We start from the raw sequence: 55,597 nt of genomic DNA, 5'->3' as shown, positions 1-55,597 counted from the left end.
ATTGTCCCAATTCTTTCGAATGATGTCAATCGGGCCACTTTCGGCTGTCTGGCAACCCACCTATTTTCCACCCATCGCATTCAAGCCGGAAAGGAAAACACCATGTCTGACCCAGCCAACGCCACGCCGCGCCGGGCGCTGATCGTCGTCGATGTGCAGAACGATTATGACGGCGGCAGTCTTGCCATCCAGCATCCGCCGTTCCGCGACAGCGTCGTCAATGTGGCGCGGGCGATGGATGCAGCGACTGCTGCCGGCATCAAGGTGGTGGTCGTCAAGCAGATGGCGCCCGAGACATCGCCGATCTTCGCCAGGGGAAGCCATGGCGGCGAACTGCATCCCGAAATAGCCAGGCGTGGGCGCGACCATTATGTCGAAAAGAACCTGCCCTCCGCCTTCACCGGCACCGACCTCGAGGACTGGCTGCGCGCCAACGCCATAGATACGATCACGGTGGTCGGCTACATGACGCACAATTGCGACCTGTCGACCATCATCCACGCCGTGCATATGGGCTTTGCCGTCGAGTTCCTGTCGGATGCGACCGGATCGGTGCCTTACGCCAACAGCGCCGGCTACGCCTCGGCCGAGGAGATCCACCGCGTGGTCACGATCATCCTGCAGTCGCGCTTTGCCGCCGTGCTCAAGACCGCCGAATGGGTCGAGTGCCTGAAGACCGGCGCGCTGCCGGAACGCGACACCATCTTCGGCTCCAACCAGCGGGCGCTGTCACGCAGCGCCGCGTAGGGACTATCTGAAAACAGAAAGGGCGCCACATCGCTGCGGCGCCCTTTCTGTTCGAATAGAAGGATTCTAGAACAGGCCTTCGATCTGGCCCATCTCGTTGAGGAAGATCTTTTCCGAGGACGGCGCCCTCGGTAGGCCGGGCATGGTCATGACCTCGCCGCAGATGATGACGACGAAGCCCGCACCTGCCGAAAGCCTGACCTCGCGCACCGGCACCGTGTGGCCGGTCGGCGCGCCGCGCAGGTTCGGGTCGGTCGAGAACGAGTACTGCGTCTTGGCCATGCACACCGGCAGGTGGCCGTATCCGGCGTCTTCCCAGGCCTTGAGCTGGTCGCGCACCGACTTGTCGGCGATCGCTTCCGAGCCGCGATAGATACGCTGGACGATGGTGTTGATCTTCTCGAACAGCGGCATCGCATCGGGATAGAGCGGCGCGAACTGCGAAGCACCGGATTCGGCCAGTGCCACCACCTTGTTGGCGAGATCCTCGATGCCGGCCGAGCCGTGCGCCCAGTGCTTGCACAGGATCGCCTCTTCGCCCATCGAGGCGACATAGTCCTTCATCGCCTGGATTTCGGCGTCGGTGTCGGAGTAGAAGTGGTTGATCGCAACCACCGCCGGCACGCCGAACTGGCGGATATTCTCGATGTGGCGGCCGAGGTTGGCGCAGCCCTTCTTCACCGCCTCGACGTTCTCCTTGCCGAGGTCTTCCTTCTTGACGCCGCCATTCATCTTCATGGCGCGCACGGTGGCGACAATGACGGCCGCCGCCGGCTTGAGGCCTGCCTTGCGGCACTTGATGTCGAAGAACTTTTCAGCACCCAGGTCGGCGCCGAAGCCGGCTTCGGTGACGACGTAGTCGGCGAGCTTGAGCGCCGTCGTGGTGGCGACGACCGAGTTGCAGCCATGCGCGATGTTGGCGAACGGGCCGCCATGCACGAAGGCCGGGTTGTTCTCCAGCGTCTGCACCAGGTTAGGCTGCATGGCGTCCTTGAGCAACACGGCCATGGCGCCGTCGGCCTTGAGGTCGCGGGCATAGACGGCCGACTTGTCGCGGCGATAGGCGACGATGATGTCGCCGAGGCGCTTTTCCAGGTCCTTCAGATCGGTCGACAGGCACAGGATAGCCATCACTTCCGAAGCAACGGTGATGTCGAAGCCGCCCTCGCGCGGGAAACCGTTGGCGACGCCGCCGAGCGAGCAGATGATCTCGCGCAGCGCCCGGTCGTTCATGTCCATGACGCGGCGCCAGACGACGCGGCGGGTGTCGATGCCGAGCTCATTGCCCCAGTAGATGTGGTTGTCGATCAGTGCGGAAAGCAGATTGTGCGCCGTGGTGATGGCATGGAAGTCGCCGGTGAAGTGAAGGTTCATGTCCTCCATCGGCACGACCTGCGCGTAGCCGCCGCCGGCAGCGCCGCCCTTGACGCCGAAATTCGGGCCTAGCGAGGCCTCGCGGATGCAGACGATCGCCTTCTTGCCGATGCGGTTCAGGCCGTCGCCAAGGCCAACCGTAGTCGTGGTCTTGCCTTCGCCGGCCGGCGTCGGGTTGATGGCGGTTACGAGGATCAGCTTGCCGTCCTTGTTGCCCTTCACCGACTTGATGAATTCGGCTGATATCTTGGCCTTGTCGTGGCCGTAGGGCAGCAGGTGTTCGGTCGGAATGCCGATCTTCTGGCCGATCTCCTGGATCTGCTTTTTCCTGGCGCCGCGCGCGATCTCGATGTCGGACTTCACTTCGGCCATGACGGCTTTCCTCTGGATTGGACGGTGGAGGGGACGGGTTTGATCTTACTGGCAAGCAGGTTGGAACCGGGCGCGGGCATGTTCTAACCCTGTCGCTGCCACGGCGTCAACTTGTATGCAACTATGTTTCCTCTGGAGAAAGTTCCTCTGCGGACCGGCCGACCTGTCGTCGGTTCTTCCCGGCTCCGTTGCCGCGCCGTATAGAAGCCAGAGGACGCGCCGTTCCGCCGTCTCAAAACAGCCGCACAATGCACGGAATGCGACAGAGGCGACGGCGCAAATTCGCCATCGCCTGGTCCCTAATGGAACAGCGCTACTGCGTCAGAACGTTGCTGATTTCGACCATGTTGGAGCGCACCCTGAGCACATAGAAGCCCATCGTCGTCAGATGCGTCGGCAACAGCCAGCCATCCTCGCGGCCATTGGCGATGATGAAGGGCTGGATGCGCAGCGCCGAAACGAACTGCGAGTCCATCGTGTCCCACAGGTTCTGCAGATGCTTTTCCTTGATGACGTCCTCGAAGTCGGCCTGGGCTCCCTTCATCAGGCCGTAATAGCCGTAGAGCTGGCCATAGGCGAACCAGTAGCGGTCGTCGGCGCGGAAGTCGAACCAGCCATTGTTGTGGTTCTCGGCGCGTTCCTTGAGGATCGCCGAGGTCGAGCCGATGTCGGACGAGATGCGGTCGATATACTGTTTCAGATTGTCGGCGCGGGCGTCGAATGTCGCCTGGCAGGTGGCAAGGCGGGCGTTGAAGGAACGCAGCATGCGCACGGCGTCGCGATAGTAGCTTGGCGTCGGCGTCTTGGGGCCGAACGGGTTCAGGCCGAAATACCAGGTCTCTTCGTCGAACTGAAGGTTGCCGCGGGCATTCTGCAGATCGCTGTCGATCTGCGAGGTGGTGCGGACGCGGCCGAGATTGTCGGCAAGTTCGGTCGCCGTGCGCCGCACCGCCTGGTTGATGCCGCGCTGGAAGGAGGCCTTGTTGTCCATCCACGGCGTGTGGTCCCAGTCGATGCCGAACAGGCCCAGCTTGTAGAGGATCATCGACGAGATCCAGGCATTCTGGTTGACGTTGAAGTCGGTCAGGTCAGCGGCGATCTGGGCTATACCAGAGTTGCCGCAGGTCTTGGCGGTGTCCGTGCCGGCGCCGGCGGCGACCTGTTCGCCGGCGGAGACATTGCGCTTCTCGAAGGTGTATGTGTCGGGATAGTTCGGGTTGAAATTGTTCCACCACTGGGTGGCGTAGAAGAAATTGGCATAGAGGCCGATCAGCACCAGCAGAGCGAGGCCGACCGCCGCCTTGAGGATCCAGCCGCGCTGCGTATACCAGCGTCCGGCCCACAGGAAGGGCCACAGGATGACGCCGATCAGGAGGCCGATGCCGCGGCCGATCCACTGGAAAATACGGGTGAAGAAATTCACGATCGGATCGAGCATGGCTGTGTCACCCCCTCAAAGCATGATGCCAAAAAGTTGCAGACTTTTTGGATAACATCATGCGCCAAAACAAGAAGTTAGAACGAAATAACGGTTCATTTCGTTCTAGTCAGTCAGGCCGTAGAGGCGTGTGCGAAACGCCACCTTGTCCTTCAAATATGTGGTTTTGAGAACGTCCACAACATGCGATCGCCAGGCATCGCTGAAGCCGTCATAGTCCTTGTAGAAGCCGTCCTTGTTGAAGATGTAGCGCGAGACGAAGTCCGACGGTACGAAATCCGAGATCAGCCGGTTGGTCAGCCAGGCGTCGGGGTGGTCTGGCTTGGCGCGGATCACCAGGAAACGCTGCTGCGGGAAGACATCCTCGATCTTCAGGTGGCCGAGCTGGGCGATCTCGCGCTTGGCGGCGTTGAGGAAAGGGAAATTGCCGTCCCTGGTGATCAGGTCGGCATGGCTCTGGATCCAGGTCTGCAGCCAGACCTTGTCGACATTGGTCAAGTTGCGGTTCGGCTCGGCGTCGCGGATCAGCGCGCGCACCACCATCTCGGCGCGGTGCTCGAGATAGCCCGAGGCCTCGACCCAGGAGGCACGCGGCAGCTCGATGCGGCCGGTGGTGGCGAGGAACTTGAACACCTTGTCGGCGTCGTTGATCGAGAGATAGCTGACCTGCCACGGCCGCGAGCGGCGAAAACCGGGGGCGGCCGGATCGCTGATCACCGTCGTCACATCCGGATCGACGAACACGTAGAGGCCGCCGAAATGGCTGGTCCAGTAGGCGTTGTGTCGGAAGATCACCTGGTCGGGTACCAGCGCGTTCTCGCGGATGTCGCCGCAGATCTTGGCGAGCTCGACCATGCGGGTCAGCATGGCGTTGTCGCGCCAGGCATCTGGCTCCTGCTTCAGACGGTCGACGAGCTTGCCGAGTTCGGCTGCCTTGCCCAGCACATCCTCGGCCGACAGCACCTTGAATTCGACCTGGCTGATCGACAGCAAGTCCTCGATGTCGTTGACCTTGGGAATGGAATCCTCGATCTCGCCGTAGATGACGTCTTTGATCGTCAGCGCATCGATGGCGCGCCGGTTCCTGGACATGAACTCGAACATCAGTTGCGAGGTGTTGGAGAAGGCGGTGTGCACCACCGGCAGGTCAATCTGCGACGGCGTCAGGATGATGAAACGGCGGTTGACCTCGTTGGGATCGAGATAGTCATAATCGTCACATTCCTCGGCCACTTCGGGCGAGAAGCCGGTGCGGTCGATCTGGAAGCTCTTCAGTTTCGTCGGCTTCAAGCCGAATGCGGCCAGCGCCTTGTTGTAGCGCTGGATCAGGTGCGGCTCGTCGACCGTCAGCAGCCGGCCATAGATCAGCTCGTTGTCGCGCAAGAGATCGGGTTTCTTGGCGGGGCTCATCTTCCCTTCTCCCCGTTTACGGGGAGAAGGTGCCCGAAGGGCGGATGAGGGGCGGCGCAGACGCTCATCATCTTTCCTCCGACGTTGAAGCTGGCAAAAACTTCACATCGACAGCAATCATTTTCCGATCGAGTCGACCATCCAGCGCAGCAACAATCGTATCCAGCACGCTCTTACGGCTCGTCAAAACATCAGCGTGCCAAACCCTCAACACCGACCAGCCGTTCCTGTTCATCGTCTCATCCCTGTATCGATCGTGGGGCCGATTTGCATGCTGACTTCCATCGACTTCCACAACCAGATTAGCCTCACGGCAGGCGAAGTCTGCGAAATATGGGCCGACCGGGAGCTGACGGACAAACTTGTGGCCATTCAGCCGCCTTCGACGCACTTCGTGCCACAGCCATTCCTCGGCATCATTCTCGACTTTCCGAAGCTGCCGGGCCCTTGCTACCTTTGGCTCATTACTGCCTCGCACAGCGCTGCCCCTCATCCGCCCTTCGGGCACCTTCTCCCCGTGAACGGGGAGAAGGAAGAGGTGCCAGGCTCACGCATTCCATAGCCCCTTTTTCTTCATCTCCTCCATCTCGCGCGCGGCTCGCTCGCGCAGGCGGGCGTCGCGCAGCAGCTTTTGCACGGCGGAGTCGTCGGACTTGTCGGAATAGCGGAACTCCGAGTCGGCGTAGCGGTTGATCTCCTGCATGACCATGTCCATCGAGAACGGCCCGCGCAGTTCCTCGATCATCGCTTTCTTCTCGTCGTAGCCCTTGTGAATGAAGACTTCCGGCTTCTCGAACCAGTCGTCGGGAAGCTCGATGTCCATGGCGCGCATCTTGATGGCGTCGGTGACGTTCTTGATGGCGCGGCCGGTGAAGCGGGGCTCGGCATCCTTGATCAGGTGCAGATAGGTGCCGATGTCGGCCATCGATTTCGGCGCGCCGTTCTCCTTCATGTAGCGTTCGTAGACCTTCATCAGCCCGTCTTCTTGCGGCTTCTCGTGCTCCTCATAGGCTTCGGTCACGGCGCGCTGGATTTCCTGCGCGGCGTAGAGATCGTGATCGCCGAGCGGGATCTTGTGGTTTTTTCCCGCCAGCAGGACAAAAATGTCGATGTAGTCGTTGCGGCTCTGCGGCCCGTCGACCAGCCAGCGGGCGCCGGCGCGCTGGCGCAGCGCGTCGTCGACATTTTCGGGATAGTTGGAGAACATGCCGAACGAGCAGTTGCCGCGCACCACGGTCGCGGCACCGGCGAAGGCATCCATCAACACGCCGGTGATTTCCTGCTGGCCGGCCGAGGCGCGGTCGTCTGAGCGGCGCGCCGCCACCTGGTCGATGTCGTCGATGGTGCCGAAGCCGATGACGCGCGGGTTCAGCACATTGTTGATGAACTGGCGGCAGTTCTGGCCTGATTTGCCCTGATAGGACGAGATCTGGTCGACGCCGAAATTCTCGTAGGCGAAGGGATAGCCGGCGACCTGGCAATAGCCGTTGACGAGGCCGGCGATCATCTGGATCAGGGTCGTCTTGCCGGTGCCGGGCGCGCCGTCGCCGATGAAGGTGAACAGGAAGCCGCCGAGCTCAACGAACGGGTTCAGCTCACGCTCGAAATCGTAGGCCATCAGCATCTTGGCGAGCTTGACCGACTGGTATTTGGCGATGTGGTTGCCGACGACCTCTTCCGGCTTCTTGAATGTCATCACCAGCGGTTTTGAACGCTTGCCCGGCGCGACGTCGAAACCATCGAGGGTGAAATCGTCGGCATCGATACGGATATGCGCGTTCTCGAACGGGCCGATGCCGTCGAAGCGGCCCTTGCGGGCCAGAAGCCCGTCGATGGCGACGCGGGCGAAGGCGCGCGCCCTTGTCATCAGGTCGGCGTCGTCGGACGATCCCGAGATCGCCTTGTCGAGGCCTGCCAGGATCGACTTCACCGCATCCTGCGGCGTATCGAACAGGAAGTCCGGTTCGGGACTGTCGTTGGGCGCCTCGCCGTCGCTGTCGATCAGCTGGAACAGGTAGGAGGCGAGGCTGAAGGCCGAAATGTAAGCCGAGGCCGACAGAAGCTTCTTGAAGGTGGACGCCTCGTCGCCCTCGAGCGGCGCGCGGGTGTTCTTGGCCTGCAGACTTTCAAGGTCCGAGCCCTCGGCAAAGACGTCCGATATTGCCAGCGCGATCGCCGTGCCGCGCCGGGCGCGAAACAGGAGCGTGTGCTGCGGGATGGTCAGCAGCTGGTCGTCGGGATGAACGGCGCCGACGGTCTTGGCCAGCTCGACCTCGCGCGTGCGGCGCACCGAACCGGCCGAGACGGTCGAAACGAAGCGGCGGTTGGTGCCGGCAAGCGCGGTGCCGGAGGAGCTAGACGGGTCCTCCAGCACGACGACGCGGGTGATGAAGCTCTGCGCGGTGGCGCGGTGCTTCTCGATGGCGGCTTCCGGGATGGTAGTCAGGCCGGTATCCATGAAGGGTGCTCCGTGGTGTGACGGTCAGACGTCTGAGATGACCTGTCCGTTGGACAGAATGTGAACCTTGTAGCCGGCAAAGATCTTCTGCGCCTCGCCGGCGGCGTAGAGCGCCTGATAGGCCTCGTGCGGGATCAGCGCATGGTTTTCGTAGCTCGACACGCCCTGGCGCGCGGCTTCCAGATCGTCGGTATTGATGAAGAATTCCTGCGTCGTCTTCTCGCTGGAAAACAGCCCCTTGCGGCCGGGTTTCTCGGCCTTGGAATAGACCTCCTGGATGGTCCAGGTCAGCAGCCAGGCATTTTCGGGCTTGCGCACCTTGGCCAGGACTTCGGTCACCGTCGAATTGTTGTCGGTGATGCCAGCCGAATAGAACGGGCCGAGCACGACGCGGCGCAGCTGCTTGGGATGCAGCGGCTCGAAATCCTTGTCGAGATTGACCGCGATGGTCGCCGGCGACAGCGTGTAGGCGGAGTTCTTCTCGGTGAAATCGTCGAAACGGTGGGCAAGCTCGGGATTGAGCAGGCCATCGACCGGCAGAGGAATGTCGATCGTCTCGTTCAGCTTGCCGTTTCTGTCGACGAGCTGGCGGATCATCGTTTCGGACGAATCCTCCACCGTCACCATGTAGACCAGAGGCAGGTTGGCGCTGCCGTCGAACGTCGCCCAGTGGACGAGATAATAGGGCCGCCCCGTCTTCGGATTGACCGAGACCTTGGCCGTTTGCGCCAGGGTGAACGGGCCGAACGTGTTCTCGCTTTTCACGTCCTCGAGATAAAGCCGCTCGGCTATCGACTTCTGCAGCGCCGCGGGGAATTCCTTGTGGCGCAGGATGAAGTCGGCCATTTCCTCGCGCAACTCGCCGGCGAGCGGAATGTTGGCAAGCCGCGCGTCGGCTTGGCGTCGGTCGTTTTCCAGTTCGAGCAGGTTCTGGAACACCGGAAATCCGCTTTCGGCGCGCGAAATGCGGAATGTGTCCATGAAGCCCAGCCGGTTGCGCCAGCAGGAAAACGACTTGTCGAGCCTGGCGATGTGTTCGGCGACGATCTTGGCGACGATGCCGTGCCGGTAGAGCGGCGAGCGATCGTCGCGCATGAACACTTCAAGGCCGCTGAGCGCGGCCGTGATGGCGGAAAAATACCGTGCCGCCGCTTCGTTTTCGGGGGTCATGCCTGGTCGCTCGCGGGCAGTGCTTTCACCCTTAAGACTGCACGTAGTTAGCCGAATTGTGCTTCTTCAGCACCTCGTCGAAGCGGCGGGCGAAGGCATCGTCGGCCAGCTTCTTGCGGCGCTGGATATCGGCGGTGGCGACCATGTTCTTCTCGTGCATCTCAAGCAGGTCACCGATGTGCTTTTGCGAAGCAGCACCGATACCGGCCATGGTTTCCTCGGCGGTGTTGTCGACCTGGCTGCCCAGCGTGTTGATCTTGTGGGCGACGTCCTGCTGGGCGGCGGTCTTCAGCGAATCTTCCAGCGCCTTGTAGAGCACGATGCGCTGCTCGGTATCGATGGTCAGCTTGTTGATCAGCGTCGATTGCGCGGCGATCTGGTTGTTGAGCGAATCGACGAAGGTCTGGAACATCGAGGTGTAACGCTCGAGCGTCTGGCTCTCGGCCAGCAGTTCCTGCTCCTTGGCCTGCTTTTCGTTGTATTCCGTCGCCAGCTTGGAGCGTTCGCCTTCGAGCTGCGTGCGGTCCTTCTGGCTGGTCGAAGCGGCGATCTTGTTTTCGATGTCGAGCAGCATCGGGTTGAGCTCCTCGATGCGCTTCTGCACGGCTTCGAGGTTGGTCATGGTGGTCTTGCGGCGCTCGATCACCTGCGACAGGCTGGTTTCCGAGGTCTTGTAGCGTTGGTCGAGAACCTCTTTCTGCGCCTTCAATATGCCGACGATGGTGTCGGATTTGACCAGCAGTTCCTGCAGATTGCCGGCCAGCGACATGTTGCGAACGCGGTCGGTGCGCATGCGCTGCTTGCTCTGGCTGGAGAAGATGCCAATGAATTTTTCCCAGCCGGTGTAGTTCTTCATGCTCTCGAACTCGGCGCCAAAGACGTTGGTGGCGTCCTCCAGCCCGATGATCAGGTCGGCAATGTTGCCTTCCATCACCTTCTGCTGCTTCAGCACATCCTCGATGCGGGCGTTCTCGAGGTCGAAATTGGCGTCGCCGATCTTCTTGTCTGATGTGGCAAGCGTATCAAGCATGGTGCCGGATTGCTCGATCTTGGAGCGCATGTCCTGCACGACCTGCTTGGTCTTGGCAATTTCGGCGTCGAAATTCTGCAATGTCGCCATTGGGGCCTCCCGCTTCGGCATGACGTCGCTGGTCGCGAACAGCGGCGAATATATGTGGGGCATCAGGGGATTGAAAGACGTGAAGACAAGGGCGGCGTGAAAACAAAAAAATTCGCCAGGGTCTTGAAAGCCAGTGAAGGCTTGGGCTTAGCGTGATTAGCTTGCCGACCGGCCATAGTTCAGCTGTCATTGAACTTTCATGCGGCAAGGCGAAGGCGCACGGATGCCTTTGTATTGGGCAAACCACCGAAGCAATCGCGGCCGCGATATGCGACGAGAAAGCCGGTTTTACAGAGCTGGCGAACAGCGGATCAGGGCTTGGGATCGGCCTTCAGATAGGCGATGACATTGGCGATGTCGTCGTCCTTGGTCAGGCCGGCAAACGCCATCTTGTTGCCGGGCACTTTCAGCTTGGGTGCCCTGAGATACTCGGCGATATTGGCTTCATCCCAGACCAGGCCGGCGGCGCCGGCACTCTTCATCGCCTCGGAATAGCGGCCAAGATAACTCTCGGCGCTACCGGCGGTGCGGCCAACGACGCCCAACAGATGCGGACCGACCTTGTCGCGGTCGGTGGCTGCTTCATGGCAGGCCATGCACCGGTTAAAGGCCTTCTTGCCCAGGGTCGGGTCGCCGCCGGCATGGGCCACAAGCGAGCTGGCGAGGAGAAGGATGCTGGCGGACGAAGCGGCTCTTAACATGCTGCCCCCGGAGAGTTCTGTCTGGCGGCCTTATAGTACCGAGCCTTTAACAAACGCTGCATCGCGGCGGGATTGCGGAAGACAGGCCCGCGAGTCAGGCCTGTTGTGCCAGATCGCGGCGCAGGAAATCATTCAGCCGCTCGACCGCCTGGGTCGTCGACAGCGGGTTGCGCAGGATGCCGATTTCGAGGTCCGGCAGCACCGGCAGCCCTTCATTGCCGCCGACGATGCGCAGCGATGGCGGTACGCTGCGCATCGCAAGGCCAGCCACCGCGAGCCCGGCCTGGACGACGGCGATCAGGCCAAGCAGAGAGGCGCTTGAATAGGTACAGCGATAGGAGCGGTCGGCATCGCCAAGCGCCTGCAGGACATTCATCCTGGCGGCGCAGCCCGGTTCGAACAAGGCGACCGGAAGCGGGGCGGCCTCCCAGGCGACATGGTTGGGCGAGGCGACCCAGACGAAGCGTTCCAGCCGGATCACCTCAAGCGGCTGCTCCGGCAAGCGGGTGATGATCGCCAGATCCAGCCGCCCCTCCGCCAGCGTCTTCACCAGCGCGGTCGACTGTTCGCAGATCAACTCCACCGTCACCAGGGGATGCTCCGCCGCGAAGCGTGAGAGCACGGGCGGCAGGAGGAAGGCGGCATAATCGTCGGGCACCCCCAAGCGGACGCTGCCTGTCTCCTTGGGCCGGGTGACGCTTGCCCAGGCTTCATCCGACAGTTTCAGCAACCGGCGCGCATAGATCAGGAAATCCTCGCCGATCGCATTGGGAGTGACGGTTCTGGGACCACGCACCAGAAGCTGGTTGCCGACCATCTCCTCCAGCCGCTGCATCTGCATGCTGACCGCCGACTGGCTGCGGCCGACCCTGGGTGCTGCATTGGAAAAGCTGCCGCTCTCGACGACGGCGACGAAGGTTTTCAACAGGTTGAGGTCGAGTGGCGCGGGCATGGTGCTATCAGCATATCGAATAGGTCATTCCAAATCTATTCGCTTGTTTGAAGGTGGCGCCAGTGACCAGATGGTTGGGATCGCTGGGAACCACCACATGACGGACGCCTCGACTGCCCGCTTCCCGGCCGCGAGCCTTGCTCTGGCAATGGTGATTGCCGGCACGGTCGGCGCCTTCGCCACGGAATCGGGGCTGCATCCCGCTGCCGTCGTCTTCTGGCGATGCGTGTTCGGCGCGCTGTTCCTTTTCGCATGGTGCCTGTTGCGCGGCTACCTGCCGGATCGGACGCTGTTGCCGTCCCGGCTTGCCCTTGCAGCACTTGCCGGCGTGTGCATGGTGCTGAGCTGGACGGCCTTCTTCGCAGGCTTCGCCATGACGTCGATCGCCACGACGACGATTATCTACCATATCCAACCGTTCTTCGTGGTCCTGATCGGCGTGGTTTTCCTAAGGGAACGCATCTCGCCCGACCAACTGCTGTGGATGCTCGCTGCCTTTCTCGGCGTCGTGCTGGCCAGCGGCCTCGTTTTCGCGCACGGTCATGCCGATGCCAACTGGGTGCCGGGCATTGCGCTGACGCTGGGCGGCGCACTGCTCTATGCCGTTACAACGATCCTAGCCAAAGGCCTGGGCCAGCAGCGCGCCGAAATCACGGTACTCTGCCAAACACTGGTGGGGGTCGTCATGCTCGCCCCGTTCGCCGGCATCGGCCAATATATTGCGCCTGCATCATGGGGCTGGCTGCTCGGCATCGGCGTGCTGCACACTGGCATCGCCTATGTGTTGATGAATTCGGCCTTCCCACGGCTGACGACACCGGTGATCGGCGTCATCACCTTCATCTACCCGGTCGTCGCCATCATCGTCGACTGGGCTATCTATGGGCATCCGCTCGGACCGGCGCAGGCAGCCGGCATGGCACTGATTGCGCTGGCAACGCTTGGTGTGCGGCTTGGCTGGCGGTTTCCAAGACGGCGTGTCTCGACCGTGTGAGCCCGAAGCAATTCCCGGGAAAGCACATAGCGCTTCCCCTGGAATTGCTCCAATAACCAAGAGACAGAGTCAGCCTTTGATAAAGCCGATGAAATCGTCTGGCGTGGCGCGGCCCATCTCTTCCTCCCAGTGGCGGCGGCAGAGCGAGACATAGACATCCTTGCCGATTGCCACCTGCTCGCCCTGGCGCGCCACCTTGCCATCGGGGCCGAGGCGCACGACCATCGTCGCCTTGCGGCCGCATCGGCAGATGGTGCGCACTTCGCGCAAATCGTCGGCGATGGCCAGCAGCGCGCGCGAGCCGGAAAACAGCTTGCCCTGGAAATCGGTACGCAGGCCGTAGCACATGACCGGGATGTTCAACCGGTCGGCGATGCGGGCGAGCTGCCAGACCTGCTCCTCCTCGAGGAACTGCGCCTCGTCGACGAAGACGCAATGCACTGACGTATGCGCGTGATGCTCGGTGACGCGGGCGAACAGATCGTCGCCATCGCGGAACATCTCGGCTTCCGTCTCCAGGCCGATGCGCGACGAGATCAGGCCGGTGTCGCCCTTGCGGTAGTGGCCGGCGACGAACAGCATCGTGCCCATGCCGCGCTCGCGATAATTGTAAGAGGCCTGCAAGAGCATCGTCGTCTTGCCGGCGTTCATCGTCGCGTAGTGGAAGTAAAGCTTGGCCATGCCGCTCTTTTAAGCCGACTTGCCCTGATACGGGGAGGGGCGGTCGCCCGCATTCCCCTGAAAAAGCCGCCCCGTCTTCGAAAAACCCGTCCGGCATGGCAAAAGCGCCTGATGTGTCGCTGATTGGCCAGCCCGCGCCGTTGATCGCGATTGTCTTAATGCTTGAAACCACACCAGAATGGTGTTTGGCTGACGAAACAAGGCGGGCATAGAAACCGTAGCTACGCTTCGCCAAAGAATCACAATGGGAGACTGTCTATGTCGCGTATGAACTCTTTCGTCGCCGGCCTCGGTCTGGCGGCTTTTTTGTCCACCAGCGCTGCCTTTGCCGGCGATCCGGCGAGCTGCAAGGCGGTGCGCCTTTCCGATGTCGGCTGGACCGACATCCAGGCGACGACCGGCATCGCCTCCGTGCTGCTGACCGCGCTCGGCTATGAGCCGCAGACGATCCAGCTGTCGGTGCCGGTGACCATGGCGTCGCTGAAGAACAAGGATCTCGACGTGTTCCTCGGCAACTGGATGCCGTCGATGACCAACGACATCAAGGACTATACCGCCGATGGCTCGGTCGAGACGATCAGCACCAACCTGACCGGCGCCGGCTACGGCATCGTCGTGCCGACCTATGTCGCTGACGCCGGCGTGAAATCGCTGACCGATATCGGCAAGTTCAAGGACAAGTTCAACGGCAAGATCTATGGCATCGAGGCCGGCAATGACGGCAATCGCATTATCCTCGACATGATCAAGAACCCGAAAGACAATCTCGAAGGCTTCGAGCTGGTCGAATCCTCGGAGGCCGGGATGCTGACGCAGGCCGAGCAGTCGATGAAGAGCAATGAATGGATCGCCTTCCTCGGCTGGACGCCGCATCCGGTGATGGGTGCCATGAAGATCACCTATCTCGATGGCATGGGCGACAGCGGCTTCGGCGCCGCCACTGTCCATACCAATGTGCGCAAGGGTTACACCACCGAGTGCCCGAATGCCGGCAAGTTCATCGCCAACCTGAAGTTCAATCTCGATATGGAAGGCGAGATAATGGACGCGATCCTCAAGGGCGCTGACGCCAATACGGCTGCGACCGACTGGCTCAAGAAGCATCCGGACGCGGTTGCTCCGTGGATTGCCGGCGTGACCACTTTCGATGGCGGCGACGCCGCTGCAGCCGTGAAGACTGCGCTCGGAAGCTGAGCAGGTCTTGCGTTCGGCGTGACCGATCAAGAAGGGCAGTCACTGTAGAAAGGGCTGCCCTTTTTCATATCCTGTGACAAGATGACCGTCCGGCAAGGACGGCGACTGCCAAAGAGGGGCAAGATGGATCCGATTTCAAAATTCTTTGTCAGTTATAAAATCCCCATAGGCGAGTGGGGCAAAGCGTTCTTCACCTTCCTTACCGACAATTTCAACACCTTCTTCCGCGGCCTCTCCGGCGGCTTGAATTTCCTGCTCGATGGAGTGGTCGACACGCTGCTGTTGGTACCGCCGGTCCTTCTCATCGCGCTGATTGCACTGCTTGCCTATTATCTGCAGCGATCGAGAGGCTTGGCGGTGGCTGTCTTTCTCGGGTTGCTGTTCATCCTCAACCAGAACCTCTGGAAGCAGACGGTAGAGACACTGGTGCTGGTGGTTGCCGCCGCCGCCGCCTCGATGGCCATCGGTGTGCCACTCGGTATCTGGGCGGCGCACAAGCCGAAGGTCTATCGCGTCATGCTGCCGGTGCTCGATTTGATGCAGACGCTGCCGACCTTCGTATACCTCATCCCGGTGCTGACGCTGTTCGGCCTCGGCAATGCGCCCGGCCTCATCGTCACCATCATCTTCGTCATCCCGACCGCGGTTCGTCTGACGCATCTCGGCGTTGTCTCGGTGCCGAAGTCGATCGTCGAGGCCGGCGAGGCGTTCGGCGCCACCAAGAGCCAGTTGCTGTGGAAGGTGGAGCTGCCCTCGGCGCTGCCCACCATCATGGCCGGTCTGACGCAGTGCATCATGCTGTCGCTGTCGATGGTGGTGTTTGCCGCACTGATCGGCGCGGGCGGCCTCGGCACCGAAATCAACCGGGCGCTGGGTTCGCGCAAGATCGACCTCGGGCTCGAGGCGGGCCTCGCCATCGTCGTTTTGGCCATCGTGCTCGACCGGATGACCCGCATCGCCGTTGGAGGCAAGAAATGACCGTCGCCGTCGATTTCCGGAACGTCGATATCGTCTTCGGCGCCGACCAGGCCGGATCGCTGAAGATGATCGACGCCGGAGCCAGCCGCGCCGAGATCCTCGAAAAGACCGGCAATGTACTGGGTTGCGCCGGCGCCAGCCTGACCGTGAACGAGGGCGAAATCTCCGTGCTGATGGGTCTCTCCGGTTCGGGCAAGTCGACATTGCTGCGGGCGGTCAACCGGCTCAACGTGGTGTCGCGCGGCCAGGTGCTGGTCAAGGATGGCGACAAGACCGTCGACGTCGTCACCTGCGACGAGGCGACCCTGCGGCGCCTGCGCCAGAAACAGGTGGCGATGGTGTTCCAGCAGTTCGGCCTTTTGCCCTGGCGCACGGTGGAGGAGAATGTCGGTCTCGGCCTCGAACTCGCCGGCGTACCGGAAGCCGAGCGCAAGGAGCGCGTGCAACGCCAGCTCAAGCTGGTCAATCTCGACCAGTGGTCGAAGAAATACGCGCATGAGCTGTCGGGCGGCATGCAGCAGCGCGTCGGCCTGGCGCGGGCCTTCGCCACCGAGGCGCCGATCCTGCTGATGGACGAGCCGTTCTCGGCGCTCGACCCGCTGATCCGCACCAAGCTGCAGGACGAATTGTTGCAGCTGCAGGCCGAATTGAAGAAGACCATCATCTTCGTCAGCCACGACCTCGAGGAGGCGCTGAAGATCGGTTCCCACATCACCATCATGGAGGGTGGGCGCATCGTGCAAACCGGCGCGCCGGAGGACATCGTGCTGCGGCCTGCCAACGACTATGTCCGCGACTTCATCGCCAATGTGAACCCGCTGTCCGTGCTGACCGCATGGAACGTGATGCGCGACCGTCGCGATCTGGAGCACGGCAAGGACGGCTGGGTGTGGCTCGACCGCCGCAAGACGACGCGCTTCAAGATCGATGATCACGGGCTGGTGGCGGCGGCCGAACGCGATGGCAAACCGGCGGTCTGGGTGTCGTGCGCCGATGTCGAAGGCCAATCCGAAGAAGCCGCGCAAGTGTTCTGGGCCAATCCGGGCACCTCGCTGAAAACCGTGATGCTGGCCATGCACCGTTCGCAGACCGCTCCTGTGGCGCTGTTCGACGATCAGTCGCGCTTCGTCGGCGCCATCGGTATCCGCGATGTGCTGAGCGCGGTGCTGCGGCGGTAGGTTCTTCGGAACCAACGGCGACGAGGCGCGGCGACCAATCGCACCTCTTTTTTTAAGCCGCCAGCGGCAGGCGCAGTTGCGTCAGCAGGCCGCCGCCCGGGTTGTTGGACAATCGGATCTCGCCGCCGGCGGCGCGCGCGATGTTGCGGGCGATGGTCAGGCCGAGGCCCAGACCGCCGGTCTGGCGGTTGCGCGATTGTTCGAGGCGCACGAACGAGCCGAACACGGCGTCGATCTGTGCCTGCGGTATCCCGGGCCCTTCATCGCGGATGGTGAGCAGGATCATGTCTTCCGACCGGCGCAGCGAAAGATGCGCCTTCTTGCCGTAGGTGACCGCGTTCTGCACCAGATTGGTGACACAGCGCTTGAGCGCGACCGGCCGCGCCATGCAGATCAGCCCGCGCGAACGGGTCTCGTCGTCGAACGATACGTCGTCATAGCCGTCGGCGATCGATTCCACGAGCGACCAGAAATCGATGCGTTCGTTCTTTTCCTCGGTCACTTCGAAGGTGGCGAAGTCGATCACCGAGCTGGCGATGCCCTCGACATCGGCGAGGTCGTGCGCCAATGCCTCGCGGACCGCCGATTTGCGCAACAGCTCCAGGCGCAGGCGCATCCTGGTCATCGGCGTGCGCAGATCATGCGCCAATGCCGCCGCCAGATGTTCGCGGTCCTCGACATATTCGCGCAACCTTGCCTGCATGGCGTTAATCGCCTTGGCGGCGGCACGGACCTCGCGGCTGCCGCTCTCGGCGATCGGCGGGCTCTTTAGATCCTTGCCGATCCGGTTCACGGCGGTTTCCATCATCCGGTAGGGCGCCGTCAGCCGGCGCAGCGACCAGATCGACATGATCACCACCAGCCCTGCGATCAGCGAATAGAGCGGCAGGCTGTCGAAGCTCAGGATCGGGCCGACCGGCGTGATCGGCTCGGTGAAGTTCAGCCATTGGCCGTCGGCGAAGCGCAGCGAGGCCGTCAGCTTGTCGCTCTGGGCGAAGTCGGCGGCCAATACCAGAAGGTCGCGCTCGACCTGGCCGATGTCGGGTCCCGGGGCCGTGCCGTCCGCGTCATCGGCCTCGCGCGTCGCCGGATCGCGGCGTACGCGTGCATCGGTGATGCCGAATTTCGACAGCCTGCCGACGAGGATGTCTTCGAGTTCGGCCAGTTCGTCGTCACCGGCGATCGACGAAGTGACCGCCGGTGTGTCCGAAACGGTGAGCGCATAGGTTGAATTGAACAGGCCGCTCGCCGTCGCCTTGCGCTCGTCCGGACTGGCGTCATGCATGAGCTGCACCAGCGAGAAGGCACGGTCGTTGAGCCGGTAGAGGTCGACGACGTCGTTGGCGGCGGCGCGGTCGCGCGACACGATGTAGAGGGTCGCGACCTGGCTGATCAGCAGGCCGGCAATGACGATCAGCAGCACCCAGACAGGCAAGGTCTGCGGCAGGAAACGTCTCATTCGGAGGTCGTCTCGGGCAGGAACTGGTAGCCGCCGCTGCGCACGGTCAGGATCAGCTTGGGCGTCTTCGGGTCGTCTTCCATCTTGCGTCGCAACCGGCTGACCAGGATGTCGATGCTGCGGTCGAAGGAATAGTCGCTGTCGCCGCCGGACAGCTCGATGAGCTGGTCGCGGGTCAGCACGCGCTGCGCGCTCTTGACGAAGGTCTGCAGCAGGTTGAATTCGGCCATGGTCAGCTCGACCCTGACATCGTCGGGTGCGATCAGCCGGCGCCGAGCACAATCCATCGTCCAGCCGGCGAAGCGGTAGATCTGCTTGGTGGAGGCGCGCTTGGGCTCGGCGGCGCCATTGCGCCTGAGCACGGCGCGGATACGCGCCAAAAGCTCGCGCGGATCGAATGGTTTGGGCACATAGTCGTCGGCGCCCATTTCCAGGCCGACGACGCGGTCTGTCGTCTCGGTGACGGCGGTCAGCATGATGATCGGCGTCGAATACTGGGCGCGCAGGTCGCGGCACAGCTCCAGCCCGCTTTTGCCGGGCAGCATCACGTCGAGGACGATGAGGTCCACCTGGACGCGCCGCAGGATGGTCTCCATCTCGATGCCGTCGGCGGCAACCGAGGTGTGCAGGCCCCGCTTCTGGAAGAATTCCTGCAGCAGGTCGCGAATACCCTTGTCGTCGTCGACGATCAGTATGTGTGCGTCGGATTTCACAGCAGCCCTGTCATTGTTGCCAAGCCCTTCTGTCGCAACCCACACGATAGAATTCAGGCCATATGTTGGCCAGTGGCTATGATGGGTTCACACCGGCTTTCTCAGACACACTCCAGAAACAAAATTCTACAGTTCAGAAAAACTCCTGAAAAATTTCAAAGGCATAACTGGTCTCGTGGCGGTCAGGTCATCGGCTGCGACGCTAGTCTCCGGGTTTACGGATAAACCGATGCCAAGGTTGTCGATCAGTTTGTTGGGTGCGTTGCTGGGCTTCTGCCTGGTCACTGCCGCTGTCGGACAATCGGACGCAAAGGCCACGCTCACAACCCGGAGCGAACGGTGCGCCAATCTCAGCCACCAATTTGATGAAGCCCTCGAAACCCATGCCACGGCAACGCAGGTCACCGCGGCAAAGGCACTTCAGAGAAAGGGCAACCGGTACTGCGCCGCCAAGAAACAGGCGCAGGGCATCCGGATGCTCGCCAATGCTTTGAAGCTGCTTGGAGTGACGCCGAACGACCCGGTTCAGTAGCACTCAGAAACTTGACCCGCATAAAAAGGAAACGAAGCCATGAAAAAGTCCATCCTCTCCGCCACCGGTCTCGCCGTCGCTCTCGCTTTCGCGATGCCGGCTCTCGGCAACGCCGCCGCCACCACGACCGCTGCTCCGGCTGCTTCGACGACCACAGCTCCGGCGACTGCCGCTCCGGCCAAGGCTGCTCCGAAGAAGGTCGTCAAGAAGACCGTCAAGAAGCACAAGAAGTCTGCCGAGAAGGCCGTCAAGAAGGACGCCCCGAAGACCTGATAAGGTCCGGCACAAAATGCCGGCCTGTTGACCAAGGCCGCTCCAGCTGGTTTCGGCTGGAGCGGCCTTCTTCCTGTCCGAACCGCTGAAGCCCTGACGTTGGCGATGAAGCGGGTCGATGGGCTCAACTGATCTTGACGAAGTCTGGCACCGGCAGCTTCCGCCTCGACTGACACTTAACCCGTTTGCAACGCCGACGGTGTAGGACAATCCGCATGAAGAAGCGGCTTTCGTCCATTTTGCGCTCGATGGTGATCGGCGGCCTGGTTGCCACCGGCGTCGCCAGGGTGCTGATCCTGTTCACCGCCAGCCCGGTGCCCGATCCGGCCACCGGACGCACCGAGCCTTCGCTGTTCGCGCCTGCGATTTCCACCAACTGGGACTACATCACGCCGGCACAGACCTGGCTGCTGATCGTGCTGACAGGCGCGACGTTGATCTGCGTCGCCGCGTGGCCGATCACGGTCTGGCTGGAACGCCGGGCGGATGCGGGTGGAAACCGCTTTCACCCCGATATCCGGCCCGCCACGACCGCGCGGCAGATTCCCAGCCGTCGCATGTTCGGCCGCCAGGGCCGTTGAACGGCAACCGACACTTTCCCACATGATTGTGAATGGCCGCGTCGGCGGACACTGGTTTTCGCGCGTCGACCAAAATGGACGACCGCTTTCGCTGGTGCCAGAATGGCGGCAGGGTTGCTACGCCAGAGCAATTCACCGTTTCGTGGAAACGGCGAACCGTTCTGATCCTTTGTCTTGACGCAATTCCGGGCGGAAACCGTTTTACACTTTTCCTGGAATTGCTCTAACTGTCGGTTCCAATGCCTGAAATCACCACAAAACCGCGCGTCCAGGTCAAGCCGCAGGTCGAACGGCCAAAGCTCTACAAGGTCATCCTCATCAATGACGATTTCACGCCGCGCGAATTCGTCGTGACGGTGCTGAAGGGTGAGTTCAAACTCAGCGAAGACCAGGCGCATCGGGTGATGATCACCGCGCATCGTCGCGGCGTCTGCGTCGTCGCCGTGTTCACCAGGGATGTCGCCGAGACCAAGGCGACGCGCGCCACCGATGCCGGCAAGGCCAAGGGCTATCCGCTGATGTTCACGACGGAGCCGGAGGAGTAGCTCTACCGTCCTTCGCGGTACCACATCGAACCCATTGCCAGAAGCAGCAGGCCGAGGCCGAGGAAGCCGCCGAACAGCGGCACGCGCGAGACGGCCTTGAGCACGCTGTCGTCCGTGGTGCGCAGTCCGATCCAGTCGTTGCCGGACGCGGCACCAGCCGAGCGCACAGGCACGATGGAGGGTAGCGTCACGTCGCTGCCAAGGGCTGTGGACGACGCCAGCCGGCGCACGCTGCCGCCGGTGGCTTCAGCCGGCGCCTTCAGCCGGCTTTCGGTGGAAATGACGTCGGCGAATTCCGGGGCGTTGACCGGCCCGACATGGGCGAGCGCGGTGAGGTCGCCATTGGCGACCTGATAGAGGCCGATCTCGCTGGTCTCGACGCTGCCGAGGAAGACGCCGGGCTCGGATTTCTCGAGCTTGACGGTCAAGGTCTTGCCGGATGGGGTGATGATCTGCGCGGGGCCGGGATCGTCGGCCATCGTCTGGCGGCGGATTTCCAGCACCATGCCGCGGCCGTCGGCGGTCAGCCGCTCTTCCTCGAGCTCAGGCTCCTTCATCAGCCAGTGGGCGATGCGCCGGTAGAGCTGGACATGCGGGCCGCCGCCCTCGAAGCCGCGCGCCCACAGCCAGCCCTGATCGGACAGCAGCATGCCGACGCGGCCTTCGCCCTTACGGTCGAGCAACAGCAGCGGCCGGTTGTCGGCGCCCTTCATCACCACTGCGCCTTCGGGATTCTGCACGCCGATGGTGCGGAACCAGCGGCTCCAGTGCGGCGGCTCGGTGGCAGAGCCATCCAGCCCACGCGTCACCGGGTGGCGCTGGCCGAGTTCGGTGAGGCGCGGATAGAAGGCCTTGTCGACCACCTCGCCGGTCGGCATCGCCGGCAGGGCGGACATCAGCGGCGTACGCGCGATCGAGCTTTCGCCGGCATATTCGGGGCCGGCCGCGATCAGCAGCGCGCCGCCCTTTTCGACATATTCGGAGATGTAGTCGTAATAGAGGATCGGCAGCACGTCGCGGTGCTGGTAGCGGTCGAAAATGATGAGGTCGAAATCCTTGATCTTCTCGACGAACAGTTCGCGGGTCGGGAAGGCGATCAGCGACAATTCGTTGATCGGCGTGCCGTCCTGCTTTTCCGGCGGCCGCAGGATAGTGAAATGGACGAGATCGACCGAGGCGTCGGATTTCAGCAGGTTGCGCCAGGTGCGTTCGCCGGCATGCGGCTCGCCGGAGACGAGCAGCACGCGCAAGTTCTCGCGAATGCCGTCGATGAGCGCGATGGCGCGGTTGTTGGTGTCGGTCAGTTCGCCCGGTTCGCGATCGATGGCGAGTTCGACAATGTTGCGGCCGGCGCCCGGAATGGTGACCTGCAACGGCATCGCCTGGCCGACAGTGGCGTGCTCGACCGCGACCTGTTCGCCATTGACCGAAACGCGCACATCGACCGGGCCGGTCTCGTTTTCGGTCGAGATGACGCGGTAGGTCATGTCGAGCGGCTTGCCGACAAGGCCGAAGCGCGGGGCGTTCTCGAAACGTATGCGGCGATCCTTCTCGTGATCGTTGCCGGTGATCAAAGCATGCAGCGGGGCGTTGAAATCGGGCGCACCGGGGGGCGCGTCATGGACCTCGCCATCGGTGATCATGATGGCGCCGCCGATGCGTGACGGCGGCACGTCGCGGAAGGCGCCTTCAAGCGCGCCGAACAGCCGTGTCTCGGTGCGCTCCTCGGCGGCCTCGGATTTGCCGGCCTCGACGACGCGCACGTCGAACTGCTTGAAGCGGCCAAGCCGCTGCTGCAGCCCGGCCAACGCCTCGTCGGTCTGCTTGGTGCGGTCGCCGATATCCTGGCTCTGGCTGCGGTCGACGACGAGGGCGACAACACTTTTCAGCGGCTCGCGCTCCTCGTTGAGGAACACCGGGTTGAACAAAGCGGCGGCGAGCGCCAGAAGGGCGATGAAGCGGAAGACCGAACCGCGCTGGCGAAACCACAGGCCGACCAGCGCAAGCAGCGCCAGCGGCACCAGCGCCAAGGTCAGCAGTGGCCAGGAGATCAGCGGTTCGAAGGAGATCGACCAATTCATTCCTTACCCTCCTCTTTTTGGGGAGGGTTTATCCGCGACCGGAGGGCATCAAACAAACTCATCCTACTGCCCCAGCCGTTCGAGCAGTATGGGCACGTGCACCTGGTCGGATTTGTAGTTGCCGGTCAGCATGTACATCATGATGTTGACGCCGGCGCGCAGCGCGTAGATGCGCTGCATCGGGTCTGCCGGCACAGTTGGCAGCAGCGCATCGCCGTTCTCGTCGACCGCCCAGGCGCCAGCGAAATCATTGGCGGTGATCATGATCGGCGAGACGCCATCGCCGGTACGCACCGGCCGGTTCTCGGCGTTGCTGGCGTCGAGCGAGGCCTCGACCCAGAGCGGGCTGCCGGCGAAGCGGCCGGGGAATTCGGGCAGGATGAAGAAGGATTTGGTCAGCACGTGGTCGGACGGTACCGGTTCCAGCGGCGGCACGTTGAGATTGCCGAGGATGTCGCGCAGCCGCTCCGTCGCCGGGCTGGTTGAATCGGCGCCGATGCCGTTGGCGAACTGGTCGCGGGTGTCGAACAGCACCGTGCCGCCTTGCTGCATATAGGCGTCGACGCGGGCGATCGCTGCCTGGCTGGGCATCGGTGCGGCCGGATCGATCGGCCAGTAGATCAGCGGATAGAACGACAACTCGTCCCTCGAAATGTCGACGCCGGCCGGCTCACCCGGTTCCAGCGCCGTCTTCTCGACCAGAAAGCGCGTCAGGCCCTCGAGCCCGGCGCGGCTGATCGAATCGTCGCCCGGCACGCCGGTCAGCACATAGGCGATGCGGGTCTTCGAAATCGCCTCGATGGCAATTTCGTCACCCGGCTTGGCGTCGTCGGCGCGGGCAAGGTCGGCATGACCGAACGAGCTACCCAGCGCAATCAGGATGGCGGCGGTGGTTGTCACGGCACCGGCGCGGCGCGGCCGGCGTGAAAACAGGCCGCCCATCCAGAACACCGCCAGCGTATCAAGCAGCATCAGCACCAGGGCGGCCGCGACCAGCGCGCCTTTCAGATTGCGCGATTCGTCAAAGGCATACTGGATCGAGGTGATGGGAACTGTGATTTGCGGGCGTGCCAGGGGCGCCAACTTGCTGTCGGCTTCCAGCAGATTGTGGGCAAATACACCCGTCTCGGAACCATAGAGACCGGGCGGGTTTTCAAAAGTCACCGGCAGCGCGCCAGCGCCCGGTACAAGCGGCCGTGCATCCGGCGTTGGCGGCACCAGCGAGCCGTCGGCTGCAATCATGCGATAGGGCGCCAGCGACGCCGCGGCGGCTTCGGCATTGGCGATGGCCGCGCCCTGGTTGCGCGACAGCTGCACGATGCGGCGCAGCATCTCGACGAAGCTGCCAGAGATCGGCAGGTTCGACCAGGTTGCCTCGGGGGTGACGTGGAACAGCACCAGCGTGCCCTTGCCTTTCTTCAGTCCGGTGACCAGCGGCGTGCCGTCGGCAAGGGCCGCCCAGGTGCGCTCGACGATATCGGATGTCGGCTCGGCCAGCACCTGCCTGCTGACGGTGACCTCGGTCGGCGGCGCCAGATCGGCGAACGGGCCGGCCTTGGGGAATTCGGTGACCGGCTGCGGCGACGTCCATGACAGCGCGCCGCCGAGCGACCGCTCGCCGGTGCGAAGGCGGACGGGCAGCAAATCGTCGTCATCGCCCGCGGTGGCCAGCCGCGAACCGGCGAAACGCACCAGCGTGCCGCCATTGTCGACCCAATCGACAAGTCTCTGCCGGACCTGTCCGGGAATGGTGCCGATATCGGCCATAACGATCATCGCGGGCTTCTGGTCGAGGATTTGCGGGATGGCGTCGGCAAGATCGGCGCTGGAGGGTTCGACCAGATCGGCGAAGGGCTGCAGCGCCCGCCTGATGTAGTAGAGCGGCGACAAAAGCGGCTGTGCCTGGTCGGCCTCGGCCTGCGACAATAGACCGACGCGGCGGCGCTTGGAGCTTTCGTCGAGGACGCGGACCGCACCGGCCTGCCGCTCGCCGTCGAGCGCGATGGAAGCGAAGTCGTTGCGCAGCTCGAACGGCACCGCCATGGTGCCGGTGGCGGTGGTTTCGCCAGGCGAAAAGGTCAGCGTCGCATCGGCGATGCGGCGGCCCTTGTCATCGAAGGCGCCGGCGGTGACCTGAGCCGGGGCAGGGTCGCCCGGCGCGCGGATGGCGGTCAGTGCAAAGCCGTCGACCTGGTTGTCGGCGGCGGTCAGGCCGGTCAGCGACAGCCTGTCCGCGGTTGCCCAGACGACACGCGCGGCATTTTTCGACAAAAGCGTGTTGAAGGCGGCTTCATCGCCCTTTGCCGCCAGGCCGTCGGCAAGCACGGCGACGCTGGCCCCGGGCAAGGTCTCCAGCACGCCGGCCACGCGGGCATAGATGGCGGGCCGGTCGGTCGGGATCGGCCGCGGCTTGGCGGCGCGCAGCCGGTCAAGCGCGGTGGCGGCATCGAACGGGCCGACCTCGGCATTGGCCTTTTCGGCGGTGAAGGCGATGACGACCGGCACGCCGTTGGCGCCGGCATCGTTGATCAGCCGCTCGGCGGTGGCGACGCGTTTGCCCCAGTCGGCGGCACTTGCCCAGTCATTGTCGATGACCAGGGCAAGGGCGGCTCCCTCGGCCGGCAGCTTTTCGCGCGGGTTGAAGACCGGGTCGGCCAATGCCGCTACGATGAGGGCCGCCATCAAGAGCCTGAGCAGCGTCAGCCACCACGGGCTCTGCTGCGGCGTCTCCTCGCGCTTCAGCACGCGCGCCAGGATCTTCAGCGGCGGGAAGATTTCGGTCTGCGGCTTGGGCGGCGTCAGCCTGAGCAGCCACCAGATCACCGGCAGTGCCAGCAGGCCCCACAGCACCATGGGGGCGCCAAAGGAAAGCGGCAGCCAACTCATGCGACAGCCTTTCCTGGCCGATCGCCACCGGTGATCGTGCCGGCACGACTGCCAAAGTCGGTCGGCCCTGGCTGATCGCCGCTGGCGATCATGCCTGCATGACCGCCGGCGGTCGGCCTGGCCGAGGGGCCGTCAGCAGTCATCGCCATGTGCAGCCGCACCAGTGCGTCGGAAGCGAGCCGATCGGTGTGGTTGACGGTAAAGCTCCATCCAAGCCGTTTGCACCAGGCCGTCAGTTCATGGCGGCGGGCGGCGTAAAGCAGACGATACTCATCACCCAGCATTTCGGCGCGGCCGGCGGTCAGCTTGTCGCCGGTCTCGGGATCGGTGAACTCGGTTCGGCCGGCATAGGGGAAGGTCTCCTCGGCCGGGTCCGCGACCTCGATCAGGTGCGCGCGCACGCCGTGGCGGGCCAGCACGTCGAGCCAGGCCATCGTCTCTTCGACCGGATCGAGGAAGTCGCTGACGATGACGATGTCGCAGAAGCGCCTGATGTCGGACAGGTCGGGTTTTGCCGGCAAATCGCCCGCATGCATCAACTGGGCGGCGATGCGTTCGGCGCCGTTGCGGGCGGTGAACGGGTCGGTGAGGCCCGGCCAGGCGATGCGCTCGCCGCTGCGCGACAACAGTTCGGCCATGGCCAGCGCCAGCACCAGCGCGCGCGATTGCTTGGAAACGCTGGCGCCGGTGGATTTGTAGAGCATCGACGGCGAGGGGTCGGCCCACAGCCAGACCGTATGGGCGGCTTCCCATTCGCGGTCGCGCACATAGGTGTGGTCGTCGCGGGCCGAGCGGCGCCAGTCGATGCGCGAGGAATCTCCCTCGACATAGGGCCGGAACTGCCAGAAATTTTCACCGATGCCGCGCTTGCGGCGGCCATGCCAGCCGGCGATCACGGTGTTGACGATGCGGCGCGCCTCGACCAGCAGGTCTGGCACAAGCGAGGCTCGCAACCGGCCACGGGCGAGCGCGTCGCGCGTCGCTGCCGGAGCCTGGACCTCGCCGATGCGCGGCATCAAATCCCTTTCACGAGTTTCGCCACCACGTCACGCACGCTGGTGCCTTCGGCGCGGGCGGCGAAGGTCAGCGCCATACGATGCTGCAGCACCGGCTCGGCCAGCGCACGCACGTCGTCAACCGAGGGCGCCAGCCGTCCGTCGTAAAGCGCGCGCGCCCTTGTGCACAGCATCAGCGCCTGGCTGGCGCGCGGGCCGGGACCCCAGGCGACGTTCTTGTCGGTCTCGGCATTGCCTTGGCCGGGACGCGCCGAGCGCACCAGCGTCAGGATCGCCTCGACGACGCTTTCAGGCACCGGCATGCGGCGGATCAGCGTCTGGATCTCCTTCAGCCGCACCGGCTGCAGGACGTTCTGGGCTTTCGCGTCCTCGATGCCGGTGGTTTCCAGAAGGATGCGGCGCTCTGCCTCGATTTCGGGATAGAGGATATCCACCTGCATCAGGAAGCGGTCAAGCTGGGCCTCGGGCAACGGATAGGTGCCTTCCTGCTCCAGCGGGTTCTGGGTTGCCAGCACGTGGAAGGGCGCCGGCAGGTCATGGCGGGCGCCGGCAATGGTGACGTGGTATTCCTGCATGGCCTGCAGCAGCGCCGACTGGGTACGCGGCGACGCGCGGTTGATCTCGTCGGCCATCAGCAACTGGGCGAAGATCGGCCCGGAGATGAAGCGGAAGGAGCGTTTGCCGGTTTCGTCCTGCTCCATCACTTCGGAGCCGAGGATATCGGACGGCATCAGGTCCGGCGTGAACTGGATGCGACGCGAATCGAGGCCGAGCACGATGCCAAGTGTTTCGACCAGCTTGGTCTTGGCGAGGCCCGGCACGCCGACCAAAAGCGCATGGCCACCGGCCAGCAGCGCCACCAGCGTGCGCTCGACGACGCTTTCCTGTCCGAAGATGACCCGGCCGACCCCGTCGCGGATACGGGAGATGTCGGCAAGCGCCTTTTCGGCTTCTGCGATCATGTCCTTTTCGCTGATCGGGCTTTCCTTGACCATCACGCTCATGCCGCATCGATCCTTGTGGTTGGAATACCATGGCTGGAACAACGGCTGCACCATACCATAAGTTGCCGCGATTCGGCCTCGCGTGGCGCCTATGTCGAAACTTAAATCACAGACTTAGGCTGACAAGCGCAACAACAGTGACTATTTCGTGACCATGACGGGACCCTTGGGACATCGTGAAGAAAGCCTGACGGATGCCACCGAGGCGCGTGGCCTCGAGGCGCTCATCTCGCGCGCCGCCCGTGCCGGCAAGGGCGCGGCACCCGTCGAACGCTGGAATCCCGACTTCTGCGGCGATCTGGACATGGAGATCAAGTCCGACGGCACCTGGTTCTATCTGGGCACGCCGATCGGGCGCATGCCGCTGGTGCAGCTTTTCTCCTCGGTGCTGCGCAAGGACGCCGATGGCAGGACCTATCTGGTGACACCGGTGGAAAAGGTCGGCATCCGCGTTGCCGATGCGCCGTTCATCGCCGTCGAAATGGACGTTTCGGGTAGCGGCGAAGCGCAGACCATCACCTTCCGCACCAATGTCGGCGATGTCGTCGAGGCCGGGCCGGAACGGCCGCTGCGCTTTGTCGACGAGAACGAGACCGGCGGATTGAAGCCCTATGTGCTGGTGCGGGGCCGTCTGGAGGCGCTGGTGGCGCGGCCGGTTATGTATGAGCTGGTCGGGCATGGCGAGGAGGTCGAGATCGGCGGCGAGACGATGTTCGCGGTGCGCTCCAAGGGCGCCGTGTTCCCGATCATGCCGGCGGACCAGTTGAAGCGGCTGAGTGCGTGATGGACCAGGTGACGCCGGCGCCGTTTTCATCCGCGGATTTTCGCGCGCGTTTTGCCGTGCAGCCCGATGCGCATGCCGGCGACGATTATGGCGATCATCGCTTCAACCCCGGCCATCCGCGCCTCAACCAGGGCAAGGCGCTGCGCAATGCCGCGGTGCTGATCCCGGTGGTCGATCATGAGGGCGATGCGACGGTTCTCCTGACCAAGCGGGCTGAAAAGCTGCGCAGCCATTCGGGGCAGGTGGCATTTCCCGGCGGTACCATCGATCCGACCGATCCGAGCCCTGAGGCGGCGGCGCTGCGCGAGACCTTCGAGGAGATCGGGCTTGGCCGAGACCGCATCGAGATCATTGGTCGCATGCCCGACTATGTGGCCGGCAGCGGCTACCGCATCGCGCCGGTGCTGGGCATCGTGCTGCCCGGTTTCCAGCTGACCCTCAACGCCGACGAGGTCGACGCCGCTTTCGAAGTGCCGCTGCGCTTCCTGATGGATCCGGCCAACCACAAGCGCGACAGCCGTATGTGGAACGATCTCGAATGGTTCTTCTACGACATGCCTTACGGCGACCGGCGCATCTGGGGCGTCACCGCCGGCATCATCCGTACCCTCTATGAAAGGCTCTATGCGTGAGTGTCTCGATCGCGGACAGGGCCGACTGGCTCGGCGACAAGCATCTGCAGCGCCTGCTGTTCGCACTGGCCGAAGGCGGTGAAGAGGCGCGAGTCGCCGGCGGCGCGGTGCGCAACACGCTGATGGGCCAGCCCGTCGCCGACATCGACATCGCCACCACCTGCCTGCCGCAGCAAACCCTCCGCCGCGCCGAAGCGGAAGGGTTCAAGGCGGTGCCAACCGGCATCGAACATGGGACAATCACCGTGGTTGCCGGCGGAAAACCTTATGAAATCACCACCTTGCGCGCCGATATCGAGACCGACGGGCGACGCGCGAAAGTGTCGTTCGGGCGCGACTGGAAGCTTGACGCCGAGCGGCGCGACTTCACCATCAATGCGCTCTATGCCGAGGCCGACGGCAGGGTTGTCGACCTGGTCGGCGGCATTGCCGACATCGAGGCACGCCGGCTGCGCTTCATCGGCGACCCGGAAGCGCGTATCCGCGAGGATTATCTGCGCATCCTGCGCTTCTTCCGCTTCTTCGCCTGGTACGGCGATGGACGGCCGGACGCCGAAGGGCTGAAAGCCTGCGCCCGGCTTAAGGAAGGGCTGGCCCAGCTTTCGGCCGAGCGCATCTGGTCGGAACTGAAGAAGCTCTTGTCGGCGCCCGATCCGTCACGGGCGCTGCTCTGGATGCGGCAGGCAGGCGTCTTGACCGCAGCGCTGCCGGAAAGCGAGAAATGGGGCATCGATGCCATCCATGGGTTGGCCAAGGCCGGGAAGGATCTGGGCTGGGCACCCGACCCGCTGCTCAGACTGGAAGCGATCGTGCCGCCCGATGCCGCTCGCATGAAGACGCTCGCCGAGCGGCTTAAATTCTCGACAGCCGAAGCGGATCGCCTGCGCCACTGGGCGCTTGCCACCGCCGTCGAACCGAAGACGACCGAGGGCGAACTGGCGAAAAGGCTCTATCGCGGCGACCGGAACGGGTTTGTCGACCGGCTGCGGCTGTCGCTTGCGGCAGCCAGGGTGCGCGCCGTCGAGGACAATGAGGCGCTGCTCGAAGCCGGTGGCTTTTCGCGCCTGCTTGCCTTCGCCGTCAAATGGGAAAAGCCGTTGTTTCCGCTGAAAGGTGCCGATCTCACGGCGCTCGGCGCAACTCCAGGACCGAAACTCGGCGAAATCCTCAGGAATCTCGAGGCGGAATGGGTCGAAGCCGGGTTTACCCCTGATCGCGACGCGCTCCTCAAGCGCGCCGCCGAAGCTTTGAACGCCGGGTAGATCAGGCCGCGTCGCGGGTCTTTTCGATGCGCGAGCGGATCGCCTCGATCATCGTCTCGCGGATCACCGTTTCGCCATGCGTCTCGCGCATGTGCTCGACGGCACGGCGCATCACCTCGGCCTCCTCGTCGGCACGCGTGTGCCAGTCACAGCCGGGCACGAGCGACCCGCAGTGAAACTCCTTCATGGGATTTTCTCCTTTTCCTCCGTGAAGCCTGGTCGAGGCTCCGGTACTTTTTTGGCTCATGGTCCGGTTCCAGGGTTGAATCCACGGACCGCGAGCGGGTGAGAAGCATAACACAGATGGGGCGGCATTGGTTGCGGTCAACGGCAAAAAGGCGGAGCAGCGCTGCTCCGCCCTCTTAACACTACCCCGAAACAGGACCGGACATCGTCTCATCCTGCTCTGGCGGGCAAGCCATCATTTTGCGGCCTTGACGGCCTCGGCGACCTTGTTCTTGCCCTTCATATCCCATGAGACACGGACTTTTTCACCGACCTGCAGGCCAGGATCCTTGAAGGTCTTGGGAAGCGTAAAAGACGATCCATCGTCGAGGACCAGACTCATGGCCGTTGCGTCAAAGGTCTTGATCGTTCCGGTGGTGTGCTTGACGGCGGCGAATGCCACCGAACCGGAAGCGAGAAGGGCAGCGGCGGCCGCCGAAACAATGATCTTGCGCATTGCGAAGTACTCCTGGAAGTAGGGCATCCCTCTCTATGAGGTGCCCCGCGTCGTCTGGGCCGTCCGGTCGCGTCGGGTCGCGGCTCGCTTTGACGCAATTCCGGTCGGAAAGCCGTTTCGCACTTTCCTGGAATTGCGCGCAGGCGAACCGCCGGCGCTTCCCGACCCGGCCCCACAAATAGGCCAGTCTTTTCAACGGCCTATTAGACGAAAAAGAAATTTTTCGCCGCACCGCGTGCCACATTCCATGCCCATTTTAAGCGAATGGGACATCAATGCGGCTCACGCAGGGCTCACCATTTTGTTACGGCCAGCGGACCTCGGGCGGCAGGCTGGAGAGAATGGACGCGACATTGCCGCCGGTCTTCAGGCCGAAGATGGTGCCGCGATCGTGAAGCAGATTGAATTCGACATAGCGGCCGCGGCGGATGAGCTGTTCGTCACGGTCGCCATCGGTCCAGTTCTCGTTGAAGTTGGCGCGCACGAGGTGACCGTAGACGACGAGAAAGGAGCGGCCGACATCCTGGACAAAGTTGAAATCGGCATTCCAGCCGCCTTTGTCCTCGCCCGAATGCAGCCAGTCGAAGAAGATGCCGCCGGTGCCGCGCGGCTCGTTGCGGTGCGACAGATAGAAGTACTCGTCGCACCAGGCCTTGAATTTCGGGTAATCGGCGACCGCGGCATTCTTCTCGCAAGCGAATTGCATGGCGCGATGGAAGGCGAGAGTATCAGGGTCGTCCTGGGTGCGGCGGCGATCGAGCACCGGTGTCAGATCGGCGCCGCCGCCGAACCATTGGCGCGATGTTACCACCATGCGCGTGTTCATGTGCACGGCCGGAACGTTGGGATTCCACGGGTGCGCGATCAGCGAAATGCCGGATGCCCAGAAGCGCGGGTCTTCCTCGGCGCCGGGCATCTGCTTCCTGAATTCGGGCGAGAACTCGCCATGGACGGTCGAAGTGTGGACGCCGACCTTTTCGAAGACGCGGCCGTGCATCATCGACATGGTACCGCCGCCGCCACGGCCCTCGTCGCGTTCCCACGGCGTCTTTTCGAAACGGCCCGGTGACCACGAGGCCAGCGGCCCGCCAAGGTCCTGCTCGATCTGCTCGAAAGTGGCGCAGATGCGTTCGCGCAGCGCCTCGAACCACAGCCGTGCCTTCATCTTCTTCTGTTCGATGTCGGCGGGCAGGCCTGTCGGTATTTCTGGTCGTTCCAAGTGCCGTCTCCGGTTGGGGCGGCGAGTCCCACAAATGACTCGTCTTTTGCCGGCGCGATCCCTAATCTCTTAAGGGCAAGGGTCAAGTCACTTTGGTTTTGCGCATGATCCTTTCCGAAACTCGATTCCGATTTCGGGTCATGCGCCAGGTGCAAGGAGCTGTTTCGTGCGCACCCCGGCAAGACCGCCGCTGGATGGCCTGAAGAGAAGGCTCGACCAAAGCCGTGCCGAGCGCGTGCGTATGCCGCGCGACGGTTTCCTGCGAGAGACCTTCGTGCTGCCGCGCTCCGATGCGCGGCTCAAGGCCAAGGAATGGTTCGAGCGCTTTCCCAAGCAGGCCTACTGGACCGAGATCGAAAGCTGGTTCGAGCGGCCGGGCGACCTGATTGAGTTCACCATCAGGCGGTTGCCAGCGGCTGACTAGGATGTCCTTGAGAGAGGCGGAGCAACCAGCCTTCTTGCCCCTGTCCCCTCGCGCGCCAGCCGGTCGCCCTTGTTGCGCAGCGGGCATTTGTCGATGGACATGCAGCCGCAGCCGATGCAGTCGGTCAGCCCGTCGCGCAGTTTCTTCAACTGGGCGATCTTGTGGTCGAGCCCGTCGCGCCAGGCGGTCGACAAAAGGTTCCAGTCGTCGCGCGTCGGCGTGCGGCCTTCGGGCAGTGATTCAAGTGCGGCACCGATTTCGGCCAGCGAGATGCCGACCTCCTGTGCAACCTTGATGATCGCCACGCGCCGCAGCACATCGCGGCCGTAGCGGCGCTGGTTGCCCGACGTGCGATGGCTGCGGATCAGGCCGCGGGCCTCGTAGAAATGCAGCGCCGACACCGCCACCCCGCTGCGCATGGCCACCTGGCCGACCGTCAATTCCGTTATAGGCGCCATGTCTGATTTTCCGCCCCGATTTTTCCGCTTGACCTCAAGTTAAGTTGAGCTTGTAGCGAAGAAACCCTGGATGTGCAAACGAAGGAGAAGGCGATGTGCGCCTGGGTCAAGATGACGGGAGACGGACTGCCATTATCCGAGTTGCCGGACGGCTTCGCCCGCCACCATGGCGACGGAGAGCGCGACGTTGATGCTGCGCGCCGTACCCTGCATCGGGATGGTCAGCCGCGTATCAGCCGCCTGATGGACAGGATCCGGCACGCCTGCGGATTCCCGGCCAAACAGGAGTATGTCGCCTTCGGCGAAGATGAAGCTGGTGTAGGCCGTCGTGGCTTTGGTCGACAGCAGCACCAGCCGGCGCGAACCAGCCTTGCGCCATTCCTCGAAGGCATGCCAGTCGACATGCCGGGTCAGGGCAGCCATTTCGAGGTAGTCCATGCCGGCTCGCTTGAGCGCTTTGTCGGAGAGCGGAAATCCGGCCGGTTCGATGATGTCGACGCCAAGTCCGAGGCACGCGGCGAAGCGCAGGATTGTCCCGGTGTTGCCGGCAATGTCAGGCTGGTAGAGCGCGATGCGGAGACGACAGTTCATTTCCGCGTCCTTCTAATAAGTGGCGGATCGGCCACAGCGGCTTGGCGGTTTTGGAAATTGCTGGACCTGCGGGTGGCCATTTTCTGCGAGGTCGGGTATACAGCCAGGATTGTCAACCCGAACCGATGGAGGGGTAATTCATGATGATCATGCACATCCAGCGCTCCTCTCGTGGGCTTACCTGCCTACCGGCGGTTTCGGTACGACGATTCTCCTGACTCTCTAAGACTTGATCGCACCGATTCCCGCCGAAACGATTTTTCGGCTCTCGAAGGAATCCTGCGATGTTTTTCAAAAAGTCAAAAGGGCTGAACGCCCCATCTGAAGCTGTCCGGACCGATGCTTGTCGTGTCCGGACCGACGCAAAGCATGCCTCCGGCCGAATGCCGGCGGACGATATTGCTTCGCCTTTTTATCTCGATTTTCACACGGAGGACGGACCGATGTTCGATCCCTACAGAATACCTGGCTCGAGGAGCCTGCATATCCACCGACTGCCGACCTGGGCGCTGCTGATCGGCGACACCTATTCGTCGGCGGTTCACGCCGAGGTTCGCCGCCGGCCGCATCGCGGCATGCTGCCGGATGTCGATTTTTCGCGCGCGGTTCCCGATCTGAGCCGGCCTTCGCTGGTGCGTCGGATCATCCGGCTGATCCGGCCGGGCGCGAAAAATCGGGCTGGCGGCACCGTGTCGTCAGGATCGTCTGGCACAGCTGTCGGCGAAAAGCCCGCGAGCCCCTATATTGCGCGAAGCAGGGCCGACGGTCCGGGTGATTCCAGACCGTCGGCCCTTGACGCCATGGGTTCCGGGGATTTCGTACGCTCACGTGCTGCGTAAGCGGCAAACACATTTCACAGGCATAACCTATGTTGTTGTTTAGCTGGTTTGAAAAAAGGCTCGATCCGTTCCCCGCAGCGGAACCGGTCGAGCCGCCCAAGACGCTGGTTGCCTTCTGCCTGCATTATACGCGCGGCGCATGGCCCTATATCCTTTTCGACGCGGTGCTGGTGACGGCCATCGCGATCGCAGAAGTATGGATGTTCGGCTTTCTCGGCCGCATCGTCGACTGGCTGTCGGGGCAGAATCGCGAAACCTTCCTGCAGACGGAAGCCTGGAAGCTCGCCGGCATGGCCTTCATCGTGCTGTTCGCGCTGCCGGGCACGGTATGGCTGCATTCGTTTCTCAACCAGCAGACGCTGATGGGCAATTATCCCATGCGCATCCGCTGGCAGGTGCACCGCTATCTGCTCAAGCAGTCGATGAGTTTCTACCAGGACGAGTTCGCCGGCCGCATCGCGACAAAGCTGATGCAGACGGCCCTCGCGGTGCGCGAATGCGTCATCAAGGTGATCGACGTCCTGAACTACGTTATCGTCTATTTCCTCGGCATGCTGCTCATCGTCGGCTCGGCCGACTGGCGGCTGGCCGCGCCGCTAGGCGTCTGGCTGGTCGGCTATATCCTTTTGCTGCGCTACTTCATCCCGCGGTTGGGCAAGGTCGGCGAGGAACAGGCCAATGCGCGCTCGATCATGACGGGCCGGGTCGTCGACAGCTACTCCAACATCCAGACGGTCAAGCTGTTCAGCCATGCACGCCGCGAAGCGTCATTCGCCAAAGACGGCATGTCCGGCTTTCTCGAAACGGTCTACCGGTCGATGCGGCTGGTGACAGTGCTTTTTGGCTCGCTTTACATCCTGAATGCATTGCTCTTGTTCTCCGTCACCGCGATGGCGTTGTGGCTGTGGCTGGGGCAAGCAGTGACGATCGGCGCGGTCGCCGTGGTCATCGGCCTTGTGCTCAGGATGTGGGGCATGTCGCAATGGATCATGTGGGAAATGTCGGGCCTGTTCGAGAACATCGGCACGGTGCAGGACGGTATCGCCTCGATCTCGCTGCCGCGCCTTGTCGAGGACAGGCCGGACGCGAAGGAGATCAGCGTTTCCAGGGGTGAGATCCGCTTCGAGGACATCCGCTTCCACTACGGCAAGCAGAAGGGTGTGATCGAAGGCTTGTCGCTGGCGGTGAAGCCGGGCGAAAAGGTCGGCATCGTCGGCCGTTCCGGCGCCGGCAAGTCGACGCTGGTCAACCTGTTGCTGCGCTTCTATGATCTCGAAGCCGGCCGGATTCTGATCGATGGCCAGGAGATCGCCGGTGTGAAGCAGGATTCGCTGCGTGCGCAGATCGGCATGGTCACGCAGGACACCTCGCTGCTGCATCGTTCGGTGCGCGAGAACATCCTCTATGGCCGGCCCGATGCCTCGGAAGAGCTGCTTGTCGAGGCAGCGGGGCGCGCCGAGGCGCTGGACTTCATATCAGGGCTTTCGGATGCCGGTGGCCGGAAGGGCTTCGATGCCCATGTCGGCGACCGCGGGGTCAAATTGTCCGGCGGCCAGCGTCAACGCATCGCCATTGCTCGCGTTATGTTGAAGGATGCGCCAATACTTATCCTTGACGAAGCGACCTCGGCGCTTGATTCCGAAGCCGAGGCGGCGATTCAGGAGAACCTCTACAAGCTCATGCAAGGCAAGACCGTCATCGCCATCGCGCACCGGCTCTCAACCATCGCGGCGATGGACAGGCTGGTGGTGATGGACAAAGGCCGTGTCATCGAGGAAGGTTCGCACGAGGAACTCGTCGCCCGAGGCGGGCTTTACGCCCAGCTCTGGCAGCGCCAGTCGGGCGGGTTCCTGCTTGAGGGCGGTCCCGCCGACCCCGCCAACGATGCACTTGCAAAGGGGCAAGCCGCAGAATGATGGCCGCCGCATGATGACTGCCGTCTATCGCTGGTTCGAGAACTGGGTCTATCCGTTCAGGGAGCCAGCGAATCTTCGGCCACCGACCAGCGTCGGCGGTTTCCTCTGGCACTATGTCGGCCAGGCGAAGTTCGCCTTCTTCGCCATGCTGGTCATCGGCGGCATCGCGCCGCTGGTCGAGGCCGGCCTGTTCTACTTCGTCGGGCGGCTCGTCGATATTCTCGACCAGCTTCCCGCCGAGCGCAGCTGGCACGCACTGTGGGCCGCCGCCGGTCCTGAACTGGTTTTCATGGCCGTGGTGGTGCTGGTCATCCGCACCGTCGTCGTCGGTCTGTCGGCGCTGGTCGATGAACAGACCATCACGCCGGGCTTCTACAATCTGGTGCGCTGGCAGGCACACCGGCATGTCTCGCGCCAGTCCTACGCCTTTTTCCAGAACGATTTCGCCGGCCGCATCGCGACAAAGGTCTGGCAGGCGGGGCAAGCCACCGGCGACCTGATGGAAAGCTTCATCGAAGTCGTCTGGTTCATGATCGTCTACACGGTGACGACGCTGGCGCTGGTCGCAGGCCTCGATCTCAGGCTGGCGGTGCTGGTGGTGATCTGGATTTCCGCTTTCGCTTGGCTGGCCAAGCTCTACTTGCCGGCAATCCGCAAGCATGCCGAGGAAACCGCCGAGGCCGGCTCGATGATCACCGGCCGCATCGTCGATTCCTATTCCAACGTGCAGACGCTGAAACTGTTCTCGGCCGACGGCGACGACCGCTACATCAGGAACGGTTTCGACATCTACCTCGACGCATTGCGCCCGTTCACCCGCCGGCTGACCGGCGTGCGCATGGCGCTGACGACGCTGTCGGGCATTATGATCACGGCGATCGGCTGCTTTGCCGTTTATCTCTGGGTCGAGGGCTCGATCACCGTCGGCGCGGTCGCCTTCACCCTGTCGCTGGTGCTGCGGCTCAACATGCTGCTCGGCCGGCTGATGATGCAGCTCAACAGCATCTTGCGAAACCTCGGCGTGCTGGAGAACTCCAAGGCGCTGATTTCGCAGCCGCTCGGCCTCACCGACGCGCCCGACGCCAAGGAACTCGTGGTGGCAGGCGGGCGTATCGAGGTGAACAACGTCGAGTTCCATTACGGCAAGGGGTTCGGCGTGCTGAACGGCATCGACCTTGTCGTCAAGCCGGGCGAGAAGGTCGGGCTGGTCGGGCCGTCCGGGGCCGGCAAGACGACGCTCGCGAACCTGATCCTGCGGCTCTACGATCTGGAGAGCGGGTCGATCACCATCGATGGCCAGGATGTCGCCAAAGTCACGCAGAATTCGCTGCGCGCCAATATCGGCGTCGTCAGCCAGGACACGGCGCTGTTCCACCGTTCGCTGCGCGACAACATCAAGCTCGGCATGCCTGACGCGACCGACGCGGAGGTGATCGCTGCGGCGAAAAAGGCCGAGGCGCACGAGTTCATCCTGACCTTGCGCGACAACAGGGACCGCGCCGGCTACGAGGCCTTTGTCGGCGAGCGCGGCGTCAAATTGTCGGGCGGCCAGCGCCAGCGCGTGGCGATCGCCCGCGTCTTCCTCAAGGACGCGCCGATCCTGATCCTCGACGAAGCGACCTCGGCGCTCGATTCCGACATCGAGGCGGCGATCCAGGAGAATCTGACGCGGCTGATGGAAAACAAGACGGTCATCGCCATCGCCCATCGTCTGTCGACGATCGCGGCACTCGACCGGCTGGTGGTGCTCGACGGTGGCCGCATCGTCGAACAAGGCACGCATGACCAACTGGTGGCGCTCGACGGGCTCTATGCGCGGCTGTGGAAGCGGCAGTCCGGCGGTTTTCTCTACCACGAGGACAGCGTGCTCGAAGAGACACGCCCGGCGGAGTAGCTTTTATGACTGCTGTCTTGCCGCTTCAGACTGAAGTGCTCAATGAGTTACGGTTTGGCTTGCTTACGTTCCTCTCCGACTGTTCGGGGCTTTCCACGCCGGTCGCCGTCTCGTTTACAACACTGGACGATGGGGGCATGGGAAGCTTCGAAGTCGTAACTGTTGGATATTCTTTGGCGGCCAAGCCGCGACTCATCTCTGATTTCACCTACACGGATATCGACGGTATGGGCGTTTTGGTGTCCGCGTTTTCGGATGGACACATTATTTCCGTTGTGGATTTTTGGAGATACGATTTCGCTCCTATTTTGTCTTTTCCTGAAGCTAAGGACTTGGAGGCCCGCTGAATGTCTCTGCGATCCCCTCACGGTCCAACGAGTGCCACCGCCGCCGAAGCCGCCTTCGATGCGCTCGGCCATGAAATATTGGCGGAGAAGGCGGCAGCACTTGGCCGCGCCGGCCAGCGGGTAGAGGAAACGCTGGCCAGGTTGCGCGACAATGCCGACGAGCAATTGCGTCCCCGGCTGCTCAAGGATGCCGCCGAGGCGGTGCATGGTTATTTCATCCAGCGCGAGCTGTGCGGCTTGCGCAAGCACGATGCCGTCATTCGTGAATACAACATCCCGAAAGCGGTGCTGGGCAGGCTCGGCGCGAAATAGGGGTCACTCCAGCCATTCAGTGATGAAGCTGCCGTTTTCATGGATGTCGGTCGTTTCCAGCGGGCCTGGGCCGAGATTGGTGAATTTGTGCGGCGTGTTGGGCGGCACGATCAGGATCTGGCCGGCGGATGCCTCGATCTCCTGGTCGCCGACAGTGAACAGGCCGGTGCCCTGGCGGATGATGAAGATCTCCGCGTAGGGATGCGTGTGCAGGCGGGGGCCGCCGCCGACGCCAGGCAAATAGTTGAAGATCAGGCAGGAGTTGGAGCCGTAGGCGCCACATTGCAATTCGCCCTTCCAATGGTCGGAGCGAACAGACCAGGTGTCGCGGTCTATGACGTGTGCCATGATGGCAAGGATAGACCCGGCTGGCGCCTTGTGTCGAGCCGAACAGGGGCGTCGGATTTGCGGTTGTTTCCCGGTTGTTTAGCGATGTTTGGCGGCTATCCGGCGTCGCGTTGAGCGGTGGCGGATTTTGTCCCCGCGACAATCTGCCCTTGTGCCTTCACCCGTCTGGACAAAAACGGGCTTCACGCATAAACCGAAGTCCAAATGCCGGAGGAATTCGCAAGCCTGTTCGCCATGCGCTGTCGGGTTGGCGTAATTGAGCGGGGAACAAGGCTCAGCCACCGGCACGGAAGAGGCGAAAGGATCAGGCACCCGTGAGCGCAACCGACACCCAGGATCCCAACCGTCGTGATTTTCTCTACGTCGCCACCGGCATGGCCGCAGTGGTCGGCGCGGGTGCCTTCGCGTGGCCGTTCATCGACCAGATGCGCCCCGATGCCTCGACGCTGGCGCTCGCTTCCGTCGAAGTCGACGTCGCCTCGCTGACGCCGGGCATGTCGCTGATCGTCAAATGGCGCGGCAAGCCGGTCGTGGTCCGCAACCGCACCGAACAGGAAATGAAGGACGGCGAGGCCGTCAAGCTGGCCGATCTCAAGGACCCGATCGCCCGCAACGCCAATCTGCCGGCCGATGCACCGGCGACCGACGCCAACCGCACCACACCCGGCAAGGAAGCCTGGATGGTGATGGTTCAGGTCTGCACCCATCTCGGCTGCATTCCGCTCGGCCAGGAAGGCGATTTCGGCGGCTGGTTCTGCCCATGCCACGGCTCGGTCTACGACACGGCCGGACGCATCCGCCAAGGCCCGGCGCCTGAGAACATGGCGGTGCCGGTATTCAAGTTCATTTCCGATACCAAGATACTTATCGGTTGAGGCAGGGGACATTTCGATGAGCGAGGGACACTCGACCTATACGCCCAAAACCGGTCTCGGACGCTGGTTCGACGCCCGTATGCCGCTGCCGCGGCTGGTCTATGACAGCTTCGTCGCCTATCCGGTGCCGCGCAACCTCAACTACGCCTGGACGTTTGGCGGCATCCTGTCGATCATGCTGGTGGCGCAGATGCTGACCGGCATCGTGCTGGCCATGCACTACACGGCCGACACCAATCTCGCCTTCGGCTCGGTCGAGAAGATCATGCGCGACGTGAATTCGGGCTGGCTGCTGCGCTACATGCATTCGAACGGCGCCTCGTTCTTCTTCGTCGCCGTCTACATCCACATCTTCCGTGGCCTCTATTACGGCTCCTACAAGGCGCCGCGCGAGCTGCTGTGGATCCTCGGCTGCATCATCTATCTCCTGATGATGGCGACCGGCTTCATGGGCTACGTGCTGCCATGGGGCCAGATGAGCTTCTGGGGTGCCACCGTCATCACGGGTTTCTTCAGCGCCATTCCGCTGGTCGGCGACTGGATCCAGCAGCTGCTGCTCGGCGGCTTTGCCGTCGACAACCCGACGCTGAACCGCTTCTTTGCGCTGCACTATCTGTTGCCGTTCATGATTGCCGGCGTCGTCGTTTTGCACATCTGGGCGCTGCATGTCGTGGGCCAGTCGAACCCGACGGGTATCGAGGTCAAGTCGAAGACCGACACTGTCGCCTTCACCCCCTACGCGACCATCAAGGACGCGTTCGGCATGATCGTGTTTCTGTTCTTCTTCGCCTATTTCGTCTTCTACCTGCCGAACTATCTCGGCCATCCCGACAACTACATCGTCGCCAACCCGCTGAAGACGCCGGCCCACATCGTGCCCGAATGGTACTTCCTGCCGTTCTACGCGATCCTGCGCGCCATCACCTTCAATGTCGGGCCGATCAACTCCAAGCTCGGCGGCGTGCTGTGCATGTTCGGCGCCATCGTCATGTTGTTCCTGGTGCCGTGGCTCGACACTTCGAAGGTACGCTCGGCCGTTTACCGGCCCTGGTACAAGCTGTTCTTCTGGCTGTTCGTGGCCGATGCCATCCTGCTTGGCTGGCTGGGCTCGCAGCCGGCCGAAGGCAGCTATGTGTTCATGGCGCAGATGGCGACATTGTTCTACTTCGCCTTCTTCCTGATCGCGCTGCCGGTGCTCGGCCTGATCGAGACGCCGCGACGGCTGCCGAACTCGATCACCGAGGCGGTCCTCGAGAAGAACAAGGGCGGCAGCGGACATCCGGCGGGCGCTACGGCGGCGCCGGAAACCAAAGGCTGAGCGGGTAGAGAATCTAAGGGGATTTGGCATGAAAAAGATTCTCACCTCGCTGGCGCTGGTCGGCCTCGTGGCCGTCGGCATCGGGTCGGCGGGCACTTGGGCGATCGCCGCCGAAGAGGCGCACAACGCCGCCGCGCCGACGCATTTCCCGATCCACGAGCCGAAGGAAATGGACTGGAGCTTCACCGGCCCGTTCGGCACCTATGACAAGGCGCAGCTGCAGCGCGGCCTCAAGGTCTACAAGGAAGTCTGCGCGGCCTGCCATTCGATGAACATGGTGGCGTTCCGCACGCTGTCGGACCTCGGCTATTCCGATGCGCAGATCAAGACGCTGTCGGCCGAGTACACGATCCATGACGGTCCCAACGATGCCGGCGACATGTTCGATCGTCCCGGCAAGCCGTCCGACCACTTCCCGCCACCGTTCGCAAACGACGAAGCGGCCGCCGCTTCCAATGGTGGTGCTGCTCCGCCCGACATGTCGCTGCTGGCCAAGGCGCGCGGCGTCGAGCGCGGCTTTCCGCAATTCGTCTTCGACATCTTCACCCAGTATGACGCGGGCGGCCCCGACTATATCCACTCGCTGTTGACAGGCTATAACGAGACACCGCCTGCCGGCATGGTCATCCCGGAAGGCACCCACTACAACCCTTATTTCATGTCGGGCGTGTCGCTGAAGATGCCCAACCCGCTCTCCGACGGCCAGGTGACCTATGATGACGGCGCGCCGCAGACGGTCGACCAGTACTCCCGCGACGTTTCCGCCTTCCTGATGTGGGCGGCCGAGCCGCATATGGAAGACCGCAAGAAGACCGGCTTTCGCGTGCTGGTGTTCCTGCTTCTGTTCGGCGCTCTGGTCTATCTAACCAAGCGCAAGGTGTGGGAAGGCGTGGCGCATTGAGCCACACAATCAAGTGATCGCGAAGGGCGCCGGGAGGCGCCCTTTTGCATTTCCGGAGGCTGGTCATGTCACATGGCCGTCACCGCATCCGGCGATCCTGTGCTGCTCTCATCAAAGGATCGCATTCATGAAAAGATACGCATCGCTCGCGGCAGGCCTGTTGCTGCTCATCGTCGGCTCGGCCGCGCAAGCAGAAGACGCCCGGCCCTTCATCACCAACAAGGATGTCGACCTGACGATGATCGTGCCACCGCCGCCGGCAAACGATTCGGCGCAGACCAAGGCCGAACTCGGCGAGGTGCTGACTTTGCAGGTCACGCGCACCCCGGAGATGGTCGCCAGCGCGGTGGCCGATGCCGAGGAGAATGTCTGGCGCTTCGCCGACGTCATGGGGCCGAAATTCAACAAGGAAACGCTGCCGAAATTCAGCGCCTTCTTCGATCGCCTGGTGGCTACCGAAGGCGCTGTCGTCGATCCCGCCAAGGATGTCTGGAAGCGCCCGCGCCCGCATCAGCTCAGCGATCTCGTCAAGCCTGCGGTCAAGCTGTCGAGCTCCGGTTCCTGGCCTTCCGGACACGCCACCGTCGGCACGATGATGGGCATCATTCTGTCCGACATGGTTCCGGAAAAGCGCGCCGAGATCATGGCACGCGCGAGCAAATACGCTCACAACCGCGTGGTTGGCGGCATCCATTTTGCGTCCGATGTCGAGATGGGCAGGATTTCCGGCAGCGTCATTGCCGCGGTCCTGCTCAACCGGGACGACTTCAAGGCTGAATATGAAGTGGCCAGGGCCGAGCTTCGTTCCGATCTCGGCATGTAATCCTCGTCAGCCGGATTTAGACGGGAAGGGGCGCTTAAGGCGCTCCTTTTTTGTCTGCGCCATTGCTTAGGCGGAAGTTCGGCAATTAGTCCGTTGGCATGGCGGCATGAGGTTGATATTCGACGCATCGAACGGTGGCGAGAAGCTCGTCCCGCCATGGCTTTTGGATTTCGATGATGCGGCTCAGCGACTGTCACAACTTTTCCGATTTCCGCCACATGGCGCAGCGGCGGCTGCCAGGGCCGATCTTCAATTACATCGACGGCGCGGCGGACGACGAGGTCACCTACCGCCGCAACACCGAAAGCTTCGAGACCTGCGATCTGGTTCCCAATGTGCTGCGCGGGGTGAGCGAGGTCGACATGTCGGTGACGGTCATGGGCCAGAAGCTGGCGATGCCGTTCTATTGCTCGCCGACCGCCTTGCAGCGCCTGTTCCACCATCAGGGCGAGCGCGCGGTCGCCAAGGCCGCGGCCAAGTATGGCACCATGTTCGGCGTCTCGTCGCTTGGCACCGTCAGCCTCGAGGAGGCGCGCAGCATCAGCAGCAGCCCGCAGGTCTACCAGTTCTATTTCCATCGGGATCGCGGTCTCAACCGGGCGATGATGCAGCGCGCCAAGGCGGTCGGCGTCGAGGTGATGATGCTGACCGTCGACAGCATCACCGGAGGAAATCGCGAGCGCGACAAACGCACCGGCTTTGCCATTCCCTTCAAGCTCAACTTTGCCGGAATGGCGCAGTTCGCGCTCAAGCCGGCCTGGGCGATTAACTATTTCACCCATGAGGGGTTCAAGCTGCCGCAGCTCGACGAGCATGTCGACATGGGTGGCGGCACGATGTCGATCAGCCGCTACTTCACCGAGATGCTAGACCCGTCGATGACGTGGGACGACGTCGCCGAGATGGTCAAGCTTTGGGCGGGTCCGTTCTGCCTCAAGGGCGTCATGTCGGTGGAGGATGCAAGACGCGCCGTCGACATCGGCTGCAGCGGCATCGTGCTGTCGAACCATGGCGGGCGGCAGCTGGATGGCTCGCGGGCGGCGTTCGACCAGCTTGCCGAGATCGTCGATGCCGTTGGCGACAGGATCGACGTCATCATGGATGGCGGCGTGCAGCGCGGCACGCATGTGCTGAAGGCGCTGTCGCTCGGTGCCAAGGCCGTCGGCGTCGGACGCTACTATCTGTTCCCGCTCGCGGCGGCGGGCCAGCCCGGCGTCGAACGGGCCCTTGAGCAGATGCGGGTCGAGATCGAACGTGGCATGAAGCTGATGGGCTGCAGTTCGATCGAACAATTGTCGCGCAAGAACCTCCGTTTCAGGTAATCTCGACCCATGAAATCCTCCCTTGAAGACACGCTGCTTGCCGCGATCCGCACCATTCCGGACTATCCCAAGCCCGGCATCCTGTTTCGCGACATCACCACCCTGCTCGGCAATGCGCGCGCCTTCCGCCGCGCCATCGACGAACTGGTGCATCCCTATGCCGGCCAGAAGATCGACAAGATCGCCGGCATCGAGGCACGTGGATTCATCCTTGGCGGCGCCGTCGCCCATCAGCTCTCGGCCGGCTTCGTGCCGATCCGCAAGAAAGGCAAGCTGCCCTACGAGACGGTGCGCGTCGCCTATAGCCTGGAATATGGCCTGGACGAGATGGAGATGCACAAGGACGGCGTTGCTCCGGGCGAGAAGGTGATCCTTGTCGACGATCTGATCGCCACCGGCGGCACCGCGGAAGCGGCAGTCAAGCTGCTGCGCCAGATCGGCGCCGACATCCTCGCTGCCTGTTTTGTCATCGACCTGCCGGACCTCGGCGGTCGCGCCAAGCTCGAAGCGCTCGGTGTGCCGGTCAGGACGCTGATAGGGTTCGAGGGGCATTAGGTTTCTCCCTCGCCCCGTTTACGGGGAGAGGGAAGCGAAGCGAGCAACGCCAGCGGAGCAGGGTGAGGGGTAAGTACGACCGTCGAGTTTAAGACACCAACGCTGGCGCCGCCCCTCATCCGCCCTTCGGGCACCTTCTCCCCGTAAACGGGGCGAAGGAAAAAGCTACTCCACCTTCACCAGCACGGCGCTTTCGAACTCGAGCACCTTGTCGCCGGTGGGATTGAAAGCTTCCGAACGCAGCGCGAGAAGCCGCCAGCCGGGGCGTGAGGCGATCGGGCGGTGCGACAGCGCGGTGCGCGTGAAGGTGATGGCTTGCCCGGCATAGACCGGCTTCAGCCATTTCAGGTTCTTGAAGCCGGGCGAGGGGCCGAATTCCGGCACCGGACCGGGACCGCTCCACGCAGCGATCTCTGCGTCCATGCGGTTTTCCAGATTGAGTTTCATCCAGGTCGCGGCCGTGTGCCAGCCAGACGCGCAGAGGCCGCCGAGCACGCTTTTCTTCGCGGCCTCCTCGTCGATATGGAAGATCTGCGGGTCGTACTTGCGGGCGAAGGCCTTGATCGCCTCGGGCTCGAATGTGTGCGAGCCAAGCGTGACGGTGGTGCCGATACGGAAGAACTCGTCCAGTGTCATGCTTGGCTCCCCGCGGCATCGCGCGTGAGGAACATGACGGAGTTCTCGAGCTCGAAGACGCTTTCGCCACGCTGGTTGAACAGCTCGCTGCGCATGGTGACGAAGCCGAGTTGCGGCTTCGATTTCGACAGGCGCTTGGCAACAACCATCAGGGTGCCGGTCAGTTGGTCGCCGGCCAGGACCGGTTTCTTCCATTTGACCTGATCGACGCCGGGCGCGCCCTGGCAGGTCGAGTCCAGCAGGAACGCGTCGCAGAGCATGCGCATGAACATGGCGCAGGTGTGCCAGCCCGACGCTGCCAGCCCGCCGAGGATGCTGGCCTTGCCGGCTTCCTCGTCGAGATGCATCGGCTGCGGGTCGAATTCTCCGGCAAATTCGACGATCTCGGCGGCACTCACGAGCTTGGAGCCGAGGTCGATCGATGCGCCCTCGATGAAGTCCTCATAGGCCCATGTTTTTATCTCTGCAGTCATGGTCTGGAATCCGGCTTGTCGACCCACGATCCCCAGGATCGGGATTTCCGGATGCAGGCCGGCGTTCATTTGGTCAAGCGATTTTTACTGCGCCAGCCTGTGGCAGCCGATCGACAAGGCCACTCAGAGCCAGCCGCGGCGGCGGAAGTACCAGAAGGGCAGGATCGCCGACAGCACCATCATGGCGATGGCGAAGGGATAGCCAAGTTGCCATTTCAACTCGGGGATGATGTCGAAATTCATGCCGTAGATCGAGGCGACCAAAGTCGGCGGCAGGAAGATGACGGCGGCGACCGAGAAGATCTTGATGATGGCGTTCTGCTCGATCGAGATCATGCCGAGCGTGGCGTCTAGCAGGAAGGAGATCTTCTGCGACAGGAAGGTGGCGTGGTCGGCGAGCGACAGCACGTCGCGAGACAGCGTCTTGATGCGCGCCTTGGTGTCCTTGCTCATCTTGGTGCGGGTCGAGGCATGGGCGAAGAAGCCTGCCAGGCGCTGCAGCGAGATCAGGCTGTCGCGGATCGAGGAGGCAATGTCCTCCTTGCGGCCGATGGCTTTCAGCAACTCCTGGAAATCACGGTTGCGCTTGGAAACCTTGGTCGACCGCGCCTCGAAGATATCGCGCGAGATCGCCTCGATGTCGCGGCCGGCGCGTTCCAGAATGTCGGCGAGACGATCGACGATCGCCTCCAGCAAGCCGATCAGAATGGTGTCGCCGCTGGTGCAGCCGGTCGCCACCTTTTCGGCGCGCTGCGGAAAGGTCTTGAAAGCTTTCGGTTCGTGGTAGCGCACTGTGATCAGCCTTGTGCCGGCCAGCACGAAGGTAACGGGCGACATCAAGGGATCGTCGATTTCGGTCTGGGCGGGCAGGGTGGCGGTCATGAAATAGGCGCCGTCCTCGACATAGAGGCGGCTCGAAATCTCGATCTCCTCCATCTCCTCGCGCGTCGGAATGGCAACGCCGAGCCAGCTCTCGATCGTCGCTTCCTCTTCCTTTGTCGGGTTGAACAGGTCCGCCCAGACGATGGTCTCGCTGTTTGCCAGGAGATCGTCGACGACGCGCAGGCGGTCATTGTCCACGACGAAGGCCTTGATCATCGCCTGATATCCCTTGCTGGGGCCAAAGGGTGCGTTCGGATTGACGCGTCGTGTTGGATTGCACGGGTTCTCGACGTCAGCGCCGACCGTGCGTCTGCCGCTTAGACCTGTGACGTGACAAAATCAAGACAAGCGGCCGGCGGGCGGATGGCCGCCGGCGCCTGGAAGCATGTATCGAGGAACTTCGCCGACAGCTTGTCGGGATGTTCTCGACCGCTTCAGGGCATCAAGTGTTGAACTTGAACAACAGCACGTCGCCGTCCTGGACGACATATTCCTTGCCTTCGTCGCGCGCCTTGCCGGCTTCCTTGGCCGCCACTTCGCCGCCCAGTGTGACGAAGTCGTTGTAGGAGATGGTCTGGGCGCGGATGAAGCCGCGCTCGAAATCGGTGTGGATGACACCGGCGGCCTGTGGCGCCTTGTCGCCTTTATGGATGGTCCAGGCGCGCGTCTCCTTCGGCCCGGCGGTGAAATAGGTGATGAGGTGCAACAGGTCGTAGCCGGCGCGTATGACCTTGTTGAGGCCTGGCTCGTCGAGGCCGAGCGAGGACAGGAATTCCATCTCTTCCTCGTCCGAGAGTTGCGCGACCTCGGCTTCGATCGCCGCCGAGATCACCACTGTGCCGGCGCCCTGGGCGGTGGCCATCTTTTCCACGGCCCTGGTGTGTTCGTTGCCGGTGGCGGCGTCGGCCTCCGCGACATTGCAGACATAGAGCACGGGATGCGAGGTCAGAAGGTTCAGGCCCTGCAGGATGCGCAAATCTTCGGCCGAAATACCCTTGAGCAGGATGCGGGTCGGCTTGCCGGCCTGCAGCAGTTCGAGCGCTGCCTCCATCAACGGCAGCACGGTCGTCGCTTCCTTGTCCTTGCTGCCGGCGCGCTTGCGGATCTGCACGATGCGGCGCTCTAGGCTGTCGAGGTCGGCAAGCATCAGCTCGGTCTCGACCGTCTCGGCATCGGCGACGGGGTCGATGCGGCCCTCGACATGGGTGATGTCGTCATCCTCGAAGCAGCGCAGCACATGCACGATGGCGTCGACCTCGCGGATGTTGGCGAGGAACTGGTTGCCCAGCCCTTCGCCTTTCGAGGCACCGCGCACCAGGCCGGCAATGTCGACGAAAGAGATGCGAGTTGGAATGATCTCCTTCGACTTGGCGATCGCGGCGATCTTCTGCAGGCGCGGATCTGGCACCGCCACCTCGCCGGTGTTCGGTTCGATGGTGCAGAATGGATAGTTGGCGGCTTGCGCCGCAGCCGTTCTGGTCAACGCGTTGAAAAGCGTCGACTTGCCGACGTTGGGCAAGCCAACGATGCCGCATTTGAAACCCATTTTTGTTCGGTCCTATCGGGAAAATAGAAATTTGATCAGGGCTATGGGCGATAGGGGTGATCAACGTCAAGCCCTTCGGTCCCCTTGATGCTCAGTCCTTGCCGCCGAACAGCTTCTTCAGCATGGCGGCCATTGGACCGCTTTCCGGCAGCTTGACCACCGGCTGTTGAGGCCGTGCTTGGCGGACATGACTTTGCTGCTTGTGCGCCGACTGCTTCTGCGCTGGCTTTTCGGGCTCCGGCCCGGCCTTGCCCTGGACGGCGAGACTGGCCTTATTCATGAAGCCGGATTCGTCGCCCTTGACGATCATGGCGGCATTATCGGCGATCGCGTCGAGCAGCGGGTCGAGCCATTCGCGGTCGGCTTTGGCGAAATTGCCGAGCACATGGTGCTGGACCATTTCCTTGACGCCGGGATGGCCGACGCCGATGCGCACGCGGCGATAGCCATTGCCGATATGACCGTCGATCGACCGGATGCCGTTGTGGCCGCCGGCGCCGCCACCGGTCTTGATGCGCAGCTTGCCTTCGGCAAGGTCGATCTCGTCATAGAAGACGGTGAGCGCGGAAAGCTCGAGCTTGTAGAAGCGCAGTGCTTCGCCGACCGACTGGCCGGACAGGTTCATGAAGGTCTGCGGCTTGATCAGGACGATTTTTTCGCCGCCGAGCGTGCCCTCGGAAATGAGGCCCTGGAATTTCTTCGACCAGGGCGAAAAGGAATGGCGGCGGGCGATTGCGTCCGCCGCCATGAAACCGACATTGTGGCGGTTGTCAGCGTATTTCGCGCCCGGATTGCCGAGACCTGCAAACAGCAGCATCGCCTGCTCCGGGCGTGAAAGAGTTACTTCTCGTCGGCGGCAGGAGCCGCTTCAGGTGCAGCCGCTTCAGCCGTCTCTTCCGTCTCCGGCTTCATCGCCGACGAACCGGCAATGGTCGCGATGGTGAAGTCGCGGTCGGAGATCACAGGCTTGACGCCAGCCGGCAGCTTGACCGCCGAGATGTGGATCGAGTCGCCGATGTTGGCGCCGGTGAGATCGACGGTGATGAACTCCGGGATCGCATTGGCCGGGCAGTGGAACTCGACTTCGTGACGCACGATGTTGAGCACGCCGCCGCGCTTGATGCCGGGCGACTTGTCCTCGTTGATGAAGTGGACAGGCACGTCGACATTGACTTCGGTGTCCTTGCCGATGCGCAGGAAGTCGACATGGACAGGGAAATCCTTGACCGGGTCGAGCTGGAAGTCCTTCGGCAGGACCTGGATCTTCTTGCCGTCGACATCGATCGTGGCGATCGTGGTCAGAAACCCACCGCCATGGATCTTGTAGTAGATATCCTTGTAGGTGAGCGCGATAGCCAGGGGAGGCTGCTTGTCACCATAGATTACTGCAGGCACTTTACCGTTGCGGCGAACTGCACGGGCGGACCCCTTACCGACCTGTTCGCGTGCTTCGGCCTTGAGCTCGTAAGTGTCGTGGCTCATGGCATTTCCTTTCGGTTTACTGGAGCGCTCACGGTTGGCAGAGTGCCTGGACCGTAAACGTCGAAAGCCGACATACCCATGCATGATCTGGTCCGAAAACCGGAATCCACTTTTCGGGATCATGCGGGAAGGCGGCCTTCCGCCGCGTTGCCTCCAAGGGTGTCTACGCGGGTGGCGGCTCTATAGCGGAAGGCGGCCGGAGGTGCAAGCCAAAGGCACGCCCAGCCTGGTGCAGTCCAGGCGGTCGCTATCCGCGCTTTTCGATGACGGCATAAAGCACGTTGCGGTTCTCGCCGAAGAACACCCGCGCCTCGACGGTGTTGCGGTCGACGCTGGCATTGACGATGTTCCACATATCGACCTCCGATCGCAGCAGCAACACCCAGTCCATGAATGTCTCCCGGTAGCCGGCGTCAGGCGTGCCCTCGGCGTAGTTCGCAAACAGGAACGTCCCGTTCGGCTTCAACATCTGCAGGCAGGTCTTCGTGAGTTTCACCGCGACGTTGTGGGCGAGGTAGTCGTAGAGGCCGGAGGCATAGATGAAATCGAACTTGCCGAGCTTGTGGCCCCGCGTGAGCACGGTTCGCACCGAGCCGTCGATGGCTTCGACCGCAGTGCCCTGGAAGTCGCGCGCGATCAGCCCAACGCTCTGGGGATCCTGATCGAGCGCAACCCAGCGCTTGAGACGGCCCTCCGTCAAGGCGACCGAGCGATTGGCCTCCCGCAAATGGCCGGCCGCGATCGCCAGGACCTCGGATTGCGGTCCATTCTTGACCGCAATCTCGTCGACATATCGGGTCAGGAGGTCGCGTCGTTCCCGTGCCGCGACGCATGAGGGTACGTTCTGGGTATGGCTATAGAGCGCCTTGCCGATCTCCGAGGCATTGGCCACGCTCTCTGCCACGTGCGGGTCGCAATAGATGTAATCAAGCAACTGCGCGTCGCCGGAATAGCCCCTGGGCTTGGTGAAGGACCAGTGCGTCAGCGGATCCTCGAGAAAATACTTCAGGATCGGATGGTTCTGCGCCACCGGTATCAACGCATGCCAGACGTCGGGATGAACCTTGGAATGCAGGCCATTGAGGAAGGACAGCAAACGACCGACGATCTCGGCGGGGTTCTTGTCCTGTTCGATCTGCTGCTGTGTCGCGTGGAGAATGAGCGCCAACTCCGCGCGCGCGGTTTCGAACGCTTCGCCATGATGCTCGAGCTTTCCCCGAGGCAGCGTGCCGGCGAGCATCGCGGCAGTAATCAAGCTTTTGCCATCAAGAACGGTCTGCACGCCATCACTCCATAGTTAACAGTCGGTTAACTTATTGCGTAGAATGCTCCATTTGCCAATGTCGGGCTGACGGCATTTTATCGTTATGATTAATTTCCCGCCAACCATGTTCCTCTTTAGACGGCTTCCGGCCCGAATTCCGGGTTCGAGTTAACGGAAACTTGTCTTGCGCGATTGCATTTGTTTGCCCGGCGTCGCAATCGCCGTCGCGTCCCAAAGGAGCCGGCCCGCGTGGGGGCAGAAGCTGGAAATGAGTTCGGAAAACAAAATCCCTTTCAAACGGGGTCTATTGTGATGAACGAACACCTGTCCTCCGTATTGGTCGATACGGTTGATGCGGAGCCGTACGAGCCGCGCTATGAACTGAGCGCCGACGAGCTCCGCACCCTTTACCGCACCGAAGCGCAGGCGACGCGAAGAGGAGAAGCCAGGCCAGGGCTCTGGATTGCAGTTGCGATCTATCTCTTGTTTTCGGCAACGGATCTGCTGCTGATCCCGGATGTTGCCGCCTACACGATCACGGCGCGCTTCGCAGTCGGCTTGAGCGCGCTTTTGATCCTCGAAGCACAGCTTCGCCGGGGGATTGGAACGGAATGGCTCGACGTGACCTGCGCCGGAGCCATCATCTTCGGCTATGTTGGTTGGTTGTGCCCAGCGGTTCTTGGCGCGGACAAGGAAAGCGTCTCTTACTACATGGTCTTTGGGACCATATTCATGATGAGCGCAAATCTTTTCTTTACGTTCAATTTCAAGCTTTCTATCGTAACCTCGGCAATAATATTGTGTATACTTTACATCGTAAATTACTTCGTTCCTTCAACCCTTACATACAAAATGGTATTCGGGGCTTTCTATATATCCTGTTTCACGTTCACCTCGTATGTGAACTGGAAACTGAATGAGGAACGCTACAACGTCTTTCTGAATGCCCTGGAAGCCAAGATCCAGCACAATGAGGCGACCGAACGCGGCAAGGCCCTGCTGAGGTTGTCGCGGACCGATCCGCTGACGGGTCTGGAGAACCGGCGCGCGATCGACGAGAAGCTGCGGGACTACTGGAGCGATTGGCAAAAGGTCGGTACCAGCTTCGGGGCGATCCTCATCGACGTGGACTTCTTCAAGAAATTCAACGACTGCTACGGCCATCAGGAAGGCGACCGCTGCCTGATCCATGTCGCCAATGCCCTTAGCGACATGATCAAGCAGTATAATGGCTCCATCGGCCGCTATGGCGGTGAAGAGTTCATCGTCCTGGCTCGCATGGAGAAAAAAGAGCAGATACTGGATATAGCGGAAGCCATTTGCAGCACGGTCGAGAACCTGGCGCTGACGCACGAACTGCGGCGCGACGGCGTCTCGATCGTAACGGTGAGCGTTGGCGCCGCATTCACCAGGACGCAGACCGGCGCCAAGCTGGAGAAGATCATCCACGAGGCCGATCGCGCTCTCTATCTGGCAAAAGCCGGCGGCCGAAATTGTGCCCGGCTGTTCGATCCAACCGATCCGCAAAGCAGCGACGAGAGCGAGAACATCGCGGCCTTGCTGAAGATCGCGATCGGCCAGAATCTCGTTTCACTGGTTTATCAGCCTATCCAGGATGTCAAATCGGACCGGCTTGAAGCGGTGGAGGCTCTGATGCGCCTCAAAATGCTGGACGGCACGTCGGTTCCGCCGAGCCTGTTCATTCCCGTCGCCGAGCGAACCGGCGCGATCCTGGAACTCGGGCGCTGGGCGATAAGGACGGTGTGCGCCGAACTCCTGGCTGACGACCACGTCCGTGTCGTCAGCGTCAACGTCTCCCCGATCCAGCTTAAGACACCTGGCTTCGCAACGTCTGTCGCGACCATTCTGGGCGAAACCGGCGTCGCCGGCAGCAGGCTGGCCTTCGAGATCACCGAAGGGCTGGAGATGGAGATGCACTCGGACATTCTGCGCTGCATCAGCGACCTGAAGCTGCTCGGGATCAAGATATGGCTTGATGATTTCGGGACGGGCTTTGCGGGCCTTTCATGGCTTCGCCTGATCGATTTCGACACGGTGAAGATCGACCGATCGTTTCTGCACGACTGCAGCTCCCTGAGCGGCAAGGCAATGCTGCAGGACATCATCACCCTGGTTCGAAATCGCGGCCACAAGATCCTGGTCGAAGGGGTGGAAACCGACGAACAGATGGCTTTGATGCGCGAATTCGGCATAGACAAGATCCAGGGCTTCCATGTCGGCCGCCCCGCTCCCGCCGTCAGTTTCCAGGCAAAGCGGGCCATGCGCAAACGGTCATTTGCCGTGCTTAAGTCCGCATGATGGTGGCCTCTTTCCGACGTTTGGCTTAGCCGCCCTCAAAAGCCGTGCTGATTGCAATCAACCCATGACTGGGCCAAGCGGCTACGTAGGGGCTACCGGTCGCTGGTCAACGCGTTGCGTAGCGCCTGGATCTGCCGGTTCAAGGCATCGAGCTCGGCCAGCGTCATGCCCGAGCGTTCGACCAAGGTCTCGTTCAGACAGTTGCACTGGACCAGCAGCGCGCGTCCGGCTGATGTCAGGTCGACCTGCACCTGGCGTTCGTCGGTCTGGCTGCGCTGGCGGGTCACCAGCCCGGCTTGCTCCATTCGCTTCACCAGCGGCGTGACGGTGCTCGATTCCAAAGCCAACCGGTTGGCGATGGTGCCGACCGACATCCCATCGGCCTCTCCAAGCGCGTTCAGCACCAGGTACTGCGGATAGGTGATGCCCATCTCGTCCAGCATCGGCTTGTAGGTGCGGTTTATCGCCATGCTGGTGGCATAGAGCGTGAAACAGAGCTGATTGTCCAACGGGAGAGGCACGGCGCATTCCTTTTGCCAATATGGGCATCAATTCGATACCACGAAAAATGATATCGCGATACATATTTTTGTGGACAAGGGTTTTGTGCCGCGTTAGCTATATGGTTATCGCGATATTGTTTATCGCGGGAATAACCACAAGGAGATTGAGATGACCTCGCAAACCAAGCCCAGCTCCGGCAGCGGTACGATCACCACCAAGGACGGAACGCAGATTTACTACAAGGACTGGGGGACCGGGCAGCCTGTCGTCTTCCATCATGGCTGGCCGTTGAGCAGCGACGATTGGGACGCCCAGATGCTGTTCTTCCTGTCACAAGGCTACCGTGTCATTGCCCATGATCGGCGTGGCCATGGGCGCTCGACCCAGACGGATATCGGCAACGAAATGGACACCTATGCCGCCGATGTCGCGGAACTCGCCGCTTATCTCGACCTCAAGAATGCCATTCATGTCGGACATTCGACCGGCGGCGGCGAAGTGGCGCGCTATGTTGCCAACTATGGCGCCGGCGGCCGTGTCGCCAAGGCGGTGCTGATCGGCGCGGTGCCGCCAATCATGCTCAAGACTGCCGCCAATCCCGGCGGCCTGCCGATCGAAGTGTTCGACGGCTTCCGCTCCGCCCAGGCAGCCAATCGCGCCCAGTTCTTCCGCGACGTTCCATCAGGTCCGTTCTACGGGTTCAACCGTCCGGGCGCGGACATCTCGCAGGGCGTCATCGACAATTGGTGGCGCCAAGGCATGATGGGCGGCACCAAGGCGCATTATGATTGTATCAAGGCTTTCTCGGAAACCGACTTCACCGAGGATCTGAAGGCAATCGACGTGCCTGTCCTGGTCATGCACGGAGACGACGACCAGATCGTTCCGATCGCCGATTCGGCGCTGCTGACGATCAAGCTGCTCAAGAAGGGCGAGCTCAAGGTCTACAAGGGCTTCCCGCACGGCATGGCCACGACCCATGCAGACATCATCAACGCCGACCTGCTGGCCTTCTTCAAGGCTTAAGGCCATGGCCCACAAAAATGCACCCGTCATCAGGCGGGTGCATTTTTGTGACAGCGGCAGACCCGCCTGATCTAGGCGGCCGCCTGCGCTTTGCGCGCTTCCTTCA

The 55,597-nt window shown here is 62.4% G+C and carries 57 protein-coding genes (1 of these 57 running past the window's edge); 26 read left to right on the top strand and 31 right to left on the bottom strand.

Translation table 11 applies throughout. The annotated features are described in order from the left end of the window. The first annotated feature begins 102 nt into the window (after positions 1-102). On the top strand, positions 103-747 hold the full coding sequence (locus AC0L3E_RS05405) for a cysteine hydrolase family protein (protein WP_127396751.1): 645 nt from the start codon (positions 103-105) through the stop codon (positions 745-747). A gap of 66 nt (positions 748-813) precedes the next feature. Here the strand turns inward: AC0L3E_RS05405 and AC0L3E_RS05400 are convergent, their stop codons facing one another. The 9 genes from AC0L3E_RS05400 to AC0L3E_RS05360 all read right to left on the bottom strand — a co-directional run bounded on the left by AC0L3E_RS05400 (position 814) and on the right by AC0L3E_RS05360 (position 11,742). Continuing rightward, entirely contained in the window at positions 814-2,493 is a 1,680-nt protein-coding gene (locus tag AC0L3E_RS05400) for a formate--tetrahydrofolate ligase (RefSeq protein WP_127321325.1), read from the bottom strand. 313 nt (positions 2,494-2,806) lie between these two features. After that, positions 2,807-3,931, bottom strand: a complete 1,125-nt coding sequence (locus AC0L3E_RS05395) for a DUF2333 family protein (RefSeq protein WP_127321324.1) — start codon at positions 3,929-3,931, stop codon at positions 2,807-2,809. 105 nt (positions 3,932-4,036) lie between these two features. After that, positions 4,037-5,341, bottom strand: a complete 1,305-nt coding sequence (locus tag AC0L3E_RS05390; RefSeq protein ID WP_128308492.1) for a DUF6638 family protein — start codon at positions 5,339-5,341, stop codon at positions 4,037-4,039. Positions 5,342-5,408: 67 nt separating this feature from the next. Continuing rightward, on the bottom strand, positions 5,409-5,819 hold the full coding sequence (locus AC0L3E_RS05385) for an endonuclease domain-containing protein (RefSeq protein ID WP_473604573.1): 411 nt from the start codon (positions 5,817-5,819) through the stop codon (positions 5,409-5,411). 69 nt (positions 5,820-5,888) lie between these two features. Then, positions 5,889-7,799, bottom strand: a complete 1,911-nt coding sequence (locus AC0L3E_RS05380) for an AAA family ATPase (protein ID WP_473604399.1) — start codon at positions 7,797-7,799, stop codon at positions 5,889-5,891. A gap of 24 nt (positions 7,800-7,823) precedes the next feature. Continuing rightward, positions 7,824-8,969, bottom strand: coding sequence for a hypothetical protein (locus tag AC0L3E_RS05375; protein ID WP_127266548.1), 1,146 nt, complete (start codon positions 8,967-8,969; stop codon positions 7,824-7,826). Between the two features lie 31 nt (positions 8,970-9,000). Next, positions 9,001-10,089 carry a hypothetical protein gene (locus tag AC0L3E_RS05370; RefSeq protein WP_127266549.1) on the bottom strand — a complete coding sequence of 363 codons (1,089 nt, stop codon included), beginning with the start codon at positions 10,087-10,089 and terminating at the stop codon, positions 9,001-9,003. A 311-nt stretch (positions 10,090-10,400) separates the two neighbouring features. Then, positions 10,401-10,790 (bottom strand): c-type cytochrome, encoded by a 390-nt coding sequence (locus AC0L3E_RS05365; protein WP_127320774.1) that lies wholly within the window; start codon positions 10,788-10,790, stop codon positions 10,401-10,403. A 94-nt stretch (positions 10,791-10,884) separates the two neighbouring features. Continuing rightward, positions 10,885-11,742, bottom strand: a complete 858-nt coding sequence (locus AC0L3E_RS05360) for a LysR substrate-binding domain-containing protein (protein WP_473604398.1) — start codon at positions 11,740-11,742, stop codon at positions 10,885-10,887. A gap of 97 nt (positions 11,743-11,839) precedes the next feature. Between AC0L3E_RS05360 and AC0L3E_RS05355 the strand changes: the two genes are divergently transcribed. Next, positions 11,840-12,736, top strand: coding sequence for a DMT family transporter (locus tag AC0L3E_RS05355; RefSeq protein WP_473604397.1), 897 nt, complete (start codon positions 11,840-11,842; stop codon positions 12,734-12,736). Between the two features lie 69 nt (positions 12,737-12,805). Here AC0L3E_RS05355 and AC0L3E_RS05350 read toward each other — a convergent pair whose 3' ends face one another. Then, positions 12,806-13,417, bottom strand: a complete 612-nt coding sequence (locus tag AC0L3E_RS05350) for a thymidine kinase (protein WP_127266553.1) — start codon at positions 13,415-13,417, stop codon at positions 12,806-12,808. A gap of 258 nt (positions 13,418-13,675) precedes the next feature. Here AC0L3E_RS05350 and AC0L3E_RS05345 point away from each other — a divergent pair, with 258 nt between their 5' ends. From AC0L3E_RS05345 to choV, 3 genes are all read left to right on the top strand, one after another. After that, complete coding sequence (locus AC0L3E_RS05345; RefSeq protein WP_127266554.1) at positions 13,676-14,611, top strand: choline ABC transporter substrate-binding protein; 936 nt, start codon at positions 13,676-13,678, stop codon at positions 14,609-14,611. A gap of 123 nt (positions 14,612-14,734) precedes the next feature. After that, positions 14,735-15,589: a choline ABC transporter permease subunit gene (gene choW, locus AC0L3E_RS05340; RefSeq protein WP_127266555.1), complete on the top strand. Its 855-nt coding sequence runs from the start codon at positions 14,735-14,737 to the stop codon at positions 15,587-15,589. Next, the gene (gene choV / locus AC0L3E_RS05335) at positions 15,586-16,767 is read left to right on the top strand and encodes a choline ABC transporter ATP-binding protein (RefSeq protein WP_024504539.1); all 1,182 of its coding nucleotides are present in this window, start codon (positions 15,586-15,588) and stop codon (positions 16,765-16,767) included. Before choW ends, choV begins: the two co-directional genes overlap by 4 nt. Before the next feature lie 52 nt (positions 16,768-16,819). On the opposite strand, the gene AC0L3E_RS05330 is transcribed toward choV, so the two are convergent. Further along, on the bottom strand, positions 16,820-18,226 hold the full coding sequence (locus AC0L3E_RS05330) for an ATP-binding protein (protein WP_127397491.1): 1,407 nt from the start codon (positions 18,224-18,226) through the stop codon (positions 16,820-16,822). Continuing rightward, positions 18,223-18,939 (bottom strand): response regulator, encoded by a 717-nt coding sequence (locus tag AC0L3E_RS05325; protein ID WP_027039421.1) that lies wholly within the window; start codon positions 18,937-18,939, stop codon positions 18,223-18,225. The genes AC0L3E_RS05330 and AC0L3E_RS05325 overlap by 4 nt, the downstream gene beginning before the upstream one ends. A 229-nt stretch (positions 18,940-19,168) precedes the next feature. On the opposite strand from AC0L3E_RS05325, the gene AC0L3E_RS05320 reads away from it, so the two are divergent. The 4 genes from AC0L3E_RS05320 to clpS all read left to right on the top strand — a co-directional run bounded on the left by AC0L3E_RS05320 (position 19,169) and on the right by clpS (position 20,870). Then, positions 19,169-19,471, top strand: coding sequence for a hypothetical protein (locus AC0L3E_RS05320; protein ID WP_024504541.1), 303 nt, complete (start codon positions 19,169-19,171; stop codon positions 19,469-19,471). 39 nt (positions 19,472-19,510) lie between these two features. After that, positions 19,511-19,744 (top strand): hypothetical protein, encoded by a 234-nt coding sequence (locus AC0L3E_RS05315; protein WP_128309129.1) that lies wholly within the window; start codon positions 19,511-19,513, stop codon positions 19,742-19,744. A 215-nt stretch (positions 19,745-19,959) separates the two neighbouring features. Continuing rightward, the gene (locus AC0L3E_RS05310; protein ID WP_127266561.1) at positions 19,960-20,325 is read left to right on the top strand and encodes a hypothetical protein; all 366 of its coding nucleotides are present in this window, start codon (positions 19,960-19,962) and stop codon (positions 20,323-20,325) included. A 239-nt stretch (positions 20,326-20,564) separates the two neighbouring features. Further along, positions 20,565-20,870 (top strand): ATP-dependent Clp protease adapter ClpS, encoded by a 306-nt coding sequence (gene clpS / locus AC0L3E_RS05305; protein WP_023809857.1) that lies wholly within the window; start codon positions 20,565-20,567, stop codon positions 20,868-20,870. A gap of 2 nt (positions 20,871-20,872) precedes the next feature. Here the strand turns inward: clpS and AC0L3E_RS05300 are convergent, their stop codons facing one another. From AC0L3E_RS05300 to AC0L3E_RS05285, 4 genes are all read right to left on the bottom strand, one after another. Then, on the bottom strand, positions 20,873-22,951 hold the full coding sequence (locus AC0L3E_RS05300) for a hypothetical protein (RefSeq protein WP_128362947.1): 2,079 nt from the start codon (positions 22,949-22,951) through the stop codon (positions 20,873-20,875). A 63-nt stretch (positions 22,952-23,014) separates the two neighbouring features. Then, complete coding sequence (locus tag AC0L3E_RS05295) at positions 23,015-25,837, bottom strand: DUF4159 domain-containing protein (RefSeq protein WP_473604396.1); 2,823 nt, start codon at positions 25,835-25,837, stop codon at positions 23,015-23,017. Then, complete coding sequence (locus tag AC0L3E_RS05290) at positions 25,834-26,853, bottom strand: DUF58 domain-containing protein (protein WP_245469397.1); 1,020 nt, start codon at positions 26,851-26,853, stop codon at positions 25,834-25,836. Before AC0L3E_RS05290 ends, AC0L3E_RS05295 begins: the two co-directional genes overlap by 4 nt. Then, a complete protein-coding gene (locus tag AC0L3E_RS05285; protein ID WP_013529968.1) occupies positions 26,853-27,857 on the bottom strand; it encodes an AAA family ATPase in 1,005 nt (334 codons plus the stop codon). Before AC0L3E_RS05285 ends, AC0L3E_RS05290 begins: the two co-directional genes overlap by 1 nt. A 154-nt stretch (positions 27,858-28,011) precedes the next feature. Between AC0L3E_RS05285 and AC0L3E_RS05280 the strand changes: the two genes are divergently transcribed. Genes AC0L3E_RS05280 through AC0L3E_RS05270 form a run of 3 tightly spaced genes read left to right on the top strand, consistent with a single transcriptional unit; the run spans position 28,012 to position 30,535 of the window. Further along, positions 28,012-28,641, top strand: a complete 630-nt coding sequence (locus tag AC0L3E_RS05280; protein ID WP_127271874.1) for a DUF1285 domain-containing protein — start codon at positions 28,012-28,014, stop codon at positions 28,639-28,641. Then, positions 28,641-29,273: a CoA pyrophosphatase gene (locus AC0L3E_RS05275; protein ID WP_256747474.1), complete on the top strand. Its 633-nt coding sequence runs from the start codon at positions 28,641-28,643 to the stop codon at positions 29,271-29,273. The genes AC0L3E_RS05280 and AC0L3E_RS05275 overlap by 1 nt, the downstream gene beginning before the upstream one ends. Then, the gene (locus AC0L3E_RS05270; protein WP_127326780.1) at positions 29,270-30,535 is read left to right on the top strand and encodes a CCA tRNA nucleotidyltransferase; all 1,266 of its coding nucleotides are present in this window, start codon (positions 29,270-29,272) and stop codon (positions 30,533-30,535) included. The genes AC0L3E_RS05275 and AC0L3E_RS05270 overlap by 4 nt, the downstream gene beginning before the upstream one ends. Before the next feature lies 1 nt (position 30,536). Here AC0L3E_RS05270 and AC0L3E_RS05265 read toward each other — a convergent pair whose 3' ends face one another. From AC0L3E_RS05265 to hemF, 3 genes are all read right to left on the bottom strand, one after another. Further along, positions 30,537-30,722: a DUF1059 domain-containing protein gene (locus AC0L3E_RS05265; protein WP_013529972.1), complete on the bottom strand. Its 186-nt coding sequence runs from the start codon at positions 30,720-30,722 to the stop codon at positions 30,537-30,539. Positions 30,723-30,956: 234 nt separating this feature from the next. After that, positions 30,957-31,217, bottom strand: a complete 261-nt coding sequence (locus AC0L3E_RS05260; RefSeq protein ID WP_127269427.1) for a DUF1344 domain-containing protein — start codon at positions 31,215-31,217, stop codon at positions 30,957-30,959. A gap of 304 nt (positions 31,218-31,521) precedes the next feature. After that, on the bottom strand, positions 31,522-32,436 hold the full coding sequence (hemF, locus tag AC0L3E_RS05255) for an oxygen-dependent coproporphyrinogen oxidase (protein ID WP_127269426.1): 915 nt from the start codon (positions 32,434-32,436) through the stop codon (positions 31,522-31,524). 166 nt (positions 32,437-32,602) lie between these two features. Here hemF and AC0L3E_RS05250 point away from each other — a divergent pair, with 166 nt between their 5' ends. Then, positions 32,603-32,860, top strand: coding sequence for a hypothetical protein (locus AC0L3E_RS05250; protein ID WP_127269425.1), 258 nt, complete (start codon positions 32,603-32,605; stop codon positions 32,858-32,860). Here the strand turns inward: AC0L3E_RS05250 and soxR are convergent. Next, on the bottom strand, positions 32,857-33,318 hold the full coding sequence (gene soxR, locus AC0L3E_RS05245; protein WP_127269424.1) for a redox-sensitive transcriptional activator SoxR: 462 nt from the start codon (positions 33,316-33,318) through the stop codon (positions 32,857-32,859). The genes AC0L3E_RS05250 and soxR overlap by 4 nt on opposite strands. Positions 33,319-33,450: 132 nt before the next feature. Next, positions 33,451-33,909 carry a tRNA (cytidine(34)-2'-O)-methyltransferase gene (locus tag AC0L3E_RS05240; protein ID WP_127320593.1) on the bottom strand — a complete coding sequence of 153 codons (459 nt, stop codon included), beginning with the start codon at positions 33,907-33,909 and terminating at the stop codon, positions 33,451-33,453. A 443-nt stretch (positions 33,910-34,352) separates the two neighbouring features. Here AC0L3E_RS05240 and AC0L3E_RS05235 point away from each other — a divergent pair, with 443 nt between their 5' ends. The 5 genes from AC0L3E_RS05235 to AC0L3E_RS05215 are packed head-to-tail and all read left to right on the top strand — an operon-like array spanning position 34,353 to position 39,217. Continuing rightward, entirely contained in the window at positions 34,353-34,748 is a 396-nt protein-coding gene (locus tag AC0L3E_RS05235; protein ID WP_128307475.1) for a hypothetical protein, read from the top strand. A gap of 29 nt (positions 34,749-34,777) precedes the next feature. Then, positions 34,778-36,664, top strand: a complete 1,887-nt coding sequence (locus tag AC0L3E_RS05230; RefSeq protein WP_128307476.1) for an ABC transporter ATP-binding protein — start codon at positions 34,778-34,780, stop codon at positions 36,662-36,664. A 10-nt stretch (positions 36,665-36,674) separates the two neighbouring features. Further along, the gene (locus AC0L3E_RS05225) at positions 36,675-38,558 is read left to right on the top strand and encodes an ABC transporter ATP-binding protein (protein ID WP_128307477.1); all 1,884 of its coding nucleotides are present in this window, start codon (positions 36,675-36,677) and stop codon (positions 38,556-38,558) included. Between the two features lie 5 nt (positions 38,559-38,563). Continuing rightward, positions 38,564-38,905: a DUF6984 family protein gene (locus AC0L3E_RS05220; protein WP_128307478.1), complete on the top strand. Its 342-nt coding sequence runs from the start codon at positions 38,564-38,566 to the stop codon at positions 38,903-38,905. Continuing rightward, complete coding sequence (locus AC0L3E_RS05215; RefSeq protein WP_473604395.1) at positions 38,906-39,217, top strand: DUF6665 family protein; 312 nt, start codon at positions 38,906-38,908, stop codon at positions 39,215-39,217. Positions 39,218-39,220: 3 nt separating this feature from the next. Here the strand turns inward: AC0L3E_RS05215 and AC0L3E_RS05210 are convergent, their stop codons facing one another. Further along, positions 39,221-39,565, bottom strand: coding sequence for a cupin domain-containing protein (locus AC0L3E_RS05210; protein WP_127270961.1), 345 nt, complete (start codon positions 39,563-39,565; stop codon positions 39,221-39,223). Between the two features lie 314 nt (positions 39,566-39,879). Between AC0L3E_RS05210 and petA the strand changes: the two genes are divergently transcribed. From petA to AC0L3E_RS05180, 6 genes are all read left to right on the top strand, one after another. Beyond that, on the top strand, positions 39,880-40,440 hold the full coding sequence (gene petA / locus AC0L3E_RS05205; RefSeq protein WP_127270959.1) for a ubiquinol-cytochrome c reductase iron-sulfur subunit: 561 nt from the start codon (positions 39,880-39,882) through the stop codon (positions 40,438-40,440). 16 nt (positions 40,441-40,456) lie between these two features. Next, positions 40,457-41,758: a cytochrome b gene (locus tag AC0L3E_RS05200; RefSeq protein ID WP_127326789.1), complete on the top strand. Its 1,302-nt coding sequence runs from the start codon at positions 40,457-40,459 to the stop codon at positions 41,756-41,758. Positions 41,759-41,786: 28 nt separating this feature from the next. Beyond that, positions 41,787-42,659, top strand: a complete 873-nt coding sequence (locus AC0L3E_RS05195; RefSeq protein WP_127322539.1) for a cytochrome c1 — start codon at positions 41,787-41,789, stop codon at positions 42,657-42,659. Positions 42,660-42,786: 127 nt separating this feature from the next. Continuing rightward, complete coding sequence (locus AC0L3E_RS05190; protein WP_128307479.1) at positions 42,787-43,482, top strand: acid phosphatase; 696 nt, start codon at positions 42,787-42,789, stop codon at positions 43,480-43,482. Between the two features lie 176 nt (positions 43,483-43,658). Further along, a complete protein-coding gene (locus AC0L3E_RS05185) occupies positions 43,659-44,804 on the top strand; it encodes an alpha-hydroxy acid oxidase (protein WP_164898503.1) in 1,146 nt (381 codons plus the stop codon). Positions 44,805-44,813: 9 nt separating this feature from the next. Then, entirely contained in the window at positions 44,814-45,359 is a 546-nt protein-coding gene (locus AC0L3E_RS05180) for an adenine phosphoribosyltransferase (RefSeq protein ID WP_013529989.1), read from the top strand. A 165-nt stretch (positions 45,360-45,524) separates the two neighbouring features. Here the strand turns inward: AC0L3E_RS05180 and AC0L3E_RS05175 are convergent, their stop codons facing one another. The 7 genes from AC0L3E_RS05175 to AC0L3E_RS05145 form a co-directional block, all read right to left on the bottom strand. Continuing rightward, positions 45,525-45,995 (bottom strand): MaoC family dehydratase, encoded by a 471-nt coding sequence (locus AC0L3E_RS05175; protein WP_128307481.1) that lies wholly within the window; start codon positions 45,993-45,995, stop codon positions 45,525-45,527. Beyond that, complete coding sequence (locus AC0L3E_RS05170; RefSeq protein WP_127269625.1) at positions 45,992-46,468, bottom strand: MaoC family dehydratase; 477 nt, start codon at positions 46,466-46,468, stop codon at positions 45,992-45,994. Before AC0L3E_RS05170 ends, AC0L3E_RS05175 begins: the two co-directional genes overlap by 4 nt. Before the next feature lie 123 nt (positions 46,469-46,591). Beyond that, positions 46,592-47,566 (bottom strand): magnesium/cobalt transporter CorA, encoded by a 975-nt coding sequence (gene corA / locus AC0L3E_RS05165; RefSeq protein ID WP_127270555.1) that lies wholly within the window; start codon positions 47,564-47,566, stop codon positions 46,592-46,594. A 226-nt stretch (positions 47,567-47,792) separates the two neighbouring features. Next, the gene (gene ychF / locus AC0L3E_RS05160) at positions 47,793-48,896 is read right to left on the bottom strand and encodes a redox-regulated ATPase YchF (RefSeq protein WP_128307482.1); all 1,104 of its coding nucleotides are present in this window, start codon (positions 48,894-48,896) and stop codon (positions 47,793-47,795) included. A gap of 91 nt (positions 48,897-48,987) precedes the next feature. Then, the gene (gene pth, locus AC0L3E_RS05155) at positions 48,988-49,713 is read right to left on the bottom strand and encodes an aminoacyl-tRNA hydrolase (RefSeq protein WP_127270550.1); all 726 of its coding nucleotides are present in this window, start codon (positions 49,711-49,713) and stop codon (positions 48,988-48,990) included. A gap of 23 nt (positions 49,714-49,736) precedes the next feature. Further along, positions 49,737-50,378, bottom strand: a complete 642-nt coding sequence (locus AC0L3E_RS05150; protein WP_127270548.1) for a 50S ribosomal protein L25/general stress protein Ctc — start codon at positions 50,376-50,378, stop codon at positions 49,737-49,739. 247 nt (positions 50,379-50,625) lie between these two features. Beyond that, on the bottom strand, positions 50,626-51,660 hold the full coding sequence (locus AC0L3E_RS05145; RefSeq protein WP_127320866.1) for a class I SAM-dependent methyltransferase: 1,035 nt from the start codon (positions 51,658-51,660) through the stop codon (positions 50,626-50,628). Positions 51,661-51,954: 294 nt separating this feature from the next. Here AC0L3E_RS05145 and AC0L3E_RS05140 point away from each other — a divergent pair, with 294 nt between their 5' ends. After that, the gene (locus tag AC0L3E_RS05140) at positions 51,955-53,961 is read left to right on the top strand and encodes a putative bifunctional diguanylate cyclase/phosphodiesterase (RefSeq protein WP_128307483.1); all 2,007 of its coding nucleotides are present in this window, start codon (positions 51,955-51,957) and stop codon (positions 53,959-53,961) included. Positions 53,962-54,053: 92 nt separating this feature from the next. Here the strand turns inward: AC0L3E_RS05140 and AC0L3E_RS05135 are convergent, their stop codons facing one another. Further along, entirely contained in the window at positions 54,054-54,482 is a 429-nt protein-coding gene (locus tag AC0L3E_RS05135) for a MarR family winged helix-turn-helix transcriptional regulator (protein WP_128307484.1), read from the bottom strand. A 151-nt stretch (positions 54,483-54,633) separates the two neighbouring features. Between AC0L3E_RS05135 and AC0L3E_RS05130 the strand changes: the two genes are divergently transcribed. Continuing rightward, complete coding sequence (locus AC0L3E_RS05130; RefSeq protein WP_127267864.1) at positions 54,634-55,491, top strand: alpha/beta fold hydrolase; 858 nt, start codon at positions 54,634-54,636, stop codon at positions 55,489-55,491. 71 nt (positions 55,492-55,562) lie between these two features. Here AC0L3E_RS05130 and AC0L3E_RS05125 read toward each other — a convergent pair whose 3' ends face one another. Continuing rightward, positions 55,563-55,597: the final stretch of an MFS transporter gene (locus AC0L3E_RS05125; RefSeq protein ID WP_128361821.1), read on the bottom strand. The gene runs 1,207 nt beyond the window's last position; the window shows 35 of its 1,242 coding nt (coding positions 1,208-1,242); its start codon lies off the right edge, out of view; its stop codon occupies positions 55,563-55,565.

The organism is Mesorhizobium sp. WSM4822, assembly GCF_055811155.1.
The sequence above is the reverse complement of the archived record's forward strand: the minus strand, read 5'-3'. Positions and strand labels throughout refer to the sequence as shown.

Coding starts and splice junctions, on each gene's coding strand:
- AC0L3E_RS05405 (WP_127396751.1), top strand. CDS start 103: ATGTCTGACCCAGCCAACGCCACGCCGCGCCGGGCGCTGATCGTCGTC.
- AC0L3E_RS05400 (WP_127321325.1), bottom strand. CDS start 2,493: ATGGCCGAAGTGAAGTCCGACATCGAGATCGCGCGCGGCGCCAGGAAA.
- AC0L3E_RS05395 (WP_127321324.1), bottom strand. CDS start 3,931: ATGCTCGATCCGATCGTGAATTTCTTCACCCGTATTTTCCAGTGGATC.
- AC0L3E_RS05390 (WP_128308492.1), bottom strand. CDS start 5,341: ATGAGCCCCGCCAAGAAACCCGATCTCTTGCGCGACAACGAGCTGATC.
- AC0L3E_RS05380 (WP_473604399.1), bottom strand. CDS start 7,799: ATGGATACCGGCCTGACTACCATCCCGGAAGCCGCCATCGAGAAGCAC.
- AC0L3E_RS05375 (WP_127266548.1), bottom strand. CDS start 8,969: ATGACCCCCGAAAACGAAGCGGCGGCACGGTATTTTTCCGCCATCACG.
- AC0L3E_RS05370 (WP_127266549.1), bottom strand. CDS start 10,089: ATGGCGACATTGCAGAATTTCGACGCCGAAATTGCCAAGACCAAGCAG.
- AC0L3E_RS05365 (WP_127320774.1), bottom strand. CDS start 10,790: ATGTTAAGAGCCGCTTCGTCCGCCAGCATCCTTCTCCTCGCCAGCTCG.
- AC0L3E_RS05360 (WP_473604398.1), bottom strand. CDS start 11,742: ATGCCCGCGCCACTCGACCTCAACCTGTTGAAAACCTTCGTCGCCGTC.
- AC0L3E_RS05355 (WP_473604397.1), top strand. CDS start 11,840: ATGACGGACGCCTCGACTGCCCGCTTCCCGGCCGCGAGCCTTGCTCTG.
- AC0L3E_RS05350 (WP_127266553.1), bottom strand. CDS start 13,417: ATGGCCAAGCTTTACTTCCACTACGCGACGATGAACGCCGGCAAGACG.
- AC0L3E_RS05345 (WP_127266554.1), top strand. CDS start 13,676: ATGTCGCGTATGAACTCTTTCGTCGCCGGCCTCGGTCTGGCGGCTTTT.
- choW (WP_127266555.1), top strand. CDS start 14,735: ATGGATCCGATTTCAAAATTCTTTGTCAGTTATAAAATCCCCATAGGC.
- choV (WP_024504539.1), top strand. CDS start 15,586: ATGACCGTCGCCGTCGATTTCCGGAACGTCGATATCGTCTTCGGCGCC.
- AC0L3E_RS05330 (WP_127397491.1), bottom strand. CDS start 18,226: ATGAGACGTTTCCTGCCGCAGACCTTGCCTGTCTGGGTGCTGCTGATC.
- AC0L3E_RS05320 (WP_024504541.1), top strand. CDS start 19,169: ATGCCAAGGTTGTCGATCAGTTTGTTGGGTGCGTTGCTGGGCTTCTGC.
- AC0L3E_RS05315 (WP_128309129.1), top strand. CDS start 19,511: ATGAAAAAGTCCATCCTCTCCGCCACCGGTCTCGCCGTCGCTCTCGCT.
- AC0L3E_RS05310 (WP_127266561.1), top strand. CDS start 19,960: ATGAAGAAGCGGCTTTCGTCCATTTTGCGCTCGATGGTGATCGGCGGC.
- clpS (WP_023809857.1), top strand. CDS start 20,565: ATGCCTGAAATCACCACAAAACCGCGCGTCCAGGTCAAGCCGCAGGTC.
- AC0L3E_RS05300 (WP_128362947.1), bottom strand. CDS start 22,951: ATGAATTGGTCGATCTCCTTCGAACCGCTGATCTCCTGGCCACTGCTG.
- AC0L3E_RS05295 (WP_473604396.1), bottom strand. CDS start 25,837: ATGAGTTGGCTGCCGCTTTCCTTTGGCGCCCCCATGGTGCTGTGGGGC.
- AC0L3E_RS05290 (WP_245469397.1), bottom strand. CDS start 26,853: ATGCCGCGCATCGGCGAGGTCCAGGCTCCGGCAGCGACGCGCGACGCG.
- AC0L3E_RS05285 (WP_013529968.1), bottom strand. CDS start 27,857: ATGAGCGTGATGGTCAAGGAAAGCCCGATCAGCGAAAAGGACATGATC.
- AC0L3E_RS05280 (WP_127271874.1), top strand. CDS start 28,012: ATGACGGGACCCTTGGGACATCGTGAAGAAAGCCTGACGGATGCCACC.
- AC0L3E_RS05275 (WP_256747474.1), top strand. CDS start 28,641: ATGGACCAGGTGACGCCGGCGCCGTTTTCATCCGCGGATTTTCGCGCG.
- AC0L3E_RS05265 (WP_013529972.1), bottom strand. CDS start 30,722: ATGAAGGAGTTTCACTGCGGGTCGCTCGTGCCCGGCTGTGACTGGCAC.
- AC0L3E_RS05260 (WP_127269427.1), bottom strand. CDS start 31,217: ATGCGCAAGATCATTGTTTCGGCGGCCGCCGCTGCCCTTCTCGCTTCC.
- soxR (WP_127269424.1), bottom strand. CDS start 33,318: ATGGCGCCTATAACGGAATTGACGGTCGGCCAGGTGGCCATGCGCAGC.
- AC0L3E_RS05240 (WP_127320593.1), bottom strand. CDS start 33,909: ATGAACTGTCGTCTCCGCATCGCGCTCTACCAGCCTGACATTGCCGGC.
- AC0L3E_RS05235 (WP_128307475.1), top strand. CDS start 34,353: ATGTTCGATCCCTACAGAATACCTGGCTCGAGGAGCCTGCATATCCAC.
- AC0L3E_RS05230 (WP_128307476.1), top strand. CDS start 34,778: ATGTTGTTGTTTAGCTGGTTTGAAAAAAGGCTCGATCCGTTCCCCGCA.
- AC0L3E_RS05225 (WP_128307477.1), top strand. CDS start 36,675: ATGATGACTGCCGTCTATCGCTGGTTCGAGAACTGGGTCTATCCGTTC.
- AC0L3E_RS05220 (WP_128307478.1), top strand. CDS start 38,564: ATGACTGCTGTCTTGCCGCTTCAGACTGAAGTGCTCAATGAGTTACGG.
- AC0L3E_RS05215 (WP_473604395.1), top strand. CDS start 38,906: ATGTCTCTGCGATCCCCTCACGGTCCAACGAGTGCCACCGCCGCCGAA.
- AC0L3E_RS05210 (WP_127270961.1), bottom strand. CDS start 39,565: ATGGCACACGTCATAGACCGCGACACCTGGTCTGTTCGCTCCGACCAT.
- AC0L3E_RS05200 (WP_127326789.1), top strand. CDS start 40,457: ATGAGCGAGGGACACTCGACCTATACGCCCAAAACCGGTCTCGGACGC.
- AC0L3E_RS05195 (WP_127322539.1), top strand. CDS start 41,787: ATGAAAAAGATTCTCACCTCGCTGGCGCTGGTCGGCCTCGTGGCCGTC.
- AC0L3E_RS05190 (WP_128307479.1), top strand. CDS start 42,787: ATGAAAAGATACGCATCGCTCGCGGCAGGCCTGTTGCTGCTCATCGTC.
- AC0L3E_RS05185 (WP_164898503.1), top strand. CDS start 43,659: ATGCGGCTCAGCGACTGTCACAACTTTTCCGATTTCCGCCACATGGCG.
- AC0L3E_RS05180 (WP_013529989.1), top strand. CDS start 44,814: ATGAAATCCTCCCTTGAAGACACGCTGCTTGCCGCGATCCGCACCATT.
- AC0L3E_RS05175 (WP_128307481.1), bottom strand. CDS start 45,995: ATGACACTGGACGAGTTCTTCCGTATCGGCACCACCGTCACGCTTGGC.
- AC0L3E_RS05170 (WP_127269625.1), bottom strand. CDS start 46,468: ATGACTGCAGAGATAAAAACATGGGCCTATGAGGACTTCATCGAGGGC.
- corA (WP_127270555.1), bottom strand. CDS start 47,566: ATGATCAAGGCCTTCGTCGTGGACAATGACCGCCTGCGCGTCGTCGAC.
- ychF (WP_128307482.1), bottom strand. CDS start 48,896: ATGGGTTTCAAATGCGGCATCGTTGGCTTGCCCAACGTCGGCAAGTCG.
- pth (WP_127270550.1), bottom strand. CDS start 49,713: ATGCTGCTGTTTGCAGGTCTCGGCAATCCGGGCGCGAAATACGCTGAC.
- AC0L3E_RS05150 (WP_127270548.1), bottom strand. CDS start 50,378: ATGAGCCACGACACTTACGAGCTCAAGGCCGAAGCACGCGAACAGGTC.
- AC0L3E_RS05140 (WP_128307483.1), top strand. CDS start 51,955: ATGAACGAACACCTGTCCTCCGTATTGGTCGATACGGTTGATGCGGAG.
- AC0L3E_RS05130 (WP_127267864.1), top strand. CDS start 54,634: ATGACCTCGCAAACCAAGCCCAGCTCCGGCAGCGGTACGATCACCACC.